50 protein-coding genes, 1 other RNA gene and 2 pseudogenes (1 of these 53 running past the window's edge) are annotated in these 57,671 nt (G+C 52.3%); 11 read left to right on the top strand and 42 right to left on the bottom strand.

What is annotated here, in order from left to right:
* From NSP04_RS05640 to NSP04_RS05620, 5 genes and pseudogenes are all read right to left on the bottom strand, one after another.
* Positions 1–1,131, bottom strand: the 5' portion of a protein-coding gene (locus tag NSP04_RS05640; protein WP_257511366.1) for a ribonucleotide-diphosphate reductase subunit beta. The gene continues 93 nt to the left of window position 1, outside the view; the window shows 1,131 of its 1,224 coding nt (coding positions 1–1,131); its start codon is at positions 1,129–1,131; its stop codon lies beyond the left edge, outside the window.
* A 113-nt stretch (positions 1,132–1,244) separates the two neighbouring features.
* Positions 1,245–4,073: pseudogene (locus NSP04_RS05635) on the bottom strand (ribonucleoside-diphosphate reductase subunit alpha); the annotation flags it as partial.
* A 335-nt stretch (positions 4,074–4,408) separates the two neighbouring features.
* Positions 4,409–4,972: a 1,6-anhydro-N-acetylmuramyl-L-alanine amidase AmpD gene (ampD, locus tag NSP04_RS05630; protein WP_257511365.1), complete on the bottom strand. Its 564-nt coding sequence runs from the start codon at positions 4,970–4,972 to the stop codon at positions 4,409–4,411.
* Between the two features lie 29 nt (positions 4,973–5,001).
* Positions 5,002–5,259 carry a PP0621 family protein gene (locus NSP04_RS05625; RefSeq protein WP_257511364.1) on the bottom strand — a complete coding sequence of 86 codons (258 nt, stop codon included), beginning with the start codon at positions 5,257–5,259 and terminating at the stop codon, positions 5,002–5,004.
* A complete protein-coding gene (locus tag NSP04_RS05620) occupies positions 5,259–6,098 on the bottom strand; it encodes a cytochrome C assembly family protein (protein ID WP_257511363.1) in 840 nt (279 codons plus the stop codon). Before NSP04_RS05620 ends, NSP04_RS05625 begins: the two co-directional genes overlap by 1 nt.
* A 47-nt stretch (positions 6,099–6,145) precedes the next feature.
* Here NSP04_RS05620 and ffh point away from each other — a divergent pair, with 47 nt between their 5' ends.
* Positions 6,146–7,543, top strand: a complete 1,398-nt coding sequence (gene ffh / locus NSP04_RS05615) for a signal recognition particle protein (protein WP_257511362.1) — start codon at positions 6,146–6,148, stop codon at positions 7,541–7,543.
* Positions 7,544–8,068: 525 nt separating this feature from the next.
* On the opposite strand, the gene NSP04_RS05610 is transcribed toward ffh, so the two are convergent.
* Both NSP04_RS05610 and NSP04_RS05605 read right to left on the bottom strand, forming a co-directional pair.
* Positions 8,069–8,812, bottom strand: a complete 744-nt coding sequence (locus NSP04_RS05610) for a lytic transglycosylase domain-containing protein (RefSeq protein WP_257511361.1) — start codon at positions 8,810–8,812, stop codon at positions 8,069–8,071.
* Positions 8,766–10,526: a proline--tRNA ligase gene (locus NSP04_RS05605; protein WP_257511360.1), complete on the bottom strand. Its 1,761-nt coding sequence runs from the start codon at positions 10,524–10,526 to the stop codon at positions 8,766–8,768. The genes NSP04_RS05610 and NSP04_RS05605 overlap by 47 nt, the downstream gene beginning before the upstream one ends.
* Before the next feature lie 140 nt (positions 10,527–10,666).
* Here NSP04_RS05605 and NSP04_RS05600 point away from each other — a divergent pair, with 140 nt between their 5' ends.
* Positions 10,667–11,227 (top strand): RNA pyrophosphohydrolase, encoded by a 561-nt coding sequence (locus tag NSP04_RS05600; RefSeq protein ID WP_257511359.1) that lies wholly within the window; start codon positions 10,667–10,669, stop codon positions 11,225–11,227.
* Positions 11,228–11,257: 30 nt separating this feature from the next.
* Here NSP04_RS05600 and NSP04_RS05595 read toward each other — a convergent pair whose 3' ends face one another.
* The 7 genes from NSP04_RS05595 to rplU form a co-directional block, all read right to left on the bottom strand.
* The gene (locus NSP04_RS05595) at positions 11,258–11,866 is read right to left on the bottom strand and encodes a hypothetical protein (RefSeq protein WP_257511358.1); all 609 of its coding nucleotides are present in this window, start codon (positions 11,864–11,866) and stop codon (positions 11,258–11,260) included.
* 20 nt (positions 11,867–11,886) lie between these two features.
* Positions 11,887–12,447, bottom strand: a complete 561-nt coding sequence (locus NSP04_RS05590) for a pesticin C-terminus-like muramidase (protein ID WP_257511357.1) — start codon at positions 12,445–12,447, stop codon at positions 11,887–11,889.
* Positions 12,448–12,530: 83 nt separating this feature from the next.
* Positions 12,531–13,388 (bottom strand): alpha/beta fold hydrolase, encoded by an 858-nt coding sequence (locus tag NSP04_RS05585; RefSeq protein WP_257511356.1) that lies wholly within the window; start codon positions 13,386–13,388, stop codon positions 12,531–12,533.
* A gap of 18 nt (positions 13,389–13,406) precedes the next feature.
* Complete coding sequence (gene proB, locus NSP04_RS05580) at positions 13,407–14,528, bottom strand: glutamate 5-kinase (RefSeq protein WP_257511355.1); 1,122 nt, start codon at positions 14,526–14,528, stop codon at positions 13,407–13,409.
* Positions 14,529–14,533: 5 nt separating this feature from the next.
* A complete protein-coding gene (gene cgtA, locus NSP04_RS05575; protein WP_257511354.1) occupies positions 14,534–15,649 on the bottom strand; it encodes an Obg family GTPase CgtA in 1,116 nt (371 codons plus the stop codon).
* Positions 15,650–15,783: 134 nt separating this feature from the next.
* The gene (gene rpmA / locus NSP04_RS05570) at positions 15,784–16,044 is read right to left on the bottom strand and encodes a 50S ribosomal protein L27 (RefSeq protein ID WP_008250442.1); all 261 of its coding nucleotides are present in this window, start codon (positions 16,042–16,044) and stop codon (positions 15,784–15,786) included.
* A 16-nt stretch (positions 16,045–16,060) separates the two neighbouring features.
* Positions 16,061–16,372, bottom strand: a complete 312-nt coding sequence (gene rplU / locus NSP04_RS05565) for a 50S ribosomal protein L21 (protein ID WP_257511353.1) — start codon at positions 16,370–16,372, stop codon at positions 16,061–16,063.
* A 205-nt stretch (positions 16,373–16,577) separates the two neighbouring features.
* On the opposite strand from rplU, the gene NSP04_RS05560 reads away from it, so the two are divergent.
* The 6 genes from NSP04_RS05560 to zapD all read left to right on the top strand — a co-directional run bounded on the left by NSP04_RS05560 (position 16,578) and on the right by zapD (position 22,988).
* The gene (locus NSP04_RS05560; RefSeq protein WP_371824997.1) at positions 16,578–17,579 is read left to right on the top strand and encodes a polyprenyl synthetase family protein; all 1,002 of its coding nucleotides are present in this window, start codon (positions 16,578–16,580) and stop codon (positions 17,577–17,579) included.
* Between the two features lie 99 nt (positions 17,580–17,678).
* Positions 17,679–19,376 (top strand): type IV-A pilus assembly ATPase PilB, encoded by a 1,698-nt coding sequence (pilB, locus tag NSP04_RS05555; protein WP_257511351.1) that lies wholly within the window; start codon positions 17,679–17,681, stop codon positions 19,374–19,376.
* Positions 19,377–19,396: 20 nt separating this feature from the next.
* Positions 19,397–20,635, top strand: a complete 1,239-nt coding sequence (locus NSP04_RS05550; RefSeq protein WP_257511350.1) for a type II secretion system F family protein — start codon at positions 19,397–19,399, stop codon at positions 20,633–20,635.
* A gap of 26 nt (positions 20,636–20,661) precedes the next feature.
* Positions 20,662–21,471: a prepilin peptidase gene (locus NSP04_RS05545; RefSeq protein ID WP_257511349.1), complete on the top strand. Its 810-nt coding sequence runs from the start codon at positions 20,662–20,664 to the stop codon at positions 21,469–21,471.
* On the top strand, positions 21,462–22,106 hold the full coding sequence (gene coaE / locus NSP04_RS05540; RefSeq protein ID WP_257511348.1) for a dephospho-CoA kinase: 645 nt from the start codon (positions 21,462–21,464) through the stop codon (positions 22,104–22,106). Before NSP04_RS05545 ends, coaE begins: the two co-directional genes overlap by 10 nt.
* Before the next feature lie 120 nt (positions 22,107–22,226).
* Positions 22,227–22,988, top strand: a complete 762-nt coding sequence (zapD, locus tag NSP04_RS05535; protein ID WP_371825004.1) for a cell division protein ZapD — start codon at positions 22,227–22,229, stop codon at positions 22,986–22,988.
* Here zapD and NSP04_RS05530 read toward each other — a convergent pair.
* From NSP04_RS05530 to NSP04_RS05510, 5 genes are all read right to left on the bottom strand, one after another.
* On the bottom strand, positions 22,969–23,952 hold the full coding sequence (locus NSP04_RS05530) for a Nudix family hydrolase (protein ID WP_257511346.1): 984 nt from the start codon (positions 23,950–23,952) through the stop codon (positions 22,969–22,971). The two genes, zapD and NSP04_RS05530, sit on opposite strands and share 20 nt — an antisense overlap.
* A gap of 7 nt (positions 23,953–23,959) precedes the next feature.
* A complete protein-coding gene (locus NSP04_RS05525; RefSeq protein ID WP_257511345.1) occupies positions 23,960–24,826 on the bottom strand; it encodes an ATP-binding protein in 867 nt (288 codons plus the stop codon).
* 18 nt (positions 24,827–24,844) lie between these two features.
* On the bottom strand, positions 24,845–26,074 hold the full coding sequence (argJ, locus tag NSP04_RS05520) for a bifunctional glutamate N-acetyltransferase/amino-acid acetyltransferase ArgJ (protein ID WP_257511344.1): 1,230 nt from the start codon (positions 26,072–26,074) through the stop codon (positions 24,845–24,847).
* 36 nt (positions 26,075–26,110) lie between these two features.
* Positions 26,111–28,867, bottom strand: a complete 2,757-nt coding sequence (gene secA, locus NSP04_RS05515) for a preprotein translocase subunit SecA (protein WP_257511343.1) — start codon at positions 28,865–28,867, stop codon at positions 26,111–26,113.
* A gap of 100 nt (positions 28,868–28,967) precedes the next feature.
* Complete coding sequence (locus NSP04_RS05510; protein ID WP_257511342.1) at positions 28,968–29,945, bottom strand: M23 family metallopeptidase; 978 nt, start codon at positions 29,943–29,945, stop codon at positions 28,968–28,970.
* Between the two features lie 71 nt (positions 29,946–30,016).
* Between NSP04_RS05510 and NSP04_RS05505 the strand changes: the two genes are divergently transcribed.
* Positions 30,017–30,466 carry a hypothetical protein gene (locus tag NSP04_RS05505; RefSeq protein WP_257511341.1) on the top strand — a complete coding sequence of 150 codons (450 nt, stop codon included), beginning with the start codon at positions 30,017–30,019 and terminating at the stop codon, positions 30,464–30,466.
* Positions 30,467–30,542: 76 nt separating this feature from the next.
* On the opposite strand, the gene lpxC is transcribed toward NSP04_RS05505, so the two are convergent.
* From lpxC to NSP04_RS05405, 21 genes and pseudogenes are all read right to left on the bottom strand, one after another.
* Positions 30,543–31,463: a UDP-3-O-acyl-N-acetylglucosamine deacetylase gene (gene lpxC, locus NSP04_RS05500; protein ID WP_257511340.1), complete on the bottom strand. Its 921-nt coding sequence runs from the start codon at positions 31,461–31,463 to the stop codon at positions 30,543–30,545.
* Between the two features lie 147 nt (positions 31,464–31,610).
* On the bottom strand, positions 31,611–32,114 hold the full coding sequence (locus NSP04_RS05495) for a peroxiredoxin (RefSeq protein WP_257511339.1): 504 nt from the start codon (positions 32,112–32,114) through the stop codon (positions 31,611–31,613).
* A 151-nt stretch (positions 32,115–32,265) separates the two neighbouring features.
* Positions 32,266–33,435, bottom strand: a complete 1,170-nt coding sequence (gene ftsZ / locus NSP04_RS05490; RefSeq protein WP_257511338.1) for a cell division protein FtsZ — start codon at positions 33,433–33,435, stop codon at positions 32,266–32,268.
* Positions 33,436–33,500: 65 nt separating this feature from the next.
* Positions 33,501–34,733, bottom strand: a complete 1,233-nt coding sequence (ftsA, locus tag NSP04_RS05485; protein ID WP_257511337.1) for a cell division protein FtsA — start codon at positions 34,731–34,733, stop codon at positions 33,501–33,503.
* A gap of 25 nt (positions 34,734–34,758) precedes the next feature.
* Positions 34,759–35,538 (bottom strand): cell division protein FtsQ/DivIB, encoded by a 780-nt coding sequence (locus tag NSP04_RS05480; RefSeq protein WP_257511336.1) that lies wholly within the window; start codon positions 35,536–35,538, stop codon positions 34,759–34,761.
* A complete protein-coding gene (locus NSP04_RS05475) occupies positions 35,539–36,513 on the bottom strand; it encodes a D-alanine--D-alanine ligase (protein ID WP_371824996.1) in 975 nt (324 codons plus the stop codon). It lies immediately after the preceding gene.
* A complete protein-coding gene (gene murC, locus NSP04_RS05470; protein WP_257511335.1) occupies positions 36,510–37,907 on the bottom strand; it encodes a UDP-N-acetylmuramate--L-alanine ligase in 1,398 nt (465 codons plus the stop codon). Before murC ends, NSP04_RS05475 begins: the two co-directional genes overlap by 4 nt.
* On the bottom strand, positions 37,904–38,977 hold the full coding sequence (murG, locus tag NSP04_RS05465; protein ID WP_257511334.1) for an undecaprenyldiphospho-muramoylpentapeptide beta-N-acetylglucosaminyltransferase: 1,074 nt from the start codon (positions 38,975–38,977) through the stop codon (positions 37,904–37,906). Before murG ends, murC begins: the two co-directional genes overlap by 4 nt.
* Entirely contained in the window at positions 38,974–40,197 is a 1,224-nt protein-coding gene (gene ftsW, locus NSP04_RS05460; RefSeq protein ID WP_371825003.1) for a putative lipid II flippase FtsW, read from the bottom strand. The genes murG and ftsW overlap by 4 nt, the downstream gene beginning before the upstream one ends.
* Before the next feature lie 29 nt (positions 40,198–40,226).
* Positions 40,227–41,708 (bottom strand): UDP-N-acetylmuramoyl-L-alanine--D-glutamate ligase, encoded by a 1,482-nt coding sequence (gene murD / locus NSP04_RS05455; RefSeq protein ID WP_257511333.1) that lies wholly within the window; start codon positions 41,706–41,708, stop codon positions 40,227–40,229.
* 15 nt (positions 41,709–41,723) lie between these two features.
* Entirely contained in the window at positions 41,724–42,878 is a 1,155-nt protein-coding gene (mraY, locus tag NSP04_RS05450; protein WP_257511332.1) for a phospho-N-acetylmuramoyl-pentapeptide-transferase, read from the bottom strand.
* A complete protein-coding gene (locus NSP04_RS05445) occupies positions 42,868–44,328 on the bottom strand; it encodes a UDP-N-acetylmuramoyl-tripeptide--D-alanyl-D-alanine ligase (protein ID WP_257511331.1) in 1,461 nt (486 codons plus the stop codon). Before NSP04_RS05445 ends, mraY begins: the two co-directional genes overlap by 11 nt.
* Positions 44,255–45,751, bottom strand: a complete 1,497-nt coding sequence (locus NSP04_RS05440) for a UDP-N-acetylmuramoyl-L-alanyl-D-glutamate--2,6-diaminopimelate ligase (protein WP_257511330.1) — start codon at positions 45,749–45,751, stop codon at positions 44,255–44,257. Before NSP04_RS05440 ends, NSP04_RS05445 begins: the two co-directional genes overlap by 74 nt.
* The gene (locus tag NSP04_RS05435; protein ID WP_257511329.1) at positions 45,748–47,508 is read right to left on the bottom strand and encodes a peptidoglycan D,D-transpeptidase FtsI family protein; all 1,761 of its coding nucleotides are present in this window, start codon (positions 47,506–47,508) and stop codon (positions 45,748–45,750) included. The genes NSP04_RS05440 and NSP04_RS05435 overlap by 4 nt, the downstream gene beginning before the upstream one ends.
* The gene (gene ftsL, locus NSP04_RS05430) at positions 47,501–47,782 is read right to left on the bottom strand and encodes a cell division protein FtsL (RefSeq protein WP_257511328.1); all 282 of its coding nucleotides are present in this window, start codon (positions 47,780–47,782) and stop codon (positions 47,501–47,503) included. The genes NSP04_RS05435 and ftsL overlap by 8 nt, the downstream gene beginning before the upstream one ends.
* Positions 47,770–48,741, bottom strand: a complete 972-nt coding sequence (rsmH, locus tag NSP04_RS05425) for a 16S rRNA (cytosine(1402)-N(4))-methyltransferase RsmH (protein ID WP_257511327.1) — start codon at positions 48,739–48,741, stop codon at positions 47,770–47,772. Before rsmH ends, ftsL begins: the two co-directional genes overlap by 13 nt.
* Before the next feature lie 2 nt (positions 48,742–48,743).
* A complete protein-coding gene (gene mraZ, locus NSP04_RS05420; RefSeq protein WP_257511326.1) occupies positions 48,744–49,172 on the bottom strand; it encodes a division/cell wall cluster transcriptional repressor MraZ in 429 nt (142 codons plus the stop codon).
* A gap of 230 nt (positions 49,173–49,402) precedes the next feature.
* Positions 49,403–49,807: RNase P RNA component class A (rnpB, locus tag NSP04_RS05415), an RNA gene on the bottom strand.
* A gap of 83 nt (positions 49,808–49,890) precedes the next feature.
* Positions 49,891–50,517 (bottom strand): annotated as a pseudogene (locus NSP04_RS15025) (DUF3025 domain-containing protein); the annotation flags it as partial.
* Between the two features lie 133 nt (positions 50,518–50,650).
* A complete protein-coding gene (pyrC, locus tag NSP04_RS05410; RefSeq protein WP_257511325.1) occupies positions 50,651–51,772 on the bottom strand; it encodes a dihydroorotase in 1,122 nt (373 codons plus the stop codon).
* A gap of 62 nt (positions 51,773–51,834) precedes the next feature.
* Positions 51,835–53,181, bottom strand: a complete 1,347-nt coding sequence (locus NSP04_RS05405; RefSeq protein ID WP_257511324.1) for a glycerate kinase type-2 family protein — start codon at positions 53,179–53,181, stop codon at positions 51,835–51,837.
* A gap of 48 nt (positions 53,182–53,229) precedes the next feature.
* Between NSP04_RS05405 and NSP04_RS05400 the strand changes: the two genes are divergently transcribed.
* The gene (locus NSP04_RS05400; protein ID WP_257511323.1) at positions 53,230–54,033 is read left to right on the top strand and encodes a class II glutamine amidotransferase; all 804 of its coding nucleotides are present in this window, start codon (positions 53,230–53,232) and stop codon (positions 54,031–54,033) included.
* On the opposite strand, the gene NSP04_RS05395 is transcribed toward NSP04_RS05400, so the two are convergent.
* A complete protein-coding gene (locus NSP04_RS05395; protein ID WP_257511322.1) occupies positions 54,028–55,101 on the bottom strand; it encodes an aminopeptidase in 1,074 nt (357 codons plus the stop codon). The two genes, NSP04_RS05400 and NSP04_RS05395, sit on opposite strands and share 6 nt — an antisense overlap.
* 141 nt (positions 55,102–55,242) lie before the next feature.
* Here NSP04_RS05395 and NSP04_RS05390 point away from each other — a divergent pair, with 141 nt between their 5' ends.
* Positions 55,243–56,430 carry a M20 aminoacylase family protein gene (locus tag NSP04_RS05390; protein WP_257511321.1) on the top strand — a complete coding sequence of 396 codons (1,188 nt, stop codon included), beginning with the start codon at positions 55,243–55,245 and terminating at the stop codon, positions 56,428–56,430.
* An 11-nt stretch (positions 56,431–56,441) separates the two neighbouring features.
* Here the strand turns inward: NSP04_RS05390 and NSP04_RS05385 are convergent, their stop codons facing one another.
* Positions 56,442–57,455 carry a transglutaminase domain-containing protein gene (locus NSP04_RS05385; RefSeq protein WP_257511320.1) on the bottom strand — a complete coding sequence of 338 codons (1,014 nt, stop codon included), beginning with the start codon at positions 57,453–57,455 and terminating at the stop codon, positions 56,442–56,444.
* Between the last annotated feature and the right edge of the window lie 216 nt (positions 57,456–57,671).

Here is a 57,671-nt window from a genome sequence, read left to right as displayed (position 1 = left end):
CCATGGGAACGGGTTGGTTGCGCCTTCGTACAAGGTGCCCAAGCCAATCTGGTTGGAACGGCGGTTGCAAATGAATTTCATGTATTCCATAAACTGGGCTGAATTCAGGCCCAACACGCCACGTGGCATGGTGTCTACGGCGTACGCGTGTTCAAGTTCAACAGCCTTGCGGAACATGGCCTTGATTTCTTCCTTGAATTCCGGGGTCCACAGGTGTGGGTTTTCCAGTTTCACGGTGTTGATCAAATCAATACCAAATGTGCAGTGGGCAGATTCGTCGCGCAAAATGTACTGGAATTGCTCGGCAGCACCAATCATTTTGTTTTGGCGGCCCAGCGCCAGAATTTGCACAAAGCCCACGTAGAAGAACATGCCTTCCATTACACAGGCAAAAGCGATCAAGCTTTTTAGCAACGTTTGGTCCGCTTCCAGTGTGCCGGTTTTGAATGATGGGTCGGTCAACACGTCAATGAACGGCAGCAGAAAGTCGTCTTTGGCCTTGATGCAGGAAATTTCGTTGTACGCGTTGAAAGTTTCTGCTTCAGGAATGCCCAAACTTTCCACAATGTACTGGTACGCGTGGGTGTGAATGGCTTCATCAAACGCCTGGCGCAGCAAAAACTGACGGCATTCAGGCGCAGTAATATGGCGGTAGGTGCCCAGCACAATGTTGTTGGCAGCCAGTGAATCGGCTGTTACAAAAAAGCCCAAGTTGCGCTTCACGATCAGGCGTTCGTCTTCAGTCAAACCGTTGGGGTCTTTCCACAAGGCGATATCGCGGTCCATGTTGATTTCTTGCGGCATCCAGTGGTTGGCGCACTGGCTAAGGTACTTTTCCCAAGCCCACTTGTACTTGAATGGTACAAGCTGGTTTACATCGGTGGTGCCATTGATTACACGCTTGTCGGCTGCATTTACGCGGCCAGCTTTTGCTGCGTCTGCGGCAACTGGCTTTTGCACAGGCGCGGTGGCCGAACGCGCAGCTTGCTGGTACAAACCTTGGCTTGCCGGCGCAGCAGGGGCTGCAAAGCCAGAAGCCACTGAACCCATGGCGGGGGCCGCAGGCTTTACAGGTGCAGCGGTTGCAGTTTTACCCATGGCTGCGTCAAATTCATCGTCCCAGGACAGCATATCTTCTAACTCCTCTACTAATACACTGTTTAAAGTCACAGTGTCATTGTGTTTGTTTTTATTCAAAATGGCAAGGCCACTTATTCACACTTTATTGGCAGCTTATTGGCAGCTTACTGGCATGCTTCGCATTCATCGAAACCTGCATCGCCGGGGCGCATGGTGCATGCTTTGCCTTCAATTTCCTGCTCAGGCAAATTGGGCACCACGCCTGTGGCAGGGGCTGATGTAAACGCAGCAGACGCACCGCCTTCAGCATTCACGGAATTCAGCTCACCACCGGCCAAGGTTGATTTCTCGGCGTGTGTGGCGCCAATGGTGCGTAGGTAATACGTGGTTTTCAAACCGCGAATCCAGGCCAGTTTGTACGTGTCGTCCAAACGCTTGCCGCTTACGCCAGACATGTAAATGTTCAAGCTTTGGCCTTGGTCAATCCATTTCTGGCGACGGGCTGCTGCTTCAACCAACCAGCGTGGGTCCATTTCAAACGCGGTGGCATACAGGCGCTTCAAATCTTCCGGAATGCGGTCAATCTTCATCACCGAGCCATCGAAGTATTTCAGGTCGGAAATCATCACTTCGTCCCAAATGCCCAGGCGCTTCAAGTCGCGCACCAGGTGTTCGTTCACGATGGTGAATTCGCCTGAAAGATTCGACTTCACATACAAGTTCTGGAATGTGGGCTCAATCGAAGCCGCCACACCAATAATGTTGGAAATGGTTGCCGTAGGCGCAATGGCCACGCAATTGGAGTTGCGCATGCCGTGCTGCTTGATGCGGGCACGCAGTGCGTCCCAATCCATGCGGCTGGAAGTGTCTACTTCCACGTAACCGCCGCGCTCTTCTTCCAGCAGCTTCAGTGAATCCAGCGGCATGATGCCCTTGTCCCACAGCGAGCCCTTGAAGGTGCTGTAAGCACCGCGCTCGGCGGCCAGTTCTGTCGATGCTTCGTAGGCGTAGTAGCAGATGGCTTCCATGCTTTCATCAGCGAATTCAACAGCGTCGCGTGAAGCATAGGGCTTGCGCATCATGTGCAGTGCATCTTGAAAGCCCATCATGCCCATGCCCACGGGGCGGTGGCGCAGGTTGGAATTGCGCGCCTTGGCCACGGCGTAGTAGTTAATGTCGATCACGTTGTCCAGCATGCGCATGGCCACGCCCACAGTTTTCTGCAGTTTGTCGTGGTCCAGCACCAGCTCGCCATTGTCGGCAGGCTTCAAGTGGCGGGTCAGGTTCACGGAACCCAGGTTGCACACTGCAATTTCGTTCTCGTTGGTGTTCAGGGTAATTTCTGTACACAGGTTTGACGAGTGCACCACGCCCACGTGTTGCTGGGGGCTGCGAATGTTGCAAGGGTCTTTGAACGTAATCCAGGGGTGGCCGGTTTCAAACAACATGGAAAGAATTTTGCGCCACAGCTTGGCCGCTTCCACGGTTTTGAACAATTTCAAATCACCACGCGCGGCTTTTTCTTCGTAGCCCACATAGGCTTTCTCGAAGGCTTTGCCGTACAGGTCGTGCAAATCAGGCGCGTCGGATGGGCTGAACAAGGTCCAGTTACCACCTTCCATCACACGCTTCATGAACAGGTCGGGAATCCAGTTCGCGGTGTTCATGTCGTGCGTGCGGCGGCGGTCGTCACCCGTGTTCTTGCGCAGCTCCAGGAATTCTTCAATGTCCAGGTGCCAGGTTTCAAGGTAAGCACACACCGCGCCTTTGCGCTTGCCACCCTGGTTCACGGCCACAGCAGTGTCATTCACCACTTTCAAGAATGGCACCACACCTTGAGATTTGCCGTTGGTGCCCTTGATGTGGCTGCCCAAGGCACGAACAGGCGTCCAGTCGTTGCCCAGGCCGCCAGCGAACTTGCTCAGCAGTGCGTTTTCCTTGATGCCTTCGTAAATGTCGTCCAGGTCGTCGCCAATGGTGGTGAGGTAGCACGAAGACAACTGCGAACGAATGGTGCCGCTGTTAAACAGAGTTGGCGTGGAGCTCATGAAGTCGAATGTCGACAAGACTTCATAGAATTCAATGGCGCGTGCTTCGCGGTCTACTTCATTCAGTGCCAAGCCCATGGCCACGCGCATGTAAAACGCCTGTGGCATTTCAATGCGGGTGCCTTCCACGTGCAGGAAGTAACGGTCATAAAGTGTTTGCAGACCAAGGTAATCGAACTGCAAGTCGCGTTCGTACTTCAGGGCTGCGCCCAACTTCTTCATGTCAAACTGGGCGAGGCGATTATCGAGCAAGCCAGCGGCAATGCCTTTCTTGATGAACTGGGGGAAGTACTCGGGGTACACCTGCGCCATTTCATCTTGCGCAATTTCGCGGCCAACAATTTCACGGCGAATGGTGTGCAGCAACAGGCGCGATGTAACCAGCGTATAGCTGGGTTCGTTTTCGATCATGGCGCGTGAAGCCAGAATGGCCGACTTGAACACTTCGTCGATTTTTACGCCATCGTACAGGTTCTTCAGGGTTTCTTTCTGAAGGTGTGCAACATCAATTTCATTCAAGCCAACAGCGGCGCTTTCAATCAGCGCTTTCAATGCTTCTACATCGAGTGGGCGCTTGATGTCGCCATCCATCACATTCAGGGCATGCTGCTCTGCCTGCTCAACCTGCTTGGCGGCGCGTTCTTGTGCACGGCGCTCGCGGTACAACACGTAAGCGCGGGCCACTTCGGCTTCGCCGGAACGCATCAAGGCCAGTTCAACCTGGTCTTGAATGTCTTCAATGTGGAAAATGCCACCAGAAGGCTGGCGACGCACCAACGCATTCACTACGCCATTGGTCATCTGCTCAACCAGTTCTCGAATACGGGCAGACGCTGCACCTTGACCACCATTCACAGCCAAAAATGCTTTGGTCATGGCAACAGCGATTTTGCTGGGCTCGAAACCCACCACGGCACCATTTCGGCGAATGATTTTGTAATTTGCGTACACGCTATCGACCACAGGCGCTGCGTTGGCAGGCTTGCTGGTAGACATGGGCGCATCAGTCGCCAAATTAGTCGCCAAATCTGAGGGGCCATGGCTAGTTAGCATGCATCTTTCTCCTGGAATAAGCTTGTTCTTGAGGATTTATTTTTGTGGTGGGGCACAACCGGCAACCACTATATCTTGTGTTTTGTAAGTGGCTTGGAACTAATTGTAGTGGTCATGACACGATTTGGCAAACACTTTCTTATCCCCAACTTGTGCACAGAGTTATCCCCTGTGAACAACCTGTGGACAAGATTTGGATAACTGCAACGCAACAAAAAAACGGCCTGTTAAAGGCCGCTGATCTGAAGTTCGTAGGTGTTTGATTTACGTAGACCTTTCCAGTCGAAGAAGGGTCCGGGGTCGGTTTTTCGGGTGGGTGCTATCTCGCTGTGCGTCATGGCGAATTTCAGTGGATAACGCGATTTCAACTCCACAGCCAGGCGTTTCAGGCTGGCGTATTGAGCCCCCTCAAATGGGGAGTAAACATCGCCCAACAGTTCAATGCCGATTGAGAAATGATTGAAGTTGCTGCGATCCATGGCCGCGGAAATTCCGGCATGCCAGGCACGTTTTTCACAGGAAACGAATTGGGTAATTGAACCGTCACGATCAATCAGAAAATGCGCGGACACATGCAAACCAGCCAGTTCGGCCAATGCGGGGTGTGAATGGCAATCCAGCCGGTTCAAAAACAGGTCGGTGACCAGCGACGCATCGCGCCCTCGTTCGGGCAGGCTAATACAGTGAACCACCAAAGTGTCGACCAGCATGCCCATAGGGCGTGCATCCTGGTTTGGGCTTTGCACGCGGCGCACCCAGTCCTCTTCAATCCAGCCTTCGTCCAGCCACATGGTGTGCCCCTTGTAAAGGTCAATGCAACTTAGTGCACTTTTTCTCCGGCCGCTTTTGCATGTTCCATGCCGCAGTAAAAGCGACCCTGCATCAACACACCTTCCGACATAGGGCTGTAAGCGCCACAGTGCTGGCAAGGCATGATCTCTTCTTGAGATTTACGGCCAAGACTGCTTTTTTGTTTAGGTTTATCCGATGGTTTTTCATCCAGTTGCTTGCGCTGCCAGCTTTTGAAAATCATCCAGGCCACCAAAGCCAAGCCTAGAAAAAACAGAATACGACCCATCAAACTGCCCTTTTCAAAATAAATTCCAGCACAAACTGCGTGCCAAAGTAAGCCAACACCAACACAGCATAACTGCCCAAGCACCAGCGCAAAGCCACCTTGCCGCGCCAGCCAAACACGACGCGCCCACCCAGCAACACAGCAAAAGAACACCATGAAATAATGGCGAACAGGGTTTTGTGATCGAAGCGCCAACTGCTGCCGCTCCATTCTTCAGAAAACAAAAAACCGGTGGCCAGCGTGAGCGACAGCAACACAAATCCCGCCCACAACTGGCGAAACAAAATCGATTCCATGGTCAGCAGCGAAGGCAACTGATCCAGCAGCCGTTCGCGCAGCAGACGGTTTTCTTGGGTGCTGGCCACAGGTTGGTGCAGGGCTTTTTCCTGAAAGGCCATAACAACACCATGCGCGGCAGCGATGCCCAGTAAACTGTAGGCCGCCAACGCAATTAAAAGGTGCACTTGAAACAGAAGATCGCCTGCCATGCGAATGACGGAATCTTCGCCCATCCACAAAGGCAGTAAAAACACAGCCGCACACAACGGAAACACAATCAATTCAAGCAGCGGCACGCGGTTGAAGAACCCTTCAACAAAAGCCACCAGCGAGGCCAGCCAGGCCACACACATTAAACCAATCACAAAGCCGAAGTGCATGCCGTCGGCTTGAAACAAAAGCGTGCCCAGCAGGTAACCCGACACCGCAAGTGCCAAGGCAACCAGCGCGCGGTTCACCCCTTCAGAGGCAGACCATTTGCCGAAAACGTTCAGCGCCGCCAATCCACCCGAGGCGGACAGCAGGGGCACTGCGAGCGCGTACAATATTGTGTTGTTCATACCAATCAGTTTACTCGATTCAAAGCACGAGTCAGGGGCACTACACGATGTTTGAAAACCTCTCCGATCGCCTAACGCGCGTTGTCAAAAATATCAAAGGCGAAGCCCGCATTACCGAGGCCAACACGCAGGAAATGTTGCGTGAAGTTCGCCTTGCGCTGCTTGAGGCCGACGTGGCCCTGCCCGTGGTGAAAGAATTCATTAACCAGGTGAAAGAGCAGGCCCTGGGCGAGGAAGTGCTGAATAGCCTGACCCCCGGCCAGGCCTTGGTGGGTATTGTTCACAAGCAGCTAATCAAGCTGATTGGCGAGAAAACCGAAGAAATCAACCTGGCTGCACAGCCCCCGGTGGTTATCTTAATGGCGGGTTTACAGGGTGCGGGTAAAACCACCACCACTGGTAAGCTGGCCAAATTCCTGAAAGACAACCTGAAAAAGAAGGTGTTGACGGTTTCCGCCGACGTGTACCGCCCAGCGGCGATTGAACAGCTGAAAACAGTCAGCGCCCAGGCTGGCGCCGAGTTTTTCCCTTCCGACATTACCCAAAAGCCAGTGGACATTGCACTGGCTGCCCTGAACCACGCCAAACGCCAGTTTTTTGATGTATTGATTCTGGACACGGCTGGCCGCTTGGGCATTGATGAAGCAATGATGAATGAAATCAAGGCTTTGCATGCGGCGGTGAACCCTACAGAAACACTATTCGTAATTGACGCCATGTTGGGTCAAGATGCGGCCAACACAGCCAAAGCATTCAACGAAGCACTGCCACTGACCGGTGTAGTGCTGACCAAAATGGACGGCGATGCACGCGGTGGTGCGGCATTGTCAGTTCGCCAAATTACGGGCAAGCCCATCAAGTTCATGGGTGTGGGCGAAAAGCTGACCGGCTTCGAAAAATTCCACCCTGACCGCGTGGCAGGCCGAATTCTGGGCATGGGCGACATTGTTTCGCTGGTGGAAGAAGCCAAAAAAGGCATGGACCACCAAGAAGCGGAAAAGCTGGCCAAGAAACTGAAAAGTGGCAAGGCATTCGATCTGAACGATTTCTTGTCGCAAATTAGCCAGATGCGCAATATGGGCGGACTGCAAGGCCTGATGGACAAGTTGCCCAGCCAATTGATGAAAGGCGCTGGCGATGTGGATGCCAATGCGGCCGAGAAGCAGATGAAGCGCACCGAAGCGATAATTTTTTCAATGACGGTGCAGGAACGTACCAAACCTGAACTGCTGAAAGCCTCGCGTAAGCGCCGCATTGCCGCAGGTGCCGGCGTGCAGGTGCAGGAAGTGAACCGATTGCTGAAGCAGTTTGAGCAAATGCGCGACATGATGAAAAGCATGCAGAAAGGCGGGCTGGCCAAGCTGATGAAGAAAATGGGTGGCGGCGGCAAAGGCGGTTTTCCGGGTGGCGGCATGCCGCCGGGTGGCGGTTTTCCGGGCATGTAATCAACCCCCCAGTTACTGAACCCAATCAGCGCGAGTCCCAATCTTTCGCCTGAAAACCTGTATTTCCCTTTTTGAATTTCACACTGACTCACCTCGCTTGGCAAAAACTTACGGCCAAGCGAGGTGTCGGCCTATGGCCGAACGTGGCGTGTGAATTCAAACGGGCAAGTTTTCTTGAAGGCGAAGCGATCGGAACATCGGCACTGATTGGGCTGAACCTGGCTGGTGATCGATCAAGCACCCGCGCGAGCTTGGAGAGGTCGGGAGATTCGCGGGCGCTGGTATTACAGCCAACTCAGCAATGGGTTGCCTGTTCCGCACTTCAAGAAAACCGCCCCGTTTGAGTTCAGCCGTAGCGTTCGGCTGCCAGCCGACGTCGAATCAGGCCGTCTGTTTTGCCTGATTCGGTGAGCAAGGTTGAATTCAAAAAGGGATTAGGCGGTTTTCAGTGCGGAACGGGCGACCCTCGACGAGTTGGCGAGTGACAAATCAGCACAATTAACCCCACCAAGCTGGTGAAGAAGTTCAGCGCTTCTTCCCATCCACATCGTTCATCGCCGTGCGCGGCTCGGCGTAGCGATAACCCCAATTCCGCTCAAGCCTGTCGTAAACCAAATCCGGGTAAGTCATACGCCCCAGGCTGCCGTTGTACCGCCCAAGCGCCCTATCCAGGTTGCCTTTTTCAATGTCCAAGTAATGCCGAAGAATGAGGCAACCGTAGCGAATATTCACACGCGGCTCCAGCAACTCATTTTTACTGCCTTTAGACAACACATCGGTCCAAAACGGCATCACTTGCATCAAACCGATCGCCCCCGCATGGCTTACGGCATTGCTGCGGAAGTTACTTTCCACTTCGATCACAGCGAAGATAACTTGTGGGTCGATTCCAACCCGCTGCGCTTCATAGCGAATAGTCTTTATTAATTCGGTGCGCTCGGAAAAATCAGGCACACGGCGCGCAAGGCGGCGCGACATTTCAGACATCCAGTCAATGCGGTGCCCAACCGATTCGAAAATTGGACGGGGGGCAGCAGGCGCATTCAATGCCGTGCGCAAGGCCAAGCGAACATGGTCAGCCATGGGTTCGTACTGCTGGCTGGCATGCGCAGGCAAAGTAACAAGGCTTGCCAAGCCAAACACTGCCCACAGCACCACCGACTGAAACAGCCTAGGGACAGAGCCTACCCAAGTGGCAACATCGGCCCCTTGGGCTTTTGACTTACAAGCTGACTTGCCTGTTGGCAAGCTCCACACGCAACTGCTCAAAAATTTCTCCAACGTCGACATCGCGTTTTTCAACCTTGCCATCGCGAGATTGAAACTCCACTTTGCCATCTTTCAAACCACGGTCGCCCAAGGTAACCCGCAGTGGCACACCAATCAACTCCCAATCGGCAAACATCACGCCTGGGCGTTCATCCCGGTCGTCCAGCATCACATCCACACCCGCGTCTTTTAATTCCTGGTACAACTTGTCGGCCTGAAGTTTCACTTCCTCGCTTTTCTTGTAGCCGATTGGGCACAGCACAACCTCGAAGGGCGCAATGCTGAGCGGCCAAATAATCCCGCGATCATCAAAGTTCTGCTCAATTGCAGCGCCCAGAATACGGGTTACACCGATTCCATAGCAACCCATTTCAATCACCGCTGGCTTGCCATTTTCTTCCAGAAACTTGGCTTGCAGAGCTTCCGAATACTTGGTGCCCAGGTAAAACACGTGGCCCACTTCAATGCCACGGCACATGGCCAAAACGCCTTGGCCATCGGGCGAGGCATCGCCTTCCACCACGTTGCGAATATCAGCCACTTCAGGCTCGGGCAAATCGCGGCCCCAGTTAACGCCTGCGTAGTGATAGTCTGCAGCGTTCGCACCGCACACAAAATCACCCATGGCGGCTACGCTGCGATCCGCCACAACCCGCACTTCGCCTTTCAAGCCAAGGGGGCCCAAATAACCAGGCTGGGTGCCGAACGCAGCAACAATTTCAGCCTCGGTGGCCAAGCGCAGTTCCTGTACACCATGCAGCTTGCCCAATTTGATGTCGTTGACTTCATGGTCGCCACGCACCAGCGCCAATATGATTTGTACCTTCTTGACTGCCTTGGTTTCATCTTTTTCTACAAACTCGTTGGCAAACACCACACTTTTCACAGTCGCGCTCAAGCTCAAGCCCAATTGGGCAGCCACGGCTTCGCATGTTGAGTTTCCGGGCGTGTGAACCTTCTCAAGCGCTTTTCCAGCCGCTGAGCGCTGGGCGTTGCACACCGCCTCGGCCAACTCCACGTTGGCTGCGTAATCCGAACTTGGGCAATACGCAATGGCGTCTTCGCCCGTATCGGCGATCACATGGAATTCATGGCTGCGGTTGCCGCCAATTGAACCTGTATCTGCATTCACGGCGCGGAAGTTCAAGCCCAGGCGGGTGAAGATGCGGCGGTAAGCCTCGAACATGGTGTCGTAGGTTTTAAGGGCGGCTTCCTGGTTGCGGTCGAATGAATACGCGTCTTTCATCACGAATTCACGGCCACGCATTACGCCAAAGCGAGGGCGAATTTCATCGCGAAACTTGGTTTGAATCTGGTACAGGTTCAAGGGCAGCTGGCGGTAGCTTTTTACTTCCTTGCGCACCACGTCGGTGATCACTTCTTCGTGTGTGGGGCCAATCACATAATCGCGGTCATGCCGGTCTTTCAAGCGAAGTAGTTCTGCGCCGTACTTTTCCCAGCGACCACTTTCCTGCCACAACTCGGCGGGCTGCACAGCCGGCATCAGCAATTCCAACGCGCCAGCGCGGTTCATTTCTTCACGCACAATATTTTCTACTTTGCGAATTGAGCGCAAACCCACAGGCATGTAGGTGTAAATGCCGCCAGCCAAACGCTTGATCATGCCTGCCCGCATCATCAGCTGATGGCTAATGACTTCTGCATCGGCAGGGGCTTCTTTCAGGGTATTCAAAAAAAACTGTGTGGCGCGCATTTGCAAAAAACTCGTGAGTAATGAATCGGTTAGATCCGCGATTGTACTTTTATCCGCCCGCAGCGCGGATACCCTAGGTGTACAAACGCGGGCTGGTGCTTATAATGACTCTAAATTGTAAAGAAATCTGCGGGGCGCGTATGCTTGATAAAGAAGGCTACCGTCCCAACGTCGGCATTATTTTGACCAATTCCCGAAAGCAAGTCTTTTGGGGCAAACGAATTCGTGAGCATTCCTGGCAATTTCCGCAGGGCGGAATCAAGCATGGTGAATCACCAGAGCAAGCCATGTACCGGGAACTGCACGAAGAAGTTGGCTTGTTGCCAGAACATGTTGAAATTATAGGAAGAACCAGGAATTGGTTGCGGTACACCGTGCCCGATCACTGGATTCGACGGGAATGGCGGGGAAGCTACAAAGGCCAGAAACAAATCTGGTTTTTGCTGAAATTGGTTGGTAGGGATTGTGATGTAAGCCTGCGGGCCACTGAACACCCTGAATTTGATGCATGGCGTTGGAACGAGTATTGGGTTCCACTTGAAAATGTGATTGATTTCAAAAGGGATGTGTACAAACAAGCATTGGGAGAGTTGGCCAAACTGCTGTTTTCCAGAAATGACCCAAGGCGACTGCCGCGGGGCGACCACTGGGAACCTGCTGTAAAAGCCGAGGAAACCCAAGAAAAACCTGAGTCGACATAAAAAAACGCGAACCACTTGGTTCGCGTTTTTTTATTGGGTCGCAATCCACATGCTTTTGGACTCGTCGAAAACAAACCAAACAGGCTCGTAAGAACGATAGGTGGCCTCCAATATTTCGTCGATCACCCACACCCACATCTTCTTTGGTTTTTCAGGTTCCTTCACAAGCAAAACCGCGTTCAGCACGAGATTTCGCCCTTCTCCCTGGAAGGTGCAAGTATTCACGCCGTCAACCGCTTCTGCACCAAACAACTGAGTCAGCGTAGCATTCTCTGTTTCAATGCGTGGTCGAAGGGAATGCTTGAAACTGGCCAAATTTAAGCTTGAACACAATGACAGATCTTGATCAAGCGGCTTTCCGCCAGACTTTGGCGGCCATGTTTCAGCCAGCTTTAATGCATCACAGATCAAATAATGCGAACGTGCGGTGTAGTTCGCAGCGGTCTCGGTAAAACCACCTTCTTGCAGGAAATATTCTTCACAGTTACTTACTGTATTTCCATTGGTAAATTCGACCTGAGGCCGGGAGAGCTCTGATTCTTTAGATGATTTTTGTACTTTCTCCTGCACATCTGGGTCCAGCCACAAATAATCATTGTCAGGGGATTTTCCACTTGAGCAGCCAACAAGCGCAACCAAAAAAGCCAGCAGATAGTTTCTCAAAGTGCCTTCTCCATTAGGTCCGCTTCCTTATTTCTTCTTGTGGGATATTGATCCTGGAAGTTGCGCAGTATTCTGACTGCGAGTTCCCAGTCCTGGGCGACAACTGAAGCCCAAAACTTAGGTGTGGATCGAGCCAGTTCCAGCCCGTGTTGAAAAGATACCGAGGTAATGACAGTTTGAAACTCAGGCTTTTGATCCTCGAATTTCGTCGCACTATTGGAGATTGCGTTGTTGTAACGTTTAGCAAGTTGCGTTAAATAATGAGTTTTAACCACTTGATCAATTTGTAGACATTCGGTCGCAGTAATACTCAGCGGGCTTTTCTCGAGTTTCCTGGCAGCATCATGCTTTTTCAGCCCAAGATAAGGTGCCAACTTTTTAAACAAAGAACCCTGAATACCAAGTCGACGTAGATCATCCTCGTTGCGGGCTCCCAAATCAAAGCCTGTTGCAATTGTTACGCCGCTTTTGCTCTTTTCCAGATCGGGGATGTAGCCACCAGTTCTGCAACCACCCTCCAACTTGGAAAGAAACGCATAATCAACCTCAAATGACATCGCCATCTCCAATGAAACGATGGAGAGTAGTGGGACTCGAAAAACAGAGCAAAAACAACTACATTGAGGTAATCATAGTTAGGCTAATTGGCGATCAATGGCCTAAGTATCGCCAACACCTGTGGCGCATTTTCCAAATGGGGGTAGTGCCCCAAACCCGGCAAGCGGATTGTTTGCTTACCCGGCACCAATTCTTCAAAGCGCTGCACCATGTGTTCGCCAGAAATCGGGTCTTCAATTCCGTCGATCAGCACAAAGGGCATATCGGCTTTCTGCAAAGCCCCTACCCAACGGTCGCGATTTTCGCGCCGCTCACGCATGTACTGAATTAAAAGGTGCATGCACTGGTTGCCTTTCTTGTGAGCCATCAGGGCCCAGGCCGCATCAATGTCGGCATCACTTAAACCGGCTGAACACACACTGCGCAGGCTGGCGGCCAGCTTTTCCTTTTTCATCAACCTTGTGACCAAAAAGCCAAGCGGACTGAGCAATAGTTTTTGAACAAGGATAGCGCGGTGGGTTTCGGGAAACAGCCCACCATTGAACATCACCACACGCTTTAGGCGAAAACCCAACTTTCCTTCGGCGTGCCGGGCCAACAGCTCTTGGCCGACGGTGTCGCCTACATCGTGGGTAATCATCGTGCATTCACCAATGCCTTTGCTGCGCAGCAAGGCTTCGGCAATGTCAGCCTGATTGAAAATGGAATGCTGCCAGGTGCGGGGCTTGTCGGAATAGCCATAACCCAGCATGTCGAAGGCAATCAACCTGTGAGATTCGGCCAGGTCTGGCCACAGCAAATGAAAGTCGTAGCTGGCGGTTGGAAAACCGTGAATCAGAAGAAGTGCGGGTTTGTTGGTTGCTGCAGTGTCTTGTACAAAAATGGAGTGGCCTTTCCAGTCGAAAAACTGCCCACTGTTTTTCCACATCGACAGCTCCATCAGCCCACTCCTATTTCGTTATACCAACACCACCATATTGTCGCGGTGTATCAGCTCGGGTTCGTCCAAATAACCAAGAATGGACTCTATCGCGCTGGTGGGCTGCTTGGCAATTTTTTTAACTTCGGCGGCGGCATAATTCACCAAACCACGCGCAACTTCCTCGCCTTCGGGGCTTAGACAAGCCACCACATCGCCACGTTGAAAGTTGCCCTGGCAAGCAGTTACGCCAATTGGCAACAAACTGCCTTTTTTCTTGCGCAAGGCCTCCGCTGCGCCAGCGTCCAGCGACAGTGAACCTTTTAATTTAAGGTGATCTGCCATCCACTGCTTACGGGCGGCCAAACGACCCAGGGGCGCTTTCAGGTAAGTGCCCACCGACTCGCCTTTCATCAAGCGCACCAACACATCAGGCTCATGCCCACTGGCAATAACCGTTGCTGCGCCACTGCGTGCTGCTCGTTTGGCAGCCAGTATTTTGGTGATCATGCCGCCCGTTCCCACACTGCTGCCCGCACCGCCTGCCATTTTCTCAAGTATCGGGTTGCCAGCGGTTTCTTCAACAATGAACTGGGCTTGCGGGTTTTTTCGGGGGTCGGAATCGTACAGCCCCACTTGGTCAGTCAAAATAATCAGCGTGTCGGCTTCAACCAGATTAGTCACCAAAGCGCCCAGCGTGTCGTTGTCACCAAAGCGAATTTCATCGGTCACCACGGTGTCATTCTCATTGATGATGGGCACCACTTTGTGGCCCAACAAGGAATACAGAGTTGAGCGGGCATTCAGGTAGCGTTCACGATCAGCCAAATCAGCGTGGGTTAGAAGCACCTGCGCGCACACCAAGCCGTGTTCGGCAAAGCCGATTTCATAGGCATGCACCAGGCCCATTTGCCCCACCGCCGCTGCGGCCTGTAGTTCATGGATTTCGCGCGGGCGTTTGGCCCATTTCAGGCGTTTCATACCCTCAGCGATTGCACCCGAAGAAACCAGCACCACTTCGCAACCCTGGTTGGCCAGCTCCGCAATTTGAGCAGCCCAGGCGCGAATGGATTCCATGTCCACGCCCTTACCGCCCTTGGTCACCAAAGAGCTGCCTACTTTCACCACAACACGTTGATTTGCCAGAGACTTTCCTTCCACGGAACTTACTCCTGATCGTCGCCAGTTTTTTCGGGATTGATGAGTGTACCCGTGCTTTCGCGAAAGCGCGCATCAGGCTCAGGCGGAAACTCCACCTGCATCTGCTGCACCAGGTTCTCGTACACCGAACGCATCAGGTTGGCTGTGTTCTCACCAGTCAAACTTGAAATGGGGTGCACCTGCCCTTGCCAGCCGGTTTTCTCGTGGTAACGGCTTACGAAATCGTCAATTTTGGCCTTGCGGTCTTCTTCGGCAATCATGTCGATTTTGTTCAACACCAGCCAACGTGGCTTGGCCCACAGGTCTTCATCGTACTTGCGCAGTTCTTCCACAATGGCAGCTGCCTCGTGAACTGGGTCTACGTTGTCATCAAACGGGGCCAAATCCACCAGGTGCAACAGCACCCGCGTGCGGCTTAGGTGTTTCAAAAACTGATGACCCAAACCTGCACCTTCCGCAGCACCTTCGATCAGGCCCGGCACGTCGGCAATTACAAAGCTTTGGGCGTGCCCAATGCGCACCACACCAAGGTTGGGGTGCAAGGTGGTAAACGGATAATCTGCAATTTTGGGGCGGGCATTTGACACCGCTGCAATCAAGGTGGATTTGCCTGCATTGGGCATGCCCAGCAAGCCCACATCGGCCAATACCTTCAATTCGAGCTTGTAGCGGGCAGAATCACCGTCTTTACCCTTGGTGAACTGGCGAGGAGCGCGGTTCACGCTGCTTTTGAAGTGAATATTACCCAAACCGCCGTCGCCACCCTTGGCAATCAGCACCTGTTGGCCATGTTCGGTTAAATCTGCCACCACCAAGCCGGTTTCAGCGTTCACGATAGTAGTGCCCACGGGCATTTTCAGCACGATGTCTGGGCCCGCAGCACCATAACAATCTGAACCACGGCCATTTTCGCCACCCTTGGCACGGTGTTGTTTAGAAAAGCGATAATCAATCAAGGTGTTCAAGTTGCGATCGGCCTCGGCGAACACGCTGCCGCCCTTGCCGCCGTCACCACCGTCTGGACCACCTTTGGGAATGAATTTTTCACGACGAAAGCTGCCAGAGCCATTGCCACCCTTGCCCGCAAATACTTCGATTGTCGCTTCGTCAATGAATTTCATGTCTATTCCCGGTAACTACGCCTGATGACTTAGTCTGTTTACTTTAAATTTGAATGTACCCGGCCAAAAACAAAAATAGCCCTGCAATGCAGGGCTATCGGACCAAGCACGGTGTGCGGTGCGAACGAAGAAAATTAACCCTCGTTGACCACGCTCACAGTTTTGCGACGCAAAGCGCCTTTCACTGAGAACTGCACTTGACCATCGGTCAAGGCGAACAATGTGTGATCTTTGCCCATGCCGACGTTGTCGCCAGCATGAAAACGTGTGCCGCGTTGGCGAATGATAATGCCGCCGGCGTTGATAGCCTGACCGCCAAATACCTTCACACCCAGTCGCTTGGCTTCTGAGTCACGTCCGTTGCGCGTAGAGCCGCCGCCTTTCTTACTTGCCATGAGTCATGCCCCTATATCAAGCGTTGATGGCTTGGATCTGGATTTGAGTGTAGTTCTGGCGATGGCCTTGACGCTTTTGATAGTGCTTGCGACGACGCATCTTGAAGATCTTCACTTTGTCGTGACGACCGTGTGCCAAAACAACTGCAGTGACCGAAGCCCCTTGAACCAGTGGTGTACCCACTTTTACAGTGTCACCGCTACCGCAGGCGAGCACTTCATCCAGAGAGATTTCTTGGCCAATGTCAGCAGGTATCTGTTCTATTTTCAATTTTTCGCCAGCAGCAACCTTGTATTGCTTGCCGCCGGTTTTTATGACCGCGTACATAGTTGACCTCTAAACTTATCAGTTAAGTTTTCAATTAACTTCAATTAATGAACCCGAAGAAATTCGGATAGCCCGCAATTATGCTCGGAAAGTGCAATGATGTCAAAGCCTTGTGAGCAAAGTACGCACATTCTGTAAAGCCACTGCGGCTTTTGTCAAACACCCTCAAGTACAATATGCGCAACATAAATCATCACCAGATGCAGTGAACCCCATGCCCAGCCCCGCGCCCAGTGTGAAAAGTGTGTTGTCCCCGATCGCAGCCGATATGCAGCAGCTCGACCAGGTGATTCGCACCAGCCTGCATTCCGAGGTCAGCCTGATCAATCAGATCAGTGACTATATTATCAATGCCGGGGGCAAACGTTTGCGCCCGGCTTTGGTTATTTTAACCGCCCGCGCCCTGTGTGCCAACCAGCAGCAAATGGCGCAAGCCATTGAATTGGCAGCAATTGTGGAGTTTATTCACACTGCAACCCTGCTTCATGATGATGTGGTGGATGAATCGGACATGCGGCGTGGCCGCCTGACCGCCAATGCGGAATATGGCAATTCTGCGGCCGTGCTGGTGGGCGACTTCCTGTATTCAAGATCATTTCAAATGATGGTGAAAATCGGCCTGATGGACGTCATGGATGTATTGTCCGAGGCCACCAACACCATTGCCGAAGGCGAAGTACTTCAGTTATTGAACTGCAAAGACCCAGAGGTTACCGAGGCCCGCTACATGCAGGTTATCGACTTCAAAACAGCCAAGCTGTTTGAAGCTTCTTGCCGCCTTGCGGGCATAGTGACCGGCCAAACAAAAGAGACCATTGCCAACCTGGGCCGCTTCGGTGCTGAAGTGGGCAGTGCATTTCAGTTGATCGACGATGTGCTCGACTATGCGGGCGAGAGCGCAGCAATGGGCAAAAACGTGGGTGACGACCTGCGTGAAGGCAAGCCCACCCTGCCCCTGATTCATGCCATGCAAGGCGCCAGCCCAGCCATTCAAAACCAGATTCGCGACGCAATCGCCAATGGCGGCACGCAAGATGTTGCAGCCATTATGGCGAGCATGGCGCAAACTGGTTCGCTTGATTACACACGCAACAAGGCACTGGCTTTGGCTGCATCAGCAAAAAGCCGGCTGGGTTCGATGGATAACAACGCTTATTCAGTCGCGCTTACCGAGCTTTGTGACGTTGCAGTTCACCGAAACAGCTAAAAAAACATCCGCCTAGGTGATTGATAAGTACACATTGAGTACGCATAGTGGGGCAATCCAGCATTTGATCCAACCGTTCACCTTGAAGGACATCGATCTATGAGCATCAGCAGTGCAATCGTCAAAAGCTCGGGGCTTGTGCGGGCGCTGACCGCCAAGGGAATTCTGGATGCAAATCAGCTGGACCAGCTAACCACCGAGGAAGCGCAAGGCCGATCAGTCGCAGACTGGATTGTTAACAATGGTGTGGTGAGCGCGGAATTGCTGGCCAGTACAGTGGCTCAACATTTTGGTTACCCCCTGCTAGACCTTGCCCAATTTGATGAACATCGAGAAGGCGTAGAGGCAGATCTGATTCAAGCGGAGAAAGGCCTTGAGGCTTTTGTTCTAAACCGCCGCCACGGCGCACTTAGCGTTGCCATGGCTGACCCCACCGACCTAAGTACCATCCAGCAATTGAAGTTTCGCACCCAGTTGCAGGTGGAACCAGTGGTGGTGGAATACGACAAACTGTTAAGCCGGATTGAAAAAAATGATCCGTCGCAGGGCATGGATGACGGTTTATTGACCGATGTGGAATCGGAATCTGGTGGATCGGGTAATGAAGAAAGTTCACCGGATGTAGACGATGCGCCGATCGTGCGTTTTGTTCAAAGGGTGTTGAGTGATGCATTGAAAAAAGGCGCTTCCGACATTCACTTTGAACCCTATGAAAAAAGCTACCGGGTTCGCTTCCGGATTGACGGGGTTTTGCAGGAAACCTCGCAGCCCCCACTGGCGGCCAAATCAAAAATTGCAGCCCGCATCAAAATCATGAGCAGGCTCAATACGACGGAAACCCGCATTCCACAAGACGGCAGAATTCGCCTGACTTTGGGTGCAGACGAGCGCAAAATTGATTTCCGAGTCAGCACGCTGCCCACGCTGTTTGGCGAGAAAATCGTAATGCGTTTGCTCGACTCCAGCAAATCACTGCTGAAGCTTGAGCAATTGGGATTCGAGAACAACCAGCGCAGCGCAGTCGAGAAGGCGCTCGCCAAACCCCACGGCATGATTTTGGTCACAGGACCGACTGGTAGTGGCAAAACAGTGTCGCTGTATACCTTTCTGCAAATGTTGAACAACGATTCAATCAACATCAGCACTGTAGAAGACCCTGCAGAAATCAATTTGCCTGGCATCAATCAAGTCAACATCAATGAAAGAATCGGCTTGACCTTCGCGAAGGCCTTGCGAGCGCTGCTACGTCAAGACCCTGACGTAATCATGGTGGGCGAAATTCGTGACCTTGAAACTGCGGACATTTCCATCAAGGCCTCCCAAACCGGGCACAAAGTGTTGTCCACACTGCACACGAACGACGCCGTATCGTCCATCATCCGCTTGAAAAACATGGGCGTGGAAACATTCAACATCGCATCATCGGTTAGCCTTATTATCGCCCAGCGCTTGGTGCGCAAACTTTGCACCTGCAAATCACCGCACCCCCAAGGGCTTCAATCTTTGGTCACTGCTGGCATGACCAAAGAGGTCCCCCAAGAGGATTGGACACCCTTCTGCGCGGTGGGCTGCGAGTCCTGCAATGGGACAGGATACTCGGGTCGCACTGGAATTTACGAGGTACTTCCCGTGTCTGAAGCCATGCAGGAATTAATTATCACTGGCGCTTCTGCGTTGGACATGGAGCGCCTTGCCCGGCAAGAAGGCATTGCTAGCATGAGCGAATCGGGTCTGGCCAAAATTCGCTTGGGAATTACCAGCACTGAAGAAATTCTGAGCGCGACAAAGGCCGATTAAACTGACCGTGGGTGCGCGCAATGAATGTAAACCTGAGAGACAAAGCTTCCTCTGGTGACTTGTTGTTTCTTTGGACCGAGAAATCCAAAGGAATCACGAAAAAAGCAAGAACTGGCGAAATCCGCGCAAAATCAATCGACCATGCGCGATTTCAGCTTTCACGCCAGGGTGTGAAAGCTGTGTCACTGAAAAAAGCCAAATCTCACACGGGCGTTAAAATTTCCCTCGCGGTAGTCGCTTCGTTTGTACGGCAACTGGCGGTCATGATTCAATCGGGTGTGCCTTTGGGGCAAAGCCTGGGTTTAATTTCAGGCGGCATGACCAGCAAATCAAAACGCAATATGCAAACCGTGGTGCGCGCCATTCGGGCCGACGTTGAAAGTGGCTTGAAACTAAGCGATGCCATGCGCAAACACCCCCGCTGCTTCGACAACCTGTTCTGCAACACCCTGGCGGCCGGTGAGAATGCCGGCGAACTTGACACAGCATTGGATCGCCTGGCTACCCACACCGAAAAAACCTTGCGCATTCGCCAAAAGGTGCGCAAAGCCATGGTCTATCCTTCAATCGTGGTGTTGGTTGCCGTTGCCGTTACTGTGGGCATGTTGCTGTTTGTATTGCCCTCATTCAAATCCATCTACGCGCAGTTCGAGGCAGAACTTCCCCTATTGACCTTGGCATTGCTGGCCGCTTCTGATTTTCTTCAAAACAACGGTTTGATGTTGTTGGGTGTTATGGCGCTTGCTGTATACAGCCTGATACAAAGCTACCGTCGAAGCCTCAAGTTAAGAAACTCCCTGGATGTGCTCATGCTGCGAATACCACTACTTGGTGACCTGATGCGCACCGCTGTGCATGCACGGTGGACTCGAACATTCGCCACGCTGAGCGCTTCCGGCGTTCCCATTACATCGGCACTGGAATCAGTGGCCAGCGTATCCCAAATTCGCTCTTTTCAAGATGCTACCCTCGAGGTTCGGCAAGCCGTGGCTTCCGGAGCGCGCGTGTCCGACAGCATGGAAGCACAAAAAATATTTCCCGCAGAATCCGTTCAAATGATCCGGATCGGTGAAGAATCGGGCCGAATGGACGCTATGCTTGAGCGGCTTGCCAATCAATACGAAATCAATCTGGACGACAAAGTCGACACGCTTTCCACAGTGATGGAGCCAATGATCATGTGTGTCATTGGCGTGTTGGTTGGGGTGCTGATTGTCGGCATGTACATGCCAATTTTCAACATGGGGGGAATTGTTTGATTACTCTGAGCAACCTTGAGCCGTCCATGTGGCTGATCTTTAGTGCCTTGCTTGGCCTGTGCATAGGCTCGCTGCTGAATGTGGTGGCCCACCGCTTGCCCATTATGATGCAACGGGCTTGGGATGCAGACCTTGCCGAGGCGCAAGGTCGGGAGCCAGAAGAGCTGCCTGGATTTAGTTTGTTCCTCCCAGCATCGCATTGCCCAGCCTGCAAAACACCGCTGAAGGCCTGGCACAATATTCCTGTGTTGTCGTACTTGCTGCTACGTGGCAAATGTGGGCATTGCCACAGCGATGTCTCGCTGCGTTACCCCATTATCGAACTGCTCTGCGCCGCGTTGTTTCTAACCGTGGCATACCACTACCCGCCAGGAGTGGTTGCATTGGCACTGATGGGATTCACCGCCTCGCTGTTGGTGTTGGCGGTAATAGACCTGGACACCTATTTGCTGCCTGACAGCATTACGCTGCCGCTGCTGTGGGCTGGGTTGCTGTTCAACATGGTTACCGAAACAGTGCCATTGGCAAGTGCCGTTTCTGGCGCAGCATTGGGGTACTCCATGCTGTGGTTGATTTACCAACTGTTTAAACTTGCCACAGGCAAGGAAGGCATGGGATATGGCGACTTCAAACTACTGGCCGCCATCGGCGCATGGCTTGGGATTACCTCCCTTTTCAGTGTGGTGTTGTTTGCTTCTGTTTCCGGCGTTGTGTTTGGATTAATCATTCAATCCATACGGGGAAAGAAAAAAACCGATGCCTTCCCATTTGGCCCTTGTCTTGTGATGGGCGCATTGGCATCAATGGCAGGATTTGATCTCGCGAAATGGATTTGAACCCAGCCATGAGGCAAACCCTTCGAAAACCGGTTCAATGGGTGGTTGGTTTAACCGGTGGCATCGGCTCAGGTAAAACAGCGGTGTCTAACCGCTTGCATGAACTCGGCGCAACAGTGATTGACACCGATGAAATCGCGCACAGCCTGACCCAGCCAGATGGGCTGGCCATTCCCTCAATCAGAACCGCGTTTGGCGACGCGGCTGTTAACGCCGACGGCAGCATGAACCGCAATTACATGCGTGGCTTGGTATTTAAGAACCCTGATCAACGCGTTATTCTTGAAAAAATTCTACACCCCCTGATCCGTGAGTCAGTGCAAAACCGGCTTGACCAAGGCGCGCCCAATTATTTTCTGATCGTGGTGCCATTGTTGTTTGAGAAAGGTGGCTGGAATGAGCTGATGGATGAAATTGTTGTTGTGGATTGTCCAATCGAACAACAGGTGCGCAGGGTGATACAAAGAAACAACTGGACTGAAGAACAGGTGCTGGCTGTTATCAACAACCAAGCCAGCAGAAGTGTTCGAATTGAGGGAGCCGACCACGTGATCGAAAACACGCAAGGCATAACTGAACTGATCGAGAAAATCGACTTTTTGCACCGGAAAATAATAAAAAAAGCACAAAAATGAGCTCGCTATTTGCATGAAAACCACAGGTGCGCCACAATCACGTTTGGCGTAGCTTTTTATTGCGATCACTCGGTGACTCAAGTAACAGACGGACAACAGACCTCTAACCCGGTCACCCAAATCACCACCTACGAGTTTCCACTCAACGAGAGAATTCGCACGCTGCTGCGTCTCGAGGACTTGTTTGCGAAATTTCTTTTCTTTGTGGGTCAAGATCACCGGCTGGACCACCACACCGCGCTTTTAACCTTGTTTGAAATCATTGAGGTGGGTTCCCGTGCAGACTTGAAAAGTGATCTGCTGCAGGAACTGGATCGTCAACGCGCATCGCTTGTCCAATTTCGTGGTCACCCAGGCGTAGATCGCATCATGCTGGAAGAAACACTTTCCAGCATCGACTCCACCGCAACGCAATTGAACCAGTGCAACGGTCGCTTGGGATATCACCTCCGTGACAATGAATTTCTGATGATCATTCGCAGCCGCTGCACCATCCCGGGTGGGGTCTGTGAATTTGACTTGCCCGGCTATCACCGTTGGCAATCACGAACCGCGCAAGCTCGCCGTGTCGATATTGAAACCTGGTTTGAACCCATGCGCCCACTGGCTCGGGCGATTGCGTTGGTGCTAAAAATTCTTCGTCACAGCGGGGAAGTCAACATGGTGACTGCTGAGCAAGGCAATTACACCCAGCAGATGAGTGGCAAAACCTTTCAGTTGCTTCGGGTAGACGTACCCAGCGAGCTGGAAGTGGTACCTGAATTCAGTGCCAACAAATACATGCTTTGGATTCGGTTCAACATTCCGAACGCGAACGGGGTGAGTAAAAACAACCCATATCTCGAGCCCATGTCTTTCAAAATCAGATTGTGCAATCTTTAAAAGCTTTGACGTCAAACTGACTCAGCATGGCCATGCCGTGTGCTCCGTGCCTTCGTGCTTCGTCATTATCAGCCAGACTCAGGCCACCGATCGCAAACACCGGCAGGCGGGAATTTACCGCAATATTTTGGAAGGTCTCCCAACCCAAACCGGGTTGTCCAGGATGCGACATTGTCTGCTTTACGGCACCCAACACTGCATAACTTAAACCTCGATTAAACGCCGCATCAAGCGATTCAGCACTGTGCACAGAAGCCCCCGCGCACTGCAAGTTTGAAAAATCACCTGCCAACAGATGTGGTTCTGTTAAATGCAGCGGACATGGCAGCGCATCTAGATACACCTGGAGACTCATCCAGGTTGCAGAATTCAATAGCATGGCCTGCCCGGTTTCCTGACACAGGCCATAGCAATGCTCAAATGCACGAATCAGCGCCTCTCCGGTCAGCGTCTTCTCTCGCAACTGCACATAAACCGGAGCGTGAATTCTTCGTAAGGCTTGTTCAAGCCGATTGGCACAGGCATCAAAACCCGCTTCGTAATTGCTTAGCGCCATCACGGTGGGCTGCGCCAGCTTGGGCAACAAAGGGGCGGTGGCGGGCAAAATAGGGGAAAGATCTGAACTGTCCAGGCTGGCCCAAGTGAATGCCTGTTGCTCCAGCGATTTTGGCGTGCCCTCAAATGCCCAGACGCGATAAAGGTGCAGGCGCACATTGGCATGCTCGTAATCGTGTTCAATCCGAAACCACGGACCACCTTCGCGGGCCGTAATATCAAGCTCCTCTTTGAGCTCACGAACCAAGGCCTGCCAAACGGTTTCATCGGATTCCACTTTTCCACCCGGAAACTCCCAGTAGCCTGCATATGGCTTGCCCTCAGGGCGGCACCCCCAAAGTACTTGGCCTGCGGAGTTGAATACCACAGCCACTGCAACATCAATACGGGGTTTCAAATGGGAAGTCACGAAAGTTCTACAGGCCTTTGGAGCCAGCCCAATGCTTGGCAAACTGATAAGCTAGGCGGCCGCTGCGGCTGCCCCGCTCAATCGTCCAACGCAAGGCGATGTGCCGAGCTTCATCCGTGAAGGGCATGTTGAAGTGTTCCAGCCACACTTGCACGGCAGCCAGGTATTCGTCCTGGTTGAAGGCATGAAAGGACACCCACACGCCAAAACGATCTGACAAAGACACCTTTTCCTCAATGCCCTCGGCCGGGCGAATTTCGCCATTGTCCAGGTGCTGGGTCTGAAGATTGTCTTTCATCATTTGCGGCAGCAAATGGCGGCGGTTGGAGGTGGCGTAAATCAGTACATTGTCGGAAGTACCTGCGATGGAACCGTCCAGCACGCTTTTCAGGGCTTTGTAGCCGGGCTCGCCATCTTCGAAGGAAAGGTCATCGCAGAACACGATGAAGCGCTCCGGGCGACCATTAACCAAATCGACCACGTCTTGCAGAAACAGCAAATCGGTTTTGTCCACTTCGATCAAGCGCAAGCCTTGTGGCGCATAGCGACTAAGCATGGCGCGCACCAAACTTGATTTGCCGGTGCCGCGTGCGCCGGTTAGTAACACATTGTTGGCAGGCAGGCCTTTTACAAATTGGTGGGTGTTTTGATCGACCTTATCAAGCTGGGGGCCGATGTTTTTCAACACGGCGGCGTCCAGCGATTCAACGGTTTTTACTGGCTCTAGGCGCAATTGCCCTGCACGGTGGTGCAGGCGAAATGCGGTGGAGGCATTCCAGTTGGTGGGGGCTTTCATCACCCCTTGCTCCAAGGCCTGCGCAATGCGGGCCAGTTGCTCCAGAATGGCTTTGCCCTGATCGTGCTGGGTGCTCATGAATGCGCCGCCCGCAATTTAACTGCGGTAGTCCGCGTTGATGGTGACGTATTCGTGCGAAAAATCGGTGGTCCACACAGTGGTGCTGGCAATACCGCGCCCCAGCTGAACCCGCACGGTAATTTCCGCATCATTCATCACGGCCTGGCCTTGTTCTTCGCGGTAATCGGGGTGGCGGCCACCATTCTGCGCTACATATACATCGCCTAAATACAGTTGAATTTTGGTTTGGTCCAAATCTTCAATGCCTGCATAACCCACCGCCGCCAGAATTCGGCCCAAATTGGGGTCAGAAGCGAAGAACGCGGTTTTCACCAAAGGTGAATGACCAATGGCATAGGCCACTTTCAGCGCCTCTTCCTCGGTACCCGCCTGCTCCACTTTCACGGTGATGAATTTGGTCGCGCCCTCACCATCACGAACAATGGCCTGCGCCAGTTTGATGGACTCGACTTTCATCGCTTCAAGCACCGCAGCAGCTTCGGGTTCATTGCCCGTCTGAATGTTCACTGCCATGCTTTTGCCGGTGGCGATTACTACAAAACTGTCGTTGGTGGATGTATCGCCGTCAATTGTAATGCGGTTAAATGATGCATCGGCGATTGCAGTGGTCCACTTCTCAAGCACAGGCTGCGCAATCGTAGCATCGGTGGCCAAATAGCCAAGCATGGTCGCCATATTGGGGCGAATCATGCCAGCACCCTTGGACACACCGGTAATCGTGATTTCCCCGGTACCGACTTTCAATTTGCTGCTACTGGCCTTGGGCAAAGTGTCGGTTGTCATGATGGCGGTAGCGGCATCCAGCCAATTGGCCTTGCCCAATCCGGCCACTGCCTGATTAATGCCCAACAGCAAGCGGTCCATGGGCAGGTTTTCCAGAATAACACCTGTTGAAAACACCAATATTTGCTCAGCCTGCACGCCCAGCAGCTCTGCCACTTTGGCTGTGGTTGCGCGCGCATCAGCCAAGCCTCGCTCGCCCGTGCCAGCGTTGGCGCAACCTGTGTTCACTACCAGGGCACGAATACCCTTGCCCGCTTTCAAGTTGGCTTGGCAAATTTGAACAGGTGCAGCGCAAAACCGGTTTTTGGTGAACACACCCGCCACGCTGCTGCCTTCGGCCACCCGAACCACCAGCACGTCCTTTCGGTTTGGCTTTCGAATCTGGGCCATGGCGTACCCCATTTCCAGACCGTCAACAACAAACAAGGATTCAGCAGCAGGTACGTTCAAATTCACTGGCATGTCAGGCGACTCCTAAGCGCAATCTATTCAAAAATTTCAGGAAATTTTTCCATGGCATTGTTTGTATTTCTTTCCGGACCCACATGGGCAAGGATCATTGCGACCCACTTTGTCGCTAACGCGACGCGGCGCGTTGGGCGCTGCTGCTTCTTGATCAAAACTTTCCGTATTTTCTTCGCCAGTTGCATCGGGGTGCTGGTACTGAATTTTGTCCAGCTGCGACACCGCCTGCTTTTCAATTTGTTGCTCGGCCTGCTCAACCTGCTCAGCAGTTTGAACACGCACAGTCAACAGCACCTTGGCCACTTCGTCTCTAACCCGATTCAGCAAAGCGCCAAACAGTTCAAATGCCTCGCGCTTGTATTCCTGCTTAGGGTTTTTCTGGGCGTAGCCACGCAAGTGAATGCCTTGGCGCAGGTAATCCAGGGCCGCCAGGTGTTCACGCCAGTGGGTGTCGATACTTTGCAACAACAAGGTTTTTTCAAATTTTGAGAAGGATTCCAAACCCACCTGCTGAACCTTGGCGTCATAGGTTTCGTTTGCAATTTCAAGAATGCGCTTCAAGAAATCTTCGTCGGAACTTTTGGCGTCGTCTTCCAGCCATTTGCGAAGCGGCGCCTCGAGTTGGTACTCATTGGAAAGCACCTTTTCAACACCTTCCAGGTCCCACTGCTCTTCAACCGATTCTTCTGGCACATATTCACGGAACACTGCCTCAAGGGCACCATGGCGCAAATTGCCAATGGTTTCCCGGATTTCGGCTGATTCCAGAATTTCATTGCGCTGCGAATAGATGATTTTGCGCTGTTCGTTCGACACATCATCATACTCAAGCAACTGCTTGCGAATGTCGAAGTTGCGCCCTTCCACTTTGCGCTGTGCAGATTCGATGGACCGGGAAACAATCCCCGCCTCAATCGCCTCACCTTCAGGCAACTTCAGGCGTTCCATGATGGCCCGCACCCGGTCTCCTGCGAAAATTCGCAGCAATTGGTCTTCCATGGACAAGTAGAAACGCGATGAACCCGCATCACCCTGCCGGCCAGCGCGGCCACGCAACTGGTTGTCAATGCGTCGGCTCTCATGGCGTTCGCAGCCAATAATGTGCAAACCACCGGCTGCCAACACTTCCTGATTGCGCAACTTCCACTCTGCACGGGCTTTTTCAATCAAGCCAGGCTTTGCGGTTGCATCTATCTCGGCATTGTTCTCAATGCCCGCCAGTTCACGCTCCAGGTTGCCACCCAGCACAATGTCGGTGCCACGGCCCGCCATGTTCGTGGCAATGGTAATGGCTTTGGGGCGACCAGCCTGGGCCACGATCTCGGCTTCGCGCTCATGCTGCTTGGCGTTCAACACGTTGTGGGGCAGCTTTTCTTTTTCAAGGAAAGAAGCGATCAATTCCGAATTTTCAATCGATGTAGTACCCACCAGCACAGGCTGGCCGCGCTCGTAGCAGTCTTTGATGTCTTCGAGAATTGCGTTGTACTTTTCGCGTGCGCTTTTGTAAATTTTGTCTTGAGCGTCTTTGCGCGAAACCGGTCGATGTGTTGGAATGATCACCGTTTCCAGACCATAAATGGACTGAAATTCAAACGCCTCCGTGTCGGCTGTACCCGTCATACCTGACAACTTTTTGTACATGCGGAAGTAGTTCTGAAATGTGATCGAGGCCAATGTCTGGTTTTCGGCCTGAATACGCACACCTTCCTTGGCTTCCACCGCCTGGTGCAAGCCATCGGACCAACGGCGCCCCGGCATCAGGCGACCTGTGAACTCGTCCACGATTATCACTTCACCATTTTGAACTACATAATGCTGGTCTTTGTGAAACAGGTTGTGGGCACGCAGGGCTGCCATCACATGGTGCATCAGGGAAATATTGGCTGCGTCGTAAAGGCTGGCGCCTTCCGGCAACAAGCCCATCTGGCTCAGAATTTGTTCAGCCTTTTCATGGCCAGCTTCACTCATCTGAATCTGGTGCCCTTTTTCATCCACGAAGAAGTCGCCAGGAATTTCTTCCTCACCCGGCTTTTGCTCGCTGGCCATGCGCACAAGTTGCTTGGGCAAGCCATCAAGCTGGCGATACATTTCGGTGTGGTCATCGGCCTGGCCCGAGATGATCAGGGGCGTTCGCGCCTCGTCGATCAAGATCGAATCCACTTCATCCACGATGGCGTAGTTCAAGCCACGCTGTACACGCTCGCCAACGCTGTACACCATGTTGTCACGCAGGTAATCAAAACCAAACTCATTGTTGGTGCCGTAAGTAATGTCAGACCCATAAGCAGCCTGTTTTTGATCGTGCGGCATGCGGGACAGATTGCACCCCACAGACAAGCCAAGGAAGGTATACAGCTTGCCCATCCAGGCAGCATCTCGCGAGGCCAGGTAATCGTTCACGGTGATCACGTGAACACCTTTGCCCTCGAGCGCGTTCAAATAGGCGGGCAAGGTCGCAACCAAGGTTTTGCCTTCGCCAGTACGCATTTCAGAAATTTTGCCTTGGTGCAGCGCCATGCCACCAATCAACTGCACATCGAAGTGCCGCATGCCAAACACCCGAACACTGGCCTCGCGGACTACGGCGAAGGCTTCAGGCAACAAATCGTCCAGCGCCTCGCCATTGCCCAAGCGTTCCTTGAACTCGAGGGTTTTTGCGCGCAGGGCTTCGTCACTCAGTGCCTGAATGGCAGGCTCAAGTGCGTTGATCTGGTTAACGGTTTTACGATAGGTTTTCAGTAACCGTTCATTGCGGCTGCCAAAAAGCTTTTTTAGAGTGTCTGTGATCATAATGTCGGCTGGTTCGACCCTTGAGGGGCCTGAAAGTCAATCGACCGGGTTTTGGGTCCGGTCGATTCCAAAAACAGCCTAGAAGTTTAGCATGCGAAGCCTAGTCCAGCGGGCGGACAGCGCTTTCCGAGAATAAGCCGTTCAAGGCGGCAACTGTAGATGGCCCAGGTCGGGGAAGTCCGTTCTTTTCCAGGAATTTGGTTGGATTTTGTGGAACCCCGTTCACTCGCACCTCAAAGTGCAGGTGTGGGCCCGTTGACCGGCCAGAACTACCTACCAAGGCGATTTTCTGCCCAAGACGCACAATGTCGCCCACCTTCACAAGCAATTTCGAGGCGTGGGCATAGCGCGTGGTGGTCTTGTTGTTGTGTTCGATCTCCACCATGTTGCCATAGCCAGGATGCCATTTCGACTCAACCACTACTCCTGCAGCAGCCGCCAGAATTGGCGTGCCGGTTGGTGCAATAAAGTCGATGCCCTCGTGCACCGAGCGCCGCCCCGTAAATGGGTCAATTCGGTTGCCAAAATTGCTGACTGCAATTGTGTCGGTTAGGGGGGACTCATTGGGAACACTCAGAAATTTCACTCGGGCGCTTTGCAAGTCTGTGTCAATGATGCTGAACACGTCTGCCTGACGTTCAATTTGAGTCGATACAGAAGAGATGGCTGTTTTTACTTCGCGAAAGTTTAGAGATTGCTCGTCTTTTTGCTGCAAACCGCCCTGACCAAGTTGTTCGGTAAGGGTAACCGTGCTGTCGAGCCCGTTTGTTTTCAGAAGGCGCACACTGATCGCATCCAACCGGGCCAGTTGAGCACGCATCTCAGCAAGACGGATCGCCATGGCGTCCAGCGGGCTGCCAGTTTCCGCCACATCGTGGTGTTTCGCCAGTTGACGGGCGTATACAATATCTTGCACTACGGGAATTTCTTCACCGTAACGCGCTGCAATGTAGAGCCCAATCGAAACTAACAAGCCAGCAACGAAGGCCAGCGCAACAAATAACAAAGCGATGTGGCTGGTCTTGATACTGAGTACACTGGTGCGGGAAAAAGGACCCCGCATAAGAATCAACTGCATGTATAAACCTCCTCAATCCGCGTAGCGAACCGAATACACCCGTTTTTAACGGGTTTTAGTGAGAACACAAGGTGAAACCCAAGCATTCCGCATTGTCTCCGTTGGCCAGCCTGATGCAGGAACCACAGACCAGCTCGCTGATCACTCAAGCAGCGCAGTCGCGCCGGCTTGAAAAGATCATCCACACTTGGCCATCCTTGCGAGGAGTAACCTTCAGTGTGGGACCTGTCAAAAAAGACAAACTAAAAATTTTCGTGTCGACCCCGGCGGCGCTTACGCGCCTGAGGCAATCTTTACCTAGCCTGATCCAACATCTTCAAGGCTCGGGCATGAATATAAACGAAATTCAACTGCAAATACAAACCAACCCTTTGATTTCAAAGCAGCTCGACAAACAACCTAAAAAGGCGGTTTTCTCGGAAGCTGCAAAAAAAGCGTGGCTCGACCTTGAAAGTCGGCTTGAAGACTCGCCCCTGAAAGAGGCAACCCAAGCACTCAACAAACATCACAAATTCAAGTAGTTTCTGGAATGTATCCTAAAACCATCTGAAAAAGTTGAGTTTAATACTAGTTAACAATTGTACTTAGATTGTCAATTCAAGCAACCGCCCAATCCGCCCTAAATACAGTAGGAGTTTCCCTGACACTTTCAAAGGTAACCACTTCGTAAGCAGTCCTGTCTTCAATAAGCGCGCGGATAAGCTGGTTATTCAAGCCATGCCCCGAACGGAAGGCCTGATATTCCCCAATAATGGGATGACCAATCACATACAGGTCACCAATTGCGTCCAACACCTTGTGTTTGACAAACTCATCGTCGTATCTCAAACCGTCTGAATTCAGAATGCGGTACTCATCCATAACGATGGCATTGTCGAGGTTGCCACCCAAGGCCAGGCCGAGATTGCGCAGGGTTTCAACGTCCTGAGTAAAGCCAAAGGTGCGGGCTCTCGCAATGTCCCGTGTAAAAGACGTGCGGGAAAAGTCGATTTCGACCATTTGGCCGGTTTTGTCGATTGCAGGGTGACCAAAATCAATTTCGAAGCGCAAGCGAAAACCATCAAAAGGCCGAAGGCTCGCATATTTCAGATTCGAGCCCTCGCCTTCGCGAATCTCGATTTCCTTTTTCACGCGGATGAATTTTTTCAGTGCCGACTGCTCAACCAGCCCCGCCTGCTGAATCAAGAACACAAAAGAAATCGCGCTGCCATCCATGATGGGTACTTCAACAGCGGTTAAATCAATGTAGGCATTGTCTACGCCCAGGCCACAGAGGGCGGACATCAAGTGTTCAATCGTGGAAACCTTGGCACCATCTTTTTCAAGCGTGGAAGCCATGCGCGTGTCCCCAATGGCCAAGGCGTTCACCGGGAAGTCAACCGGCTCAGGCAGGTCAACTCGCCGGAACACAATGCCGGTGTCGGGTGGGGCTGGGCGCAATGTCATGGTGACCCGCTTGCCAGAATGCAAGCCGATGCCCGTGGCACTTAGCACTTGTTTAAGGGTTCTCTGTTTCACTCAACGCTTTCCTTGAATTGTCACCGAAGTGTAACCACCCAGATCAATCAACCCAAGATTTTTCGTGGAGAAAAAACTCCAATTGGGACCAAAACAGGGTAAAAGTGTAGCAAAAGCGCACAATTTACCCTTTATTCACATCGTTTCTTACAGCTGGGAAAGCAGCTTCTCTGCTGAACTTACTTCAAAAACACCTGGCTGATCGAGGTTTAACTGCTTCACCACCCCGTCTTTTACCAACATGGAATAGCGCTGCGAGCGCAAACCAAGACCACGTGCGGTCAAGTCCAGTTCCATACCGATTTTCTTGGTGAACTCAGCAGAACCATCGGCCATCATTCGGACCTTTCCGTCTGCGCCTTGTGTTTTGCCCCAGGCGCCCATTACAAACGCGTCATTCACGGAAATACACCAAATTTCATCCACGCCCTTGGCTTTGAAAGCATCCACATGGTCGATAAAACCCGGGACGTGCTTTGCGGAACAAGTGGGGGTGTACGCACCGGGCAGCGCCAGAATCGCAATGGTTTTTCCGGCAGTTTCCTTTTGCACGTCAAATGCATTGGGACCCAGCGAGCAACCACCGGTTTCCTCGTGCATGAATTCGAACAATGTTGCGCTGGGCAGCTTATCGCCAATTTGAATTGTCATTTTTATACTTCTCCTAAAACCTTAAAATACACCACACAAGCGACCCTGGGTAGATCGCGAATCTGCAGTCTTCGGCAAAACTGCAAACATCACCCACAACCAACCGAGGGCTTGATAGGACATCGCTTGTGTTCATTGACTAAAACAACTATCAATCGGCTTGGCGGCGCAGAAACGCAGGAATGTCAAAACGGTCCATGCCACTGTCTTGCAAGGCCTGAACACGTGAAGCTGCGTTGTCTCGCGGATTACGGAACACGGCCGGAATGGCGTAATCCGTTTCACCTTGCTGACCACTAACGGCATCAAACGTACCCGTGCGTGCCATGGGCTGGTATTGCTCAGCCTGCACCAGTGTTGGCTTGGCAACCTTGCGGCCCAAACCTGTTGCCACAACGGTTACGCGCAGGTCGTCGCCCATGGTTTCGTCGTAGGCGGTACCAAAAATCACGGTGGCATCTTCAGCGGCATAAGCACGAATGATGTTCATGACCTCTTTGGTTTCTTTCAACTTCAAGCCCTTGCTTGAAGTAATGTTCACCAACACGCCGCGCGCGCCTGACAAATCAACACCTTCCAGCAATGGCGAAGCAATGGCCTGTTCAGCCGCTTCACGCGCACGCTCGGGGCCGTTGGCCGTTGCAGTGCCCATCATTGCTTTGCCCACTTCAGACATGATTGTTTTCACGTCTTCGAAGTCGACGTTTACGTTGCCTTCCACATTGATGATTTCAGCAATGCCGGCACATGCGTTGTGCAGCACGTCGTCGGCAGCAATGAAACAGTCTTCCTGAGTTGCATCGTCGCCAACCACTTCCAGCAACTTTTCATTCAACACGATAATCAGGGAATTCACTTTGCTGGACAGTTTTTCCAAGCCTTCTTCAGCAGCCTTGCAACGCTTGGTGCCTTCGAATTCAAATGGCTTGGTAACCACTGCCACGGTCAAAATGCCCAGCTCTTGAGCCACTTCTGCCACAACAGGTGCTGCGCCCGTGCCTGTGCCACCACCCATACCGGCAGTAATGAACACCATGTGTGCACCGCGCAGTGAATCACGAATGCGGTCACGGTCCTCTTCAGCTGCCTGACGGCCCGCTTCCGGTTTGGCACCTGCACCCAAACCAGTTCGACCCAATTGAATCAGCACATTTGCCTTGGTTTTTGCCAAAGCCTGTGCATCGGTATTGGCGCAAATGAATTCGACGTTTTGAACGCCTTGCGCAATCATGTGGGCCACCGCGTTACCGCCTGCGCCGCCTACACCTACAACTTTAATGACAGTACCTTGGGTTTCTGTCTCGAGAATTTCAAATGACATGGTGTTTGCCTCCTATCTAGCAAAAATTAAGATCGCCGAAAAAACTGAATTTAAAAAAACCAAATTTAAAAATTACCTAAAAACCACTCTTTCATTTTTTGTACGGTTTGCTTCAAACCACCGCCTTGTGAAGCCACACGGCGACCGCGTAAATGCTGGGCACGCGCTTCATACAAAAGTCCCATTGCGGTGGCAAATCTTGGGGTGCGAACCATGTCCGCCAAACCGCCGGTGTAATCGGGCACGCCAATACGCACAGGTTTCATGAAAATGTCTTCGCCCAGCTCTGCGATGCCAGGCATCAAACTGGTGCCGCCGGTCAACACAACGCCAGAAGACAATAATTCTTCGTAACCAGATTCACGCAACACTTGTTGCACCATCAAGAACAACTCCTCAAGCCGTGGTTCGATGACAGCGGCCAACGCTTGTTTTGACAAAGTTCGTGGATCACGTTCGCCAATTCCCGGCACATCAATTTTTGCGTGCGGGTCGGCAAGTACTTGCTTGGCCACGCCATGACGAATCTTGATTTCTTCCGCATCGGGTGTTGGCGTGCGCAGGGCCATCGCAATATCGTTGGTGATTTGATCTCCAGCAATTGGAATTACTGCCGTGTGGCGAATGGCGCCACCGGTGAACACTGCAATGTCGGTGGTGCCACCGCCAATATCGATCAACACAACGCCCAACTCTTTCTCATCTTCGGTCAGCACCGCCATGCTGGAAGCCAAGGGCTGCAACATCAGGTCTTGCACTTCAAGGCCGCAGCGGCGCACACACTTCACAATGTTTTGCGCTGCAGAAACCGCACCAGTCACAATGTGCACGCGGGTTTCCAGTCGCACGCCACTCATGCCCAATGGCTCGCGCACATCTTCCTGGCCGTCCACAATAAATTCTTGCGGTAGCACGTGCAGAATTTGCTGGTCGGTGGGTATGTTCACCGCCTTGGCGGTTTCAATCACACGGGCTACATCGGCCTGCGTCACTTCACGTTCTTTGATAGCCACCATGCCTGAGGAGTTAAAACTGCGAATGTGGCTACCTGCGATGCCGGTTAGCACAGTTTTAATTTTGCAATCGGCCATCAACTCGGCTTCTTCCAATGCCTGCTGAATGGAATGCACAGTCGACTCAATATTGACCACAACGCCTTTTTTCAATCCGCGTGATTCGTGCTGTGCAACACCGATTACTTCAAATCGGCCATCTGGCAACAGCTCTGCAACCATCGCCACTACTTTTGCAGTGCCTATGTCCAGCCCAACTATCAAATCTTTTGGCTCTTTGTTCATGGTGCCCAGTTTCAATTTTTTAGGTTCAGTTCAACTTCATACTTGAAGCACCGGCTGGTACTGCCTCAGCCAATCGCTCGCCCTTTACCGCCACACCCCGTGGGTAACGCAAATCGATGCGTTCCACTGCGGCCATCACCTGGCTTGTTATTTTTGGATAAACCGCCAGCAGTCGATCCATTTTCTGTTCAATGCTGAAATTCTCTTGCTCGCGCCCCAACTCAATAATCAGGCCTGTGTCGGTTTCAATCGACCACGCATAGCGGTCAGACAACATGACGCGCGAGGGCCACATGCCCAGTGTTTCTAATTTTTCAATGCTGGACACATACATTTTCGATACCAGCAGTTCACTGCCAGCGGGTCCATTCAACACGGCAAGTTGGCGATCCTCGGCAACCTCAGCCAGGTTTGCTGAAAACACTTCACCGAAGGTATTGACCAAGCGGGTTTCACCCCATAAAGCCAAGGGTGTGTGGCCTTGAATATTGATTTTCAAACCACTGGGCCAAGTGCGCTGTACCACCGCCTTTCGCACCCACGGCTGGCTTTCAACCTGTTCCCGCACCTTCTGCAAATTGGCGGAGAAAAACGTCCCCTCAATTTTTGGCAGCACGTTTGCCTTAAAACCAATCAGGTTCACTCGATCTACGTCGCCCACCAACTCAACACGCTTTAACTCAAACACCGGGCGTTGTATTAACCACTGAATGCAGGCGTAACCCAACAGCACCAAAGCAAGTGCTGAAAACAGCCCTGCAATGATGCTCATGAGTTTGTCGTCGTTCCAGATGGCACCCAACATTTAGCGTGCACCCCCTACATTCATGCCCGACGCTTTCAGGCGCGCGCTGGCGGCAATGTTCAACACCAGTTGGTCGTATTCCACACCACTGGCCCGTGCGCTCATGGGCACCAGCGAATGGTCGGTCATGCCGGGCGAAGTGTTCATTTCAAGTAACCAGGGCGTGCCGCTTTGGTCGACCAGTACGTCTGCTCGACCCCAGCCTGCGCAGCCCAATACTTGGTAGGCTTTCACGCACAAGGCTTGCACCTGCGCCTCAAACGACGCGTCCAGGCCGCTGGGGCAAAAATATCGTGTTTCGTTCCCGATGTATTTGTTGTGGTAGTCGTAATTGCCATCTGGAGCCTGAATACGAATTACGGGCAAAGCATAAGCGCCTACACCTTCGCCCATCACAGGCACGGTCAATTCCTGGCCGTTTACAAATTTTTCTGCCAGCACAATCGGGTCGTACTTGTACGCCAAGTCAAAAGCCGCCCGCAATTCATCGGCAGTTTTTACTTTGGTCAAACCCAGGGTGGAACCTTCTTGCGCGGGCTTCACAATCAAGGGCAAGCCCAAACGCTGAACCACCGCATGCACATCGAAACCAGGTTCCAGTCGAACGTAATCGGGTGTGGCCAAGCCTTGGCTAATCCAGGCTGCCTTGGTCAGAATTTTGTCCATCGACAATGCAGAAGCTGTGACACCGCTTCCTGTGTAGGGAAGATTCAACCACTCCAACACGCCTTGAATGGTGCCGTCTTCACCAAAACGGCCATGCAGTGAGATCACAGCGCGATCGTAGCCACCCTGGGCCAGTTCAACCATGCCGCGTTCCGCGGGGTCGAACCCGTGTGCATCAACACCGTTGCGCTTCAACGCGGCCAATACCATGCTGCCCGATTTCAAAGACACCTCGCGCTCGGCGGAGCGACCACCGAACAGAACCACCACTTTGCCCAGGCTTTTGGGATCAATCGGATTTGCCATCATTGACCCCCTTGTGCGTTTGCAACCAGGCGGGCGGGCAATGCGCCGATTGAGCCTGCGCCCATGGTGATAAGTAAATCGCCATCGCGGGCAATGTTTAAAATCGTACTTTCCATTTCATTCATGTCTTCAACAAAAACAGGTTCGGTTCGCCCGGCCACGCGCACGGCACGTGCCAGCGAGCGCCCGTCGGCGGCTACAATTGGGGCCTCACCTGCGGAGTACACTTCCGACAGAATCACAAGATCGGGCGTGCCCAGCACTTTTACAAAATCTTCAAAACAATCGCGAGTGCGGGTGTAGCGGTGCGGCTGGAAAGCCAGCACCAATCGCTTGTCGGGGTATGCACCGCGCGCGGCCGCGAGTGTAGCAGCCATCTCTACAGGGTGATGACCATAGTCGTCGACCACCACAAAGTGCCCTCCCTCTTTGGCAGCCACTTCGCCGTAATGCTGGAAGCGGCGACCCACACCATTGAATTTTTCAAGGGCGGTGACAATCGCTTCATCCGACACACCAATTTCAGTGGCCACGGCAATTGCAGCCAGTGAATTGCGTACATTGTGATCACCTGGCAAGTTCAGGGTGATATCGAGCGGCGCTTCGTCTTCACGCAGCACAGTGAACTTCATTTGACCCTGACAAGCCTGCACATTCACAGCGCGAATTTGAGCTTGTTCCGACAGGCCATAGGTCACGATTGTTTTTGATACAAAAGGCATGATTTCCCGCACGCACGGGTCGTCTACGCACACAGCTGCCACACCGTAAAACGGCAGGCGCTGAGTGAACTCGACAAAGGCCTGCTTCAAGCGTGCGAAGTCATGGCCATAGGTTTCCATGTGGTCTGCATCAATATTGGTGATCACAGCAATCACCGGCATCAGGTTCAAAAAAGATGCATCCGATTCGTCAGCCTCTACCACCATGAATTCGCCAGTGCCCAGCTTTGCATTGGCACCAGCTGAGTTGAGTCGACCACCAATCACAAAGGTAGGGTCAAGTTTGCCTTCCGCCAAAATGCTGGCCACCAAACTGGTGGTGGTGGTCTTGCCATGGGTACCGGCAACTGCAATGCCCTGCTTCAAACGCATCAGTTCAGCCAGCATGACCGCGCGTGGCACCACTGGAATACGAGCTGCGCGTGCAGCAAGCACTTCCGGGTTGCTGCCACCAACTGCAGTAGAAGTCACTACGGCATCAGCACCCTCAATGTTTGACCGCTCGTGCCCAGTGAACACTGTCGCGCCCAGCTTGGCCAAGCGTTGCGTAACTGCAGAATCTGCAAGATCCGAGCCACTGACCTTGTATCCAAGATTGACCAATACTTCAGCAATACCGCTCATGCCAGAGCCGCCGATTCCAACAAAGTGAACATGTTTGACTTTGTGTTTCATATTTTCGCAACCTGTTCTATGTGATTCGCCACTTCCTGGGTGGCTTGTGGTTTGGCCAATGCCCTGGCGCGCGCGGCTTGCTCTAGACAGGTTTCCCTGTTCATGTTCATCAACCAGTTCGCAAGCCAGGTGGCGTCCAATTCATTTTGTTGACGCAGCCAGGCCGCATTTTCCTTCACCAGAAAATCAGCGTTGTGGGTTTGGTGATCATCCACTGCATGTGGAAACGGTACAAACAAGGCGGCCACACCAATCGCGGCCACTTCCGCCACTGTCATTGCTCCAGCCCTGCAAATCACCAAATCTGCACTGGCCATGGCACCGGCTACATCATCAACAAACGCAACTTGCTGGGCCTGTACATTTGCTTTTTCGTAATTGTCACGAAGCACGGACAAATTCTTTTCTCCGGCCTGGTGAATAACTTCGGGTCGGTGGGCCATGTCCATCAAGCCGATTGCTTTGGGGACCACTTCATTCAAAGCCTGCGCGCCCAAGCTGCCGCCCAGCACCAGCAGGCGCAAAGCACCTGTTCGGCCCTGAAAACGCACTGCGGGTTCAGACTGGCTGTAAATCATTTCGCGCACAGGGTTGCCCACCCAATGTGATTTGGGCAATGCATCGGGAAAGGCCACAAGGTTTCTATCAGCCAGTTTGGCCAGCACCTTGTTGGTCAAGCCAGCGATGGAATTTTGCTCGTGCACCACCAAAGGAATATTCATTAGGCTGGTCATCATTCCCAAGGGGAATGCAACATACCCACCCATTCCAAGCACCACAGCTGGTTTGGCTCGGCGAAGTATTTGAATGGAGGTCCAGAATGCGCCCAGTAGCTTCAATGGGATCAGCAGTTGCTGCAGCAATCCTTTCCCGCGAAAACCGGAAAACACCAAGGTATTCATTTCCACGCCGCGCGCGGGTACCAGCCGGCCTTCCATGGCTTCAGGATTGCCTGCCCATTGCACTTGCCATCCCCGTGCCTTCAACTCGGCTGCCACGCTTAAACCAGGGAAAATATGTCCGCCGGTGCCGCCTGCCACAATCAATGCGCAGCGTTGCGTTTTGCTCATGCCGCACCCCCACGCATCATTGTTCTGTTTTCAAAATCAATTCTCAAAACCAAGGCCAAAGCAGCACAAGTCACCAAAATGGCTGAACCACCATAGCTCATCAGCGGAAGGGTTAAACCCTTCGTCGGCAACACGCCCAAATTCACACCCATATTGATGAAGCACTGCACGGCAATCCAGATGCCCACACCTTTGGCCACAAGGCCGGAAAAGGTACGTTCGAGTGCAATGGCTTGCGCACCCACTGCGAAGCAACGTTTCACGATATACAGGAACAAAAGAATGACGACGGTGACACCCACGAAACCAAGTTCTTCACCAATTACAGCCAGCAAAAAGTCGGTGTGGGCCTCGGGTAGGTAATGAAGTTTTTCTACACTGCCACCCAAGCCAACTCCAAAAATTTCACCGCGACCAAATGCGATTAACGAATGCGACAACTGGTACGCTTTATTCAGTGCGTTGTCTCCCTCCCAGGGATCCAGATAAGCCAACAGGCGCGCACGGCGATAGTCGCTAAAAGCAATCAGCAAAGCGAACGCCGCGCTGAGGGCAAACAGCACGCCGAAGAACACCCGTGCGTTAATGCCACCCAGAAACAGAATTCCGAATACCACCGTCACGATCACGATGAAGGCACCCATGTCAGGTTCCAGGAGCAAGAGCATGCCCACAAAAAACATGGCCACGAACATGGGGAACAACACTTTGCCAAAGCGCTGCATGTAGGCCTGCTTGCGCACGGTGTAATCAGCAGCGTAAATAATTGCGCACACCTTCATTAACTCGGAAGGCTGAATATTCAACACATACAAAGACAACCAGCGTCGCGCGCCATTGACCTCTTTACCAATCCCAGGAATTAACACCAGAACCAACAAGGCGATGCAACACACAAAGACCAACGGCGCCAGGGTTTGCCAAGTTTTCATTGGGATCTGGAACACACAAAATGCGGCGGCGAAAGCAACAGCAATAGAGATGGTGTGGCGAATCAAAAAATGCGTGGGCTGGTAGTTCGCGTACTTGGTGGAATCGGGTAGCGCAACCGTGGCGGAATACACCATGACCAAGCCGAGGAATAACAAAGCCAACGCAGCCCAAATCAAACCTTGATCAATCGATTGGGCAATATTGCCACCGCGTTTCACTCCGTACATACTTGATGACGACATGCCACCACCGACTGATGTAGCAGGAATCAGGCTTTTGAATTGCATGTTACCGGGGTCTTTTTTGTTCCACTTGCCTAGCATGGCTGCCCCCTGTCGGCGGCAAGACCACGCACTGCACTTACAAACACATCGGCGCGGTGTACGTAATTCTTGAACATATCCAGGCTGGCGCAGGCTGGGCTTAGCAACACGCAATCGCCAGCAACTGCATGTTCAGCTGCCAGCATTACTGCCTGCTCCAGATTTTCCGCCTTCACACAAACTACCCCCGTGCTTTGCAGGGCTTGCAAAATAAGATCTGCGTCTTTGCCAATCAATACGACACGCTTGCAATAGGTCGAAACTGGTTCAATCAGCGGCGAAAAGTCTTGGCCCTTGCCCTCACCGCCCGCAATCAACACTGTGGGTTTTGCCAAGCCATTCAGGGCTGCAACGGTTGCACCCACATTGGTGCCTTTGCTGTCATCAAAATAATCAACACCATCGATTTGAACCACATGCTGAACACGATGGGGCTCGCCCTGGTAATTGCGCAAACCATGTAACAACTTGGACATGGGCATTCCCAGACCTTGGCAAATGGCAAGTGCAGCCAAGGCGTTGCCAGCATTGTGCAAACCAGCCACTTGCAAGGCCTCGGTGGGCATCAGCAATTTCTGGTTCAGCTCGACTTCTTCCTGTTTTCTGCGGCGGGGCGACATTGCATGTTCCTGGTCCCCCAACAATTGGGCCAACCACAACATACCTCCCTCACGCACCAAGCCATAGTCGTTGGCTTTCACTGGTGCACTGATACCGAAAGTCAGCACCTGTGAATTCGCAGGCAGGGTTGCACTACTTACCAAATCATCATCGCGGTTCAATACACACACACCGTTCTCGGAAAAAATCCTGAACTTGTCTTGCGCATACGCCTGCATATCTGGGTGCCAATCCAGGTGATCTTGCGAAATATTCAATACCGTTGAGGCATTGAACTTCAAACGCTTGGTCCAGTGCAGCTGAAAGCTTGAAAGCTCAAGCACCCACACATCGGGCAGTGAATCAGCAATCAGACCTTCACGCAGTGCATCCAGCGCAGCCGGGCTAATGTTGCCCGCCGCCACTACTTTCTTTCCTGCGAATTGCGCCAAGCACTCCACCATGCGTGTGGTGGTGGTTTTTCCGTTGGTGCCTGTAATGCCCACCACTTGGGGCGAGTAATTTTGTTCTTGCGCTAGAAACTCCAATGCGTCTGCAAACAGATCAAGCTCGGAATCAACAGCAGTTTCATGGCGCTGCGCTTGGTCAAGCACCGCAATCATCAAGGGGTGAGCGGGCGGCAACCCTGGGGAAACCACCACGCGGTCAAAGTCCCAGTTCAGTTGGCCTAGTGAATTGAACAAGCACACATCGGCCTGAACTGAGCGAAGTTCTTGCAAACCCGGCGGGGTCTCACGCGTGTCGATCACGGTCAATCGGGCGCCCTGCGCCAACGCCCAGCGCGCGCATGCCAAGCCAGACTCGCCGAGCCCAACTTGCAAAACCGATTGATCACGAAGTAAATTCAAAACCATTCTTCCTTTCTTTATTTAACGCAGCTTCAATGTCGACAAACCCACCAACACCAGAATCATGGTGATGATCCAGAATCGAACCACCACTTGTGTTTCTTTCCAGCCGCTTAATTCGTAGTGGTGGTGCAAGGGCGCCATTCGGAATACGCGTTTGCCCCCGCTGTACTTGAAATACAGCACCTGGATCATGACCGATAGAGTCTCAGCCACGAACACGCCGCCCATGATGAACAGCACCACTTCCTGGCGCACAATCACGGCCACTGTACCCAGCGCACCGCCCAAGGCCAAAGCGCCCACATCACCCATAAACACCTGGGCCGGGTAAGCATTGAACCAAAGGAATGCCAGCCCTGCGCCTGCAATGGCTGCACAGAAGACAGCCAGCTCTCCTGCGCCGGGAATGAAAGGCAGCAACAAGTATTTGGAGTACACGGCATTGCCAGCTACATAGGCGAAAATTGCCAAGGCGGAGGCCACCATCACGGTGGGCATAATCGCCAAGCCGTCAAGGCCATCGGTCAAGTTCACTGCATTGCTGGTACCAACAATCACGAAATAGGTCAGCGCGATGAAACCCCAAACGCCCAAGGGGTAGCTGATGGATTTAAAGAAGGGCACGATCAAATCCGCATTGTTGGGAAGGTGCATTGAAAAACCACTGTCAACCCAAGCCACAAAAATATCGAACACTTCTTGACCGCTTTGCGCCGACACGGCGAAGGCCAAGTAAAACGCGCAAATCAAACCCACCACACTTTGCCAAAAGTACTTCCACTTCGCAGGCAGGCCCTTGGGGTTGCGATACACCACTTTTCGGTAATCGTCGACCCAGCCAATCCAGCCGAAACCAAAAGTGACCAGCATCACCACCCAAACAAAACGGTTGGACAGGTCAGCCCACAACAAGGTTGAAATACCAATGCCGATCAGCACCAGGGCGCCGCCCATGGTGGGCGTGCCTGCTTTGGCCAAATGGGTTTGCGGGCCATCATCGCGCACAGACTGACCAATTTTGTATTGGGTCAATTTGCGAATCACCATGGGGCCAGCCACCAAGCCAACCAACAAGGCGGTTGCACACGCCAACACGGCGCGAAGCGTCAGATAATTGAATACACCAAAGGCACGAATGTCTTGCGCCAGCCACTGCGTCAATTCAAGAAGCATGCTTGGCCTCCCCAGTGTGTTGTTGAACCAGCGCTTGAACAACGCGCTCCATTTTCATGAATCGCGAGCCCTTTACCAGCACAGACCATTGACCCTGTTTTGTTGTATTCATCGTGTCGTCTATCAATGTGTCGATGTTTGTGAAATGTTGTGCACCTTCACCAAACGCATGCACTGTGTGTTGTGTCGCATCGCCCAAGGCGTACAAGTGCTGTACGCCGGTTTGTCGGGCAAAATGCCCAACCTCGGCGTGGTACTCATCAGACTGATCACCCACTTCACCCATGTCGCCCAACACCAAAAGCGTATTTCCGCGCTGGGCGGCCAAAACCTTGCTGGCTGCATTCACGGAATCAGGGTTGGCGTTGTAACTGTCGTTAATTAACAGAAGTGATGGTGTTTGAAGTGCCACTTGCAGGCGGCCATTCACCGCTTCGAATTGCTCGAGGCCGGTCTGAATAGCGAATGAACTACATCCCCCTGCATGCGCAGCCGCTGCTGCACCTGCTGCGTTGGCATAGTTGTGTTGGCCAATGAAGGAAGGCTTTAATGTGATCTGGGCGCCAGGCATGTTCAATTCAGCCTGACCCATTTCACTGCCTTTATCTGCGGGGGACAAATCGAAATCTGCACCTGTACCAAAACGCAGGGTGGCACGACCGGTTGACTGCTCGCGCCAGCATGTTTCAAATTCGTCGGACACAGGAAACACTGCAGTACCGTGGGCTGGCAAATGTGCAAATGCACTGCCATTTTCCATGGCCACTGCCATCACGGTTTTCATGAATTCCTGGTGTTCGCGTTGTGCATTGGTCAGCAGCACCACGTCGGGCTTAACCAAACCCGCCAGGTAATCAATTTCACCGGGGTGGTTCATGCCCATTTCAATCACTGCCGCTCGGTGGTTGTTGCGCAACCGCAGCAGCGTCTGCGGCACACCAATGTCGTTGTTTAAATTGCCTGCGGTCACCAACACGCGTTCGTTGCCAAAATGAGCTTTGCAAATACCGCCCAACATTTCTTTACTTGTTGTTTTTCCATTGCTGCCAACCACCGCCAATACTTTCAAGCTAAAGCGGTGCCGCCAGGCACTGGCCAATGCGCCAAACGCCAGTCGCGTGTCTTTGACCACAAACTGTGGTGTTTCAATGTTCAAAACACGGTCAGTTAAAAGTGCTGAGGCGCCGGCCTGTGCAACTTGGTCAGCAAATTCATGAGCATCAAAACGCTCACCGATCAGGCACACAAAAAGGTCATCCTTGGCCACTTGCCTGCTGTCGGTTTGAATCAGGCGAACTGCACCTTTTAAAGCAGGCGCGGGCTGCAGCAAATGATCAGTCAAGGCTGCAGTAATTTCATCGTAAGACCAATTCAATTCAAGCATGCGCACCTCGCGTTGCAAGAACTGTTTTGGCGCAGGCTGCGTCAGAATGGGGAATAATTTGCTCACCAATGGTTTGCGTGGACTCATGGCCTTTGCCAGCAAGCAAAATCACATCGCGCTCATCGGCATTTCTTATTGCGTACTCAATCGCGCGCACTCGGTCCACTTCCATCTTCACGTGCTCACAATGCTCTTTGTCAATACCCGAATAAATGTCATTGAGAATGCTTTCCGGCCTTTCGCTTCTCGGGTTGTCAGATGTAATTACCACCACATCGGCATTCGTAACAGCGGTCGCACCCATCAAGGGGCGCTTGCTGCGATCTCGGTCTCCGCCGCAACCAAAAACCACCCACAACTTGCCTTTTCTTTTTTCTGCAAAGGGCCGCAGGGCCAACAAGGTTTTTTCAAGCGCATCGGGCGTGTGTGCGTAATCCACAACCACAGAAGGCTTGCCCTCGATGTGCTGCATACGGCCCGGCGCAGGCGTTACCCTTGAAAGTGCATCAACAATTTGGTCGGGGGCATGGCCAAGCTGCACCAAAGTAGCGAACACCAAGGCGAGGTTTTCTGCATTGAAACTGCCAATGATCGACGTGTCGATTTGTACCAAACCGCCGTTTTGTTTCAACTGAATTCGCTGACCTTCATTAAGCTGCGAAACACCAATTAGCTGGCAAGCAACCGACGCAGACCGTCCAACCGAAATGCATTCCACACTGCGACTTTCAACCTGTGCGTGAAACTCGACACCAAACGAATCATCTACATTCACAACTGCCGCACGCAGAGTTGGCCAGTTGGCAAGAATCAGCTTAGACCGGCCATATGCAGCCATATCACCGTGGTAATCCAGGTGGTCTTGCGACAAATTGGTGAACAGCGCAACATCAATACTGACAAAGGCCAACCGACGCTGCTCAAGTCCAATTGAAGAAGCCTCAATGCACACCGTGTCAAAACCTTGCCTGCGCAACTCGTGCAACAAGTGGTGAACACCGACCACATCGGGTGTAGTCAAGCCAGTGTGTGCTTTCAAGTGGTCAGGTTCACCGTAGCCCAAGGTGCCAATCACCGCGGCTTTCTTGCCCAAAACATTTAAGGCTTGTGCCAACCAGCGCGTCACCGTTGTTTTGCCGTTGGTACCAGTCGCCGCAATCACCGTGATGGCATCGCTGGGTGTTTCATAATAGCCAAAGGCCAATTCGGCCAACATGGTCTTCAAGTGCAACACGGGCAGCACACTTGCGCTTTGATAGGCACGGCGGTCGTCATAATCGACCAGCACCAAACCACAGCGCTGCTCACGCAACAAATCATCAGCCAGATTTCGAGGGTCAAACTTTTCACCAGGCACAGCAAGAAATACGTCTTGCGGGCCGGTAAGACGCCGATGATCTGTCACCAAAGCAGAGCAGTCGGCATAGAAACCACGCTCATGCAATTCTGCCAATACTTCCGCAACAGAATGCAGGTAGGCGCTAATCATAGATTGCTCCCCGTGCCTGCTGGCGCTGCGACAAACTTTCGCAACTGCTCAGTGGACTCGATGGCATCGGGCTGCACATTCAGTCGAGTCAATACGCTTTTGGTGATAACCGAGAACACCGGCGCGGCCACCAGGCCGCCAAAGTAAATGCCGCTTTTGGGCTCGTCCACCATAATTGCCACGATAACCCGGGGATCAGAAACTGGCGCCAAACCGACATACGATGAAACGTACTTGTTGACGTAACGCCCACCTTCCTGCTTGTGCGCAGTACCTGTTTTTCCGGCGACACGGTAGCCCTGCACCTGCGCTTTGGGCGCAGTGCCTTCCGGACCAGAAGCCAGCTCGAGCATGTGCAGCATGCTATCAGCCACTTGCTCGTTAATCACTCGATGCGAAACCACTGGGTCTTGAGGGCCTCGCTTCATCAAAGACGCTGGAACGAATTGCCCCTTGTTGGCGAAGATGGTGTACGACTGCGCCAGTTGAATCAACGACACAGAAATGCCGTGACCATAGGACATGGTGGCCTGCTCAATGGGGCGCCACTTGTTCCAGGGGCGAACACGGCCCGCCACCGCACCTGGAAAAGCAATTGATGGTGTTTGACCAAAACCCAGCAGGTTGAAAAAATCCCATAGATCCTTTCGTTCCAGGTCAAGCACAATTTTGGACGTGCCCACATTGCTGGATTTCTGAATAATTTCTTCGACGGTCATCACGCCATATTGCTTGGTGTCAGTCACCGTGGCCGGGCCAATCGACAAGCGGCCATTGCCAGTATCAATTTTTGTGGATGACTTTACCTTGCCCTGATTCATCGCCAAGGCAACACCAAAAGGCTTTAGAGTAGAGCCAGGCTCGAACATGTCAGTAAAAACGCGGTTGCGAAGCTTTTCGCCATGCATTTGTCCTCGGTTATTCGGGTCGTAAGTCGGGATATTGGCCATGGCCAACAGCTCACCAGTTTTAGCATCAAGCACCACAGCGGCAGCGGCCTTGGCCTTGTGAAACTCGACTGCTTTTTTCAATTCTGACAACACGATGTACTGCACATCGGCATCAACAGACAACACCACATCTTGTCCATTCACCGGTGGTCGCAGCTCGCGAATGTCTTCAATCACATTGCCCAAACGATCACGAATTACATTGCGCTCGCCATCTTCGCCGGTCAAACGCTCATTGAATGCAAGCTCAACACCCTCTTGCCCCTTGTCTTCAATGCTGGTGAAGCCGACCAAGTGCGCCATGGTTTCGCCTTGCGGATAATGACGCTTGCTTTCAGTCACAAATCCCAGGCCTGGAATTTTCAATGCCTTGGCTTTTGCCGCAACATCGGAATCCACCTGACGGTCCAAGTACACGAACGCACGCTTGCTGTCTTTTCTCATTTGCGCAATCATTCGCTCAGACTTCAAGTCCAGCACCGTGGCCAGCTTGCGCAAGTCCTCGTCTTTGGCATCAACAATTCGACGGCCGTCATACCACACCGCTTGCGCTGGTACGCTTTGCGCCAGCACCACCATGTTTCTATCTAACAAGCTGCCGCGACTTGCCTGCAATGGCAACGTCCGCTCTAGACGCTTGGCCCCCTGTTCTTGTAGAAAATCATTTGAAACAATTTGAAGATGTCCGGCTCGCGCTATCAACCCGCCAAACGCCAGAAAAATGCACACCAAAACAAAACGCGACCGCCAAGCTGGCAATCGCATTTCCAGTAATTCAGAACCGCCAAATCGAACAGCTTTACTCATGCTGAAAGCCCCCGTCCAATGGCATAAAAATTACCGATCCTTGGGCCGGTGGGCTCATATTCAGTTTTGTTCTGGCGACATTGTCGACACGCTCGCCCTTGGCCAAGGCCACCTGCTGAAGTTGCAAGCGAGTAAATGCAACCTCAATTTGCTGCTCAGCCTGCTGCTCTTGCCCCAAGGCCACAAACAAGGTTCGGGCGGCATGCTGTTGTTCAACCACCAACATGGCGCAAAAAATAACGAGGGTCAGCAGCAGAATATTCAAACGCCCCATGCTGCCCCCTTGCCGTTCAGTTCAGATGGCAACTCAGCCAGTTTTTCAGCCACACGCAACACTGACGAACGCGAACGGGGATTCAGCTCGCACTCTTCTTTCGTGGGCTTGATACGCTCCAGCTTTTTCATCAAGGGAGTGGGTTCTGGCAAAGGCAGTTTACGCAAACGCGCATCTTGCTGCGATTTTGGATTGGCCAGCCTCTCGACAAACTGTTTGGTAATGCGGTCTTCCAGCGAATGAAAGCTGATCACTGCCAGCCGCCCACCCACCTTCAAGCGCTTGAAGGCAACGTTTAAACCTTGTTCGAGCTGCGCAAGCTCCTGGTTGACGTGAATCCGTAAAGCCTGAAAGGTGCGCGTTGCAGGGTCTTGGCCCGGCTCCCGCGTGCGAACTGCCCCTGCCACGATCTGGGCAAGGTCGAGTGTTGTAGTGATCGCCCGCTCCGCGCGGCGAGCAACAATCGCTGTTGCAATCTGAACAGCAAACCGTTCTTCCCCATAATTTTTTATAACCTCTTTGATTTCCCGGGCATCGGCCCGAGCAAGAAAATCGGCCGCTGACTCACCTGTCTGCGGATCCATACGCATGTCCAAAGGACCATCTCTGCGGAAACTAAAGCCACGATCGGCCTGATCGATTTGCGGCGAAGACACGCCGATGTCCATCAACACACCGTCTACCTGATCAACACCCACGCTATCGAGTGCCTCATCCAGATCAGCAAAGGCGCTGCGCACTCCTTGAAAGCGTGTGTCATGAATTGAATTCATGGCCTGCACTGCTTGTGGGTCGCGATCAAGTGCGATAAGCCTGCCCTGTGCGGACAAACTAGCCAGCAACGCGCGGCTGTGCCCACCACGGCCGAAGGTACAGTCAAGGTAAATTCCATCAGGTTTGTGCAACAGGGCTTCAACCGTGGGTTGAAGCAGCACGGGGATGTGTTCATCGATACTCACCTTCAGAAACTAAATTCGTTCAGTGATTGAGGCATGCCAGCAGCAATCGCCTTTTCCTCTTCCACTTTCAACATTGTGGAATCCCAGATCTCGAAGTGACTACCCATGCCTAGCAACATGACATCTTTATTCAGCGAGGCAGCCTCGCGCAATTCTGGCGACACCAGAATACGACCAGCCGAATCGAACTCGACATCGGTTGCAAAGCCAAGGAATATTCGCTGCCAAGGGCGGGCAGACATGGGCCAAGCAGCAATTTTCTCGCGATGCTGCTCCCAGACTGGGCGCGGAAACATCAGCAAGCAGCCGTTGGGGTGTTTTGTCAGCGTCAAGGCTCCCTCGCACTGCGTTTGCAGTGCATCACGATGCTTCTGTGGCACATTCATGCGCCCTTTTGCATCCATTGATAAGGAAGAACTGCCTTGATACACGTTGATTAATTCCCCACAAAATCACACAAATCCCCACAGATCACCACTTTACGCATTATGAAATCGGTGGTCAAGCAGTTCTCTAGAGAAAACGCTTTACAACCAATGACTTACAATGATTTTATAGAAAAACAACAAGAAAAAAAGCTGAAAAAATAAGGATATAAAGACAACACTGAAAGTAATGTCTTAAGAAAAGCAGAAGGGAGGTAAAACCGAATGGGGGATAAGGGGAAAGCGCGCCTGTAAGCCGGATTCTGTTCAATGGCCTTTCAGCCAAAGTGACAATCATTCCTCTAGGCTGAAAATTACTCTTCAGCTCAAGCCACCTACCCGCGCGCTCGGGGAGCGCCGTTGACGCCCGAAAGCGTCTGCGCGCCTATTTGGTGTTGCTCCAAGTGGGGTTTACCTAGCCAGCCTTGTCGCCAAGTCTGCGGGGGTCTCTTACACCTCCGGTTCGCCCTTGCCTGTGAAAGTTTCCTTCCCATCGGCGGTGTGTTTTCTGTTGCACTTTCCGTCGCCTTAAGTTTTGTTGCCAAAACCGTATAGCGCCTGGTGGTTAACCAGCACCGTGCTCACTGGAGTCCGGACTTTCCTCTCCCTGTAATTCAGGCAGCGATTGTCCGACGCACTTTCCGGGACTCAGTGTAGACCCATCCCACACAAATGCCAATCTTTCATGCAATGAAGAAACCCGACGTGTTGGCTTGGCGCGATAAACAGCCGTGTCGTTATAAAATCCGGGCACATCTGAAGCGGAAAACCAGCCCGGCACCCCCATTACAGGCAACGGACTTAAATTGGCGGGGTCTTGAATTTGCTTGGCGACCTGTAACACCAAAGCTTGTAATTCCACATCGCTTAGGTTTAACGTCGGCACCTGAACCGGAATCGCCTTGGCACACAAGCCTTTGTGTGGTGAATGCATTGAATCGAGCAAACCATGTCCCACGATCAAAACGCGTGCCCGTCTCGACCAAACTTCGCGACCTCCCTCGAATAGGCTGCGCCAGTCGTGATTCAACAGCGCAGCGCTTGCGGTTGGGTCAGTGGTCAACAACAAAGCGCCACTTTCATCAAACAGGGTTAGCGCATCGCGCAGCCTGCTTCTACCATTCGCGGACTGAAGAGTTGTGTCCTTAGAGTCAGTGATGTGTCGTGAATTGATCAGGGCTTTAAGTCCCGCAAACTTTAACCACACCTGCCCGTTGTACCAGTCATGGGAAATGTCGCGTGTTGGAATCAGGCCTTGGGAAACGCAACGCTCGTATTCCAGCGCTCCCAAAGTGTCGGTCGAATGCACGAACTTTGGAATTTTTTCACCCGCGCGCTCCCCAATCCGCATATTCACTAGCTGGCGCTCCGTATTCAGCGCAGATGAAACAAATCCTGCTTCATTCGCCGCATTGCCATGCCAGGCTGCATCCACACCGTAGGGCCAGAGCCAAGGGAAAGAATCTCTCGCAGCCACCGCAGTCTCAGCGAAGCCGGGTCACAGTCCAGTCCAGCGATTCGCCTGCGCGAAGGGGAACAATTCCGCTGTCAGTAACAAAAGGCAGGCGCTCAGGAACGTCAAACCTCTTGCGCTGCAATTCAAACCTGCCCTCGTTCACCGGCAAACCATAAAAAGCTGGGCCATTCAAACTACAAAACTTCTCGAACAGCTCCACTGTGTCAAGCGCACCCGCCTGCTCAAAAGCTTCTGCATACATGGCCATGGCGTAGGGTGCAGAATAACAACCCGCACAGCCACACGACATTTCTTTTAAATGTTTGGCGTGCGGCGCACTGTCAGTGCCCAAAAAGAACTGTGGCAATCCGCTGGTTGCGGCTTTCAGCAGGGCCTTGCGGTGCACCTCGCGTTTCAGCACAGGCAGGCAATACCAGTGCGGCTGCAAGCCACCCTTGAACAAGGCATTGCGGTTGTACAACAAATGCTGGGGGGTAATGGTGGCCGCCAGAAGCAAACGTCCTTGCGAATCGCGACCAGAATTCTCAGTCACAAAAGTGGCGGCCTGTTCGGTGGTAATGTGCTCAAAAACCACCCGCAAGTTCGGGAACTGCTTGCGCAATGGTTTCATGACCGTGTCGACAAATGCCGCCTCACGATCGAATACATCCACATCTGCGTCAGTCACTTCCCCATGAACCAGCAAGGGCAAGCCATGGGCTTCCATGGCCTGCAACACCGCACCACACTGCCCCAGCAAATCAGACACACCCGCTTCTGAATTCGTAGTAGCACCAGCCGGGTAAAGCTTTACAGCATTCACAACACCACTTTTCGCAGCCTTTTCAATTTCAGCTGGACTGGTTGCGCCCGTCAGGTACAGCACCATCAAAGGCTGAAACTGACGCATCACAGCCTGCTCTTCCTCAGTGTATTTTCCTGAGGCACAGACCTTTTCAACCGAAGCAAGAATTCGATCTCGGTATGCAGCCGCTTGATCAACTGTTGTTACTGGTGGCTTCAAATTGGGCATCACGATTGCACGGCGAAAGTTCAGTGCCGTGGCCGCCACCACATGCTCCAGGGCCTCACCATCACGAAGGTGCAGGTGCCAATCGTCGGGCGGCGCTATTTGAAGTGTTTGAATCATTGGGTCGCAATCGCTGTGAAAATAGTTTGCCTATTTTAACTCACCGGCCCTCGCGGGAAATCTCAAGGCTTGCCGATCAGAATAATCCTCAAGTCATTCACATTCGTCATGGTCGGCCCGGTCATCAACAACCTGTCCAGGCGTTTGAAATAGTCATAACTGGTGTGTTGGTCCAAATGCAATTGCGGCGCCAACTTTGCCAACTTGCAACGCTGCCGGTCACCGGGCAACAACAAGGCACCCGCATGCCCGCCAATGCCATCAATGCCGTCTGTGTCTGCTGCAATCGCAGCCACCTCCACTGGTGATGCCAAATCACGCAAATAAAAAGCCAGTGCCAGCAAAAACTCGGAATTGCGGCCACCCCTGGCTTGTCGAAGCTGGGTATCGTTCAAACTCACAGTGCATTCACCACCACTGATAATCGCCAAGGGTGCCGCCGGCCAGCCACCATGCCCCATGGCGGCCTGCTTCACAATGGCAGCATGAACCTGCGCAACATCTTTGGCCTCGCCCTCCAGGGTGTCGCCCAGGTTCAACACCTTGTAGCCTTTGCCCTCCAGGCTTTCAGTTACCGCATTCAGCGACTTCAAATTGCTGGCCAGCAAATGTGTTTTCACTTTTCGAAATACCAATGAACTTCGCTTGGGTGTGTCGGGCACCTCGCCTTTCACCCCTTTGTCCAGGTAACGTGAAATTGAATGTGGCACTTGAACCGCCCAGCGCTTCAATACTTCAACTGCATCATGGAAGGTACTTTCGTCTGGGCTGAATGGCCCTGAAGCAATTGACGATGGATCATCTCCAGGCACATCCGAAATCAGCAGTTGAAACACCGGCGCACGACACACCTGCGCCAACTGCCCCCCCAACGTTAAGGTGACATGCTTACGCACAATATTCATCTCATCAATTGGTGCGCCACACGACAACAAGGCGCGGTTCAATTGCTGCAAATCAACAAATGGAATGTCACGCACAGGCACACTCAGCAAACTTGATCCGCCGCCTGACACCAAAGCAATCACCGCATCGCTTGAAGGCACTTCGGAAATTGCCTTGTGGAGCCGCCGCGCTGCACGTTGCCCATCTTCATCCGGCACCGGGTGCGCAGCTTGAATCACCTCAATCGTGGAAGTTTTGAGCTCATGCCCGCGCCGGGTCACCACAAAGCCCTGCAGCTTTTCAGCGCCGCCATTGGCTTTTTCCAAAGCCCTTGCCATTGATGCCGCAGCCTTGCCCGCACCGAAAACCCAGATGCGCTCGCGTTCAGGCGCCAACTGATTCAACCAGGGCACAATTTGTTCTTGCCACGCCGCTTCAATGGCCAAGTTGGGCTGAGCAGCCAATACGCCCGCATTGAACGCCTGCGTCAAAAGGTCTTTGTAAAAATCATCCTGCTCAGACATGAAAAGTCTCTTAAAATAAAAATTAATCAACAATCCACCAATTAAACCATGTGTCAATTGCTCGGCATGAACTGCAACACGCCAACCGACATTCAATTTTCATTTGAGGGCTTCGCCAAGCGTGGCGGCTTGACCGATGAACACGCTGACGGTTGGGGAATCGCATTTTTCGAAGGATCTGCCGCACGCTGTTTTATCGATCACCGCCCCGCCTCTGATTCGCCCGTGGCCGAATTGATCCGCAACTACCCAATTCGCTCGTATAACGTAATTTCTCACATTCGCAAAGCCACGGTGGGGCAGGTCAAGTTACAAAACTGCCATCCGTTTATTCGAGAATTGTGGGGCCAGGCTTGGGTGTTCGCCCACAATGGCGATCTGAAAAACTTTCACCCCAAATTACAAGGTGATTTTCTTCCCATCGGTGAAACCGACAGCGAACTCGCATTTTGCTTGTTACTGCAAACCCTGAAAAATGAGTTCGGATACAGAACACCTGCGAACCGGCCCAGCGTGGCTGAAATTGACAAAGTGCTCAGACCCGTTTGCGAACAGATTGCGGGATTCGGTACTTTCAACATGTTGCTGTCCAACGGACAAGCCATGTACACCCACTGCTCCACCAAACTTGAATATATTGTGCGTGCGCACCCTTTCAAAAATGCACATTTGGTCGATTGCGACCTACAGGTTGATTTTGGCGCAGTGACCACACACAACGATCGAGTGGCGGTCATCGCGACCACGGCACTGACCAATGACGAAGTGTGGACCCCTTTCGAGCCACACACTTTTTTGGTGTTTGAAGACGGCTGCCCAGTGTTGAAAAACGGGCAACGTGCTGCTCTATAAACAAGTACCCGAATTTGCCTTTGTCGAAGCATTCTGGGTGGTTACATCAACCAAATTGTCCAACACCGTATTACGCTTATCGGCAGGCAGTTCCCCCAAAGCCTCAACTGCCGCGTAAAAGCGGGGAAAGCTTCCATCGCATTTCAAAAACAAAGCCTTAAAAGCAGGCACATAATTGGTGTACAAACCCGACACGCCTAGTTTTGCATTGTTCAAATCTTCCGCCATAAATCGATCATAGCCAGCCCATCCACCCCAACTGGCTTTCAACTTACCGTAGTCAGCACGAAGCAAATCAAAGCGGGCTTTTTTTGCATCAAGCACCTCGTCTTTCCTTAACTGATCCTTGTTCTCGTAAATTACCTTCAAATCGGCCTGCGCTTGCGCCAACAGGGCTCGAAAGGCTACTCGTCTTTGGTCAAAGTTTTCATATTGTAGCTTCAAGTCGGCGCGCCCAGGCTGCGCCAGCCAAACAGTCACACCAAGCTCCTCGACCGCCGTGGCAAAACTTTCGTTGAACATGGTGTCATCGGCAATGTACACAACCTGGTGCGCCAATTCATGAAAAATCAAACGAGCCAGTTCACCTGCCGGGTAATTAATAAAAGTGTTTAACACAGGGTCGGGCGTGAAGCCCAAAGTGGAATAAGCAGGAACGCCCAACACAGCCACGTCCAGGCCATCTGCTTTCAATTGATTGCCCAACTCAAGCGCATCCCGTTCCTGATAAAAGCCTTTGTAGGAAATACAGCCCGTGAAAGGAAAGCACCATGTTTTCAAATTCAAACCGTCCACTGGCGACGCGATCACATTCCAGACTACATAAGGACGGTTCAGATCGGCATAAGTGGTGTAGCTTCGATTGTCGGGCAAGGCAAGCGCCTCAATTGAAAACTTCCGGATGTCTTGAACATACTGAAGCTGCGTGCGCAGCTTTTCACTGGTGTCGGCGGACAAAAGAACCCTATCAATTTTTTCTGAAGCCGCAAGCACCTGCAAGTGACCTGTGGTGGCCTGCCAAAAGTAAGCGCCAGTGCTACAAGCATTTAAAAAAACTAAGGCGCTCAATACAATCGCTACCGTTACCACTTGCCGCACTTCGAACCCCGATTTATTTGACGATTACCGATCTAATAGTAAAGCACAGCAATTGCCACGAATGACAAAACCTGCGATTCTTAGGGCTTGTATCAAAGAGTGAAGTTTGTTGTGAATCCGAGCAAAATTGAAACTTGGGTTAACACCCGCCGAGACATTCACGCGCACCCTGAGCTGCGCTACGAAGAAAATCGCACTGCAAAAATTGTGGCAGATCGCTTGACCGAACTGGGTTACTCAGTTGAAACCGGAATCGGACAAACAGGAGTGGTCGGCTTCCTGACGGGTACTCAAGGCAAAGGAAAAACAGTTGGCCTGCGTGCCGACATGGACGCGCTGCCCATTCAAGAAAGGAATCAATTTCCACATGCCTCGCAATATGCTGGAAAAATGCACGCATGTGGTCACGACGGTCACGTTGCCATGCTCTTGGGCGCCGCCCAGGAAATATCCGAGAACAGGGATTTCAAAGGCAGTGTTGCGCTGATTTTTCAGCCGGCCGAAGAAGGCGGCGCGGGCGCACAACGTATGATTGAAGACGGCTTGTTCGAGCGATACCCAGTAGATGCCGTTTTCGCCATGCACAACTGGCCTGGCTTGCATGAAGGCGAATTCGCCGCGCACACCGGCCCGGTAATGGCGTCGAGCAATGAGTTTTCTGTGGAAATCCATGCCAAAGGAGCGCACGCAGCAATGCCTGATCTTGGCATTGACCCAGTGGTCATCGCAGCCCAACTTATTTTGGCATTTCAAACCATCATCAGTCGAACCTGCAAGCCGGTTGACCCGGCAGTGCTTTCAGTAACCCAGATTCAGGCAGGTGAAGCAATAAACGTGATTCCAGACAGGGCAACGCTACAAGGCACCGTGCGTACATTCAGCCTGCAAACGCTCGACCTGATTGAACACCAAATGCGAAAGCTAAGCACAGAAATGTGCGCCGCTTTTGGTGCAAGTGCCGAAATGAAATTCGAACGGAAATATCCACCGACTGTTAACACACCTGAAATGGCCGCACTGGCTCAGCACGCCATTGAATCAATACCAGAAGTAACCGCAGTTCATTCGAACTTACCACCCACCATGGGCGCAGAAGACTTCGCCTTTATGTTGCAACACAAACCCGGCGCCTATTTGTGGATAGGCAACGGCGAGGGCGGCCACAGAACGCATGGACACGGTATCGGGCCATGCACTCTTCACAATCCAAGCTACGACTTCAACGACAAGATATTGCCGCTGGGTGTGAAAGCGTGGCTTGCCATCACACATGCATTTCTAAAATCCGCTCAAGATTAATTTACCGCGTATTAATTTACCGTGTAGGCCAGCAGGGCTTCAAAATCCTGCTGCTTCGGTCTTCTGCCCATAACCAGCAGCTCTCCTTTGTTTGGCTTCAGCATTAATGAATGAACACGTCCCTGCTTTTGTAAGGGAATCCAGGTTTTACCCTGCAATAGCATCAACTCTTCATACACTAGCGATTCAATCTTGAACCTGTGCTGGGTGCGTCCAAGACGCCCGGCAACCGGTGCTTGAATCACTTTGAAAGAACCAGGTAACTGGTCAAAGGTACTCACTAAAGGCACGTTTAAATGAGTACGTCGAACCTCAAGAATCGCCCTTGCGTCAAAGCCAATGGAGGCGGCGTAAAGCGCGTCTTCCGGCAACTGGCTAAACAGTCTGTAATTCACATCAAATTGCCGCTGCTGGCCCAGTTCGTCTGCTTCGTCAAAATGGCTCAACACAGCCTGTTCTGGTGGAATCAGAAAGAACAGATCGCTTTGATCTCGTTGAAAACCTTCATTACCAACATAACCAGCACCCCATGTCGCGTCAATCACACGCCATTCACCGTTTACTTTAACTGCATTCCAAACGTGATTCACTGCCTTGCCGTTTCGTCGAGCACTTACCGCTCCGCCTTTGGCCAAGCCATAAATTGTTTTTACCTCAAGGCCCGCCTGCTGCATCAAACGCTGCACAACATTGGCATACACAGCACAACTTCCCCCAGCTAGTTTGTAAAGCTGATCCAAGGAATGATTCTTGGGGTCACCAATCTTGGACGCCAAATGTGAATCGTGTTTAAAGTGATTCGTCACCCATCGATAAATTAGCCACGCACGCTCATGATCATTTGAAGCAACAGAAACAAGTGCATTCAGTTTCGAACTCAGGTCCTGATCACGTGTGACCAACACCCGATTCAAATGACTGTGCAGGTATTGGGTCCTTAAATGGTCGTTTGCTTTAACGGTCACGTTGAAAGTAAATAGCAGCGCTGCGCTGAGAACAATCACAAAGACACGTCGTAAAGGCATTAATCGGTTCACCAGACTATACATTCTTAGAAAAACTAGAAAGGTGGCAAGATTACCGGATTGGCTAATAGTTAGTTGCTCGACTTAACGCATAAATGACGTGAGGGTTCGTTCTGGAATAGACAAATCAAATTAAAAAAGCCAGCTTATAAAGCTGGCATTTTTATTGGCTTGATATTTTGATTGGTGCAAATAAAAAACCCCGCCTCTGAATGG

The sequence above is a fragment of the Limnobacter parvus genome (assembly GCF_024623725.1).
Lineage (GTDB): Bacteria > Pseudomonadota > Gammaproteobacteria > Burkholderiales > Burkholderiaceae_B > Limnobacter > Limnobacter parvus.
The sequence above is the reverse complement of the archived record's forward strand: the minus strand, read 5'-3'. Positions and strand labels throughout refer to the sequence as shown.

Coding starts and splice junctions, on each gene's coding strand:
- ampD (WP_257511365.1), bottom strand. CDS start 4,972: ATGTGGCTGGACGAAGGCTGGATTGAAGAGGACTGGGTGCGCCGCGTG.
- NSP04_RS05625 (WP_257511364.1), bottom strand. CDS start 5,259: ATGGGTCGTATTCTGTTTTTTCTAGGCTTGGCTTTGGTGGCCTGGATG.
- NSP04_RS05620 (WP_257511363.1), bottom strand. CDS start 6,098: ATGAACAACACAATATTGTACGCGCTCGCAGTGCCCCTGCTGTCCGCC.
- ffh (WP_257511362.1), top strand. CDS start 6,146: ATGTTTGAAAACCTCTCCGATCGCCTAACGCGCGTTGTCAAAAATATC.
- NSP04_RS05605 (WP_257511360.1), bottom strand. CDS start 10,526: ATGCGCGCCACACAGTTTTTTTTGAATACCCTGAAAGAAGCCCCTGCC.
- NSP04_RS05600 (WP_257511359.1), top strand. CDS start 10,667: ATGCTTGATAAAGAAGGCTACCGTCCCAACGTCGGCATTATTTTGACC.
- NSP04_RS05590 (WP_257511357.1), bottom strand. CDS start 12,447: ATGTCATTTGAGGTTGATTATGCGTTTCTTTCCAAGTTGGAGGGTGGT.
- NSP04_RS05585 (WP_257511356.1), bottom strand. CDS start 13,388: ATGGAGCTGTCGATGTGGAAAAACAGTGGGCAGTTTTTCGACTGGAAA.
- cgtA (WP_257511354.1), bottom strand. CDS start 15,649: ATGAAATTCATTGACGAAGCGACAATCGAAGTATTTGCGGGCAAGGGT.
- rpmA (WP_008250442.1), bottom strand. CDS start 16,044: ATGGCAAGTAAGAAAGGCGGCGGCTCTACGCGCAACGGACGTGACTCA.
- rplU (WP_257511353.1), bottom strand. CDS start 16,372: ATGTACGCGGTCATAAAAACCGGCGGCAAGCAATACAAGGTTGCTGCT.
- pilB (WP_257511351.1), top strand. CDS start 17,679: ATGAGCATCAGCAGTGCAATCGTCAAAAGCTCGGGGCTTGTGCGGGCG.
- NSP04_RS05550 (WP_257511350.1), top strand. CDS start 19,397: ATGAATGTAAACCTGAGAGACAAAGCTTCCTCTGGTGACTTGTTGTTT.
- NSP04_RS05545 (WP_257511349.1), top strand. CDS start 20,662: ATGTGGCTGATCTTTAGTGCCTTGCTTGGCCTGTGCATAGGCTCGCTG.
- coaE (WP_257511348.1), top strand. CDS start 21,462: ATGGATTTGAACCCAGCCATGAGGCAAACCCTTCGAAAACCGGTTCAA.
- NSP04_RS05525 (WP_257511345.1), bottom strand. CDS start 24,826: ATGAGCACCCAGCACGATCAGGGCAAAGCCATTCTGGAGCAACTGGCC.
- argJ (WP_257511344.1), bottom strand. CDS start 26,074: ATGCCAGTGAATTTGAACGTACCTGCTGCTGAATCCTTGTTTGTTGTT.
- secA (WP_257511343.1), bottom strand. CDS start 28,867: ATGATCACAGACACTCTAAAAAAGCTTTTTGGCAGCCGCAATGAACGG.
- NSP04_RS05510 (WP_257511342.1), bottom strand. CDS start 29,945: ATGCAGTTGATTCTTATGCGGGGTCCTTTTTCCCGCACCAGTGTACTC.
- NSP04_RS05495 (WP_257511339.1), bottom strand. CDS start 32,114: ATGACAATTCAAATTGGCGATAAGCTGCCCAGCGCAACATTGTTCGAA.
- ftsZ (WP_257511338.1), bottom strand. CDS start 33,435: ATGTCATTTGAAATTCTCGAGACAGAAACCCAAGGTACTGTCATTAAA.
- ftsA (WP_257511337.1), bottom strand. CDS start 34,733: ATGAACAAAGAGCCAAAAGATTTGATAGTTGGGCTGGACATAGGCACT.
- NSP04_RS05480 (WP_257511336.1), bottom strand. CDS start 35,538: ATGTTGGGTGCCATCTGGAACGACGACAAACTCATGAGCATCATTGCA.
- NSP04_RS05475 (WP_371824996.1), bottom strand. CDS start 36,513: ATGATGGCAAATCCGATTGATCCCAAAAGCCTGGGCAAAGTGGTGGTT.
- murC (WP_257511335.1), bottom strand. CDS start 37,907: ATGAAACACAAAGTCAAACATGTTCACTTTGTTGGAATCGGCGGCTCT.
- murG (WP_257511334.1), bottom strand. CDS start 38,977: ATGAGCAAAACGCAACGCTGCGCATTGATTGTGGCAGGCGGCACCGGC.
- ftsW (WP_371825003.1), bottom strand. CDS start 40,197: ATGCAATTCAAAAGCCTGATTCCTGCTACATCAGTCGGTGGTGGCATG.
- murD (WP_257511333.1), bottom strand. CDS start 41,708: ATGGTTTTGAATTTACTTCGTGATCAATCGGTTTTGCAAGTTGGGCTC.
- mraY (WP_257511332.1), bottom strand. CDS start 42,878: ATGCTTCTTGAATTGACGCAGTGGCTGGCGCAAGACATTCGTGCCTTT.
- NSP04_RS05440 (WP_257511330.1), bottom strand. CDS start 45,751: ATGATTAGCGCCTACCTGCATTCTGTTGCGGAAGTATTGGCAGAATTG.
- NSP04_RS05435 (WP_257511329.1), bottom strand. CDS start 47,508: ATGAGTAAAGCTGTTCGATTTGGCGGTTCTGAATTACTGGAAATGCGA.
- ftsL (WP_257511328.1), bottom strand. CDS start 47,782: ATGGGGCGTTTGAATATTCTGCTGCTGACCCTCGTTATTTTTTGCGCC.
- pyrC (WP_257511325.1), bottom strand. CDS start 51,772: ATGATTCAAACACTTCAAATAGCGCCGCCCGACGATTGGCACCTGCAC.
- NSP04_RS05405 (WP_257511324.1), bottom strand. CDS start 53,181: ATGTCTGAGCAGGATGATTTTTACAAAGACCTTTTGACGCAGGCGTTC.
- NSP04_RS05400 (WP_257511323.1), top strand. CDS start 53,230: ATGTGTCAATTGCTCGGCATGAACTGCAACACGCCAACCGACATTCAA.
- NSP04_RS05385 (WP_257511320.1), bottom strand. CDS start 57,455: ATGCCTTTACGACGTGTCTTTGTGATTGTTCTCAGCGCAGCGCTGCTA.